The 57,671-nt window shown below is 54.0% G+C and carries 41 protein-coding genes (1 of these 41 running past the window's edge); 18 read left to right on the forward strand and 23 right to left on the reverse strand.

What is annotated here, in order from left to right; genetic code table 11:
* Positions 1-6,307: SDR family NAD(P)-dependent oxidoreductase (locus ACMZ66_RS20415; RefSeq protein WP_416940136.1), on the forward strand; the 6,307-nt coding region annotated here is incomplete at its 5' end.
* A 12-nt stretch (positions 6,308-6,319) separates the two neighbouring features.
* Positions 6,320-9,823: an AMP-binding protein gene (locus ACMZ66_RS20420; RefSeq protein ID WP_416940138.1), complete on the forward strand. Its 3,504-nt coding sequence runs from the start codon at positions 6,320-6,322 to the stop codon at positions 9,821-9,823.
* Positions 9,824-9,854: 31 nt separating this feature from the next.
* Here the strand turns inward: ACMZ66_RS20420 and ACMZ66_RS20425 are convergent, their stop codons facing one another.
* The 5 genes from ACMZ66_RS20425 to ACMZ66_RS20445 form a co-directional block, all read right to left on the reverse strand.
* Entirely contained in the window at positions 9,855-10,652 is a 798-nt protein-coding gene (locus tag ACMZ66_RS20425; RefSeq protein ID WP_416940139.1) for a 4'-phosphopantetheinyl transferase family protein, read from the reverse strand.
* 89 nt (positions 10,653-10,741) lie between these two features.
* Positions 10,742-11,296 carry a YcjF family protein gene (locus ACMZ66_RS20430; RefSeq protein WP_416940141.1) on the reverse strand — a complete coding sequence of 185 codons (555 nt, stop codon included), beginning with the start codon at positions 11,294-11,296 and terminating at the stop codon, positions 10,742-10,744.
* A 105-nt stretch (positions 11,297-11,401) separates the two neighbouring features.
* Positions 11,402-12,760, reverse strand: coding sequence for a prohibitin family protein (locus ACMZ66_RS20435; RefSeq protein WP_416940143.1), 1,359 nt, complete (start codon positions 12,758-12,760; stop codon positions 11,402-11,404).
* 47 nt (positions 12,761-12,807) lie between these two features.
* A complete protein-coding gene (locus ACMZ66_RS20440; protein ID WP_416940145.1) occupies positions 12,808-13,005 on the reverse strand; it encodes a hypothetical protein in 198 nt (65 codons plus the stop codon).
* Between the two features lie 41 nt (positions 13,006-13,046).
* Complete coding sequence (locus tag ACMZ66_RS20445) at positions 13,047-13,553, reverse strand: YcjF family protein (RefSeq protein ID WP_416940147.1); 507 nt, start codon at positions 13,551-13,553, stop codon at positions 13,047-13,049.
* 191 nt (positions 13,554-13,744) lie between these two features.
* On the opposite strand from ACMZ66_RS20445, the gene ACMZ66_RS20450 reads away from it, so the two are divergent.
* The 4 genes from ACMZ66_RS20450 to ACMZ66_RS20465 are packed head-to-tail and all read left to right on the forward strand — an operon-like array spanning position 13,745 to position 18,178.
* Positions 13,745-14,527: a hypothetical protein gene (locus ACMZ66_RS20450; protein WP_416940149.1), complete on the forward strand. Its 783-nt coding sequence runs from the start codon at positions 13,745-13,747 to the stop codon at positions 14,525-14,527.
* Complete coding sequence (locus tag ACMZ66_RS20455) at positions 14,524-16,515, forward strand: MFS transporter (protein ID WP_416940151.1); 1,992 nt, start codon at positions 14,524-14,526, stop codon at positions 16,513-16,515. The genes ACMZ66_RS20450 and ACMZ66_RS20455 overlap by 4 nt, the downstream gene beginning before the upstream one ends.
* Positions 16,512-17,516, forward strand: a complete 1,005-nt coding sequence (locus tag ACMZ66_RS20460; protein WP_416940153.1) for an ABC transporter substrate-binding protein — start codon at positions 16,512-16,514, stop codon at positions 17,514-17,516. The genes ACMZ66_RS20455 and ACMZ66_RS20460 overlap by 4 nt, the downstream gene beginning before the upstream one ends.
* Positions 17,513-18,178 carry a hypothetical protein gene (locus ACMZ66_RS20465; RefSeq protein ID WP_416940154.1) on the forward strand — a complete coding sequence of 222 codons (666 nt, stop codon included), beginning with the start codon at positions 17,513-17,515 and terminating at the stop codon, positions 18,176-18,178. Before ACMZ66_RS20460 ends, ACMZ66_RS20465 begins: the two co-directional genes overlap by 4 nt.
* Here the strand turns inward: ACMZ66_RS20465 and ACMZ66_RS20470 are convergent.
* Positions 18,166-19,491: a TAXI family TRAP transporter solute-binding subunit gene (locus tag ACMZ66_RS20470; RefSeq protein ID WP_416940156.1), complete on the reverse strand. Its 1,326-nt coding sequence runs from the start codon at positions 19,489-19,491 to the stop codon at positions 18,166-18,168. The genes ACMZ66_RS20465 and ACMZ66_RS20470 overlap by 13 nt on opposite strands.
* A 242-nt stretch (positions 19,492-19,733) precedes the next feature.
* On the opposite strand from ACMZ66_RS20470, the gene ACMZ66_RS20475 reads away from it, so the two are divergent.
* From ACMZ66_RS20475 to ACMZ66_RS20485, 3 genes are all read left to right on the forward strand, one after another.
* Positions 19,734-20,807: a diaminopropionate ammonia-lyase gene (locus tag ACMZ66_RS20475; RefSeq protein ID WP_416940158.1), complete on the forward strand. Its 1,074-nt coding sequence runs from the start codon at positions 19,734-19,736 to the stop codon at positions 20,805-20,807.
* A gap of 102 nt (positions 20,808-20,909) precedes the next feature.
* Positions 20,910-22,559 (forward strand): cyclic peptide export ABC transporter, encoded by a 1,650-nt coding sequence (locus tag ACMZ66_RS20480; RefSeq protein ID WP_416940160.1) that lies wholly within the window; start codon positions 20,910-20,912, stop codon positions 22,557-22,559.
* A 1-nt stretch (position 22,560) separates the two neighbouring features.
* Entirely contained in the window at positions 22,561-24,222 is a 1,662-nt protein-coding gene (locus tag ACMZ66_RS20485; RefSeq protein ID WP_416940161.1) for a cyclic peptide export ABC transporter, read from the forward strand.
* Here the strand turns inward: ACMZ66_RS20485 and ACMZ66_RS20490 are convergent.
* Both ACMZ66_RS20490 and ACMZ66_RS20495 read right to left on the reverse strand, forming a co-directional pair.
* Positions 24,219-24,968, reverse strand: a complete 750-nt coding sequence (locus ACMZ66_RS20490; protein ID WP_416940163.1) for a thioesterase II family protein — start codon at positions 24,966-24,968, stop codon at positions 24,219-24,221. The two genes, ACMZ66_RS20485 and ACMZ66_RS20490, sit on opposite strands and share 4 nt — an antisense overlap.
* Before the next feature lie 100 nt (positions 24,969-25,068).
* Entirely contained in the window at positions 25,069-26,064 is a 996-nt protein-coding gene (locus ACMZ66_RS20495; RefSeq protein ID WP_416940165.1) for a GlxA family transcriptional regulator, read from the reverse strand.
* Positions 26,065-26,323: 259 nt separating this feature from the next.
* On the opposite strand from ACMZ66_RS20495, the gene glyA reads away from it, so the two are divergent.
* On the forward strand, positions 26,324-27,592 hold the full coding sequence (glyA, locus tag ACMZ66_RS20500) for a serine hydroxymethyltransferase (protein WP_416940166.1): 1,269 nt from the start codon (positions 26,324-26,326) through the stop codon (positions 27,590-27,592).
* A gap of 2 nt (positions 27,593-27,594) precedes the next feature.
* Complete coding sequence (locus ACMZ66_RS20505; protein ID WP_416940168.1) at positions 27,595-28,998, forward strand: L-serine ammonia-lyase; 1,404 nt, start codon at positions 27,595-27,597, stop codon at positions 28,996-28,998.
* Between the two features lie 31 nt (positions 28,999-29,029).
* Here ACMZ66_RS20505 and ACMZ66_RS20510 read toward each other — a convergent pair whose 3' ends face one another.
* From ACMZ66_RS20510 to ACMZ66_RS20535, 6 genes are all read right to left on the reverse strand, one after another.
* Positions 29,030-30,640, reverse strand: coding sequence for a site-2 protease family protein (locus tag ACMZ66_RS20510; RefSeq protein WP_416940225.1), 1,611 nt, complete (start codon positions 30,638-30,640; stop codon positions 29,030-29,032).
* Positions 30,641-30,699: 59 nt separating this feature from the next.
* A complete protein-coding gene (locus ACMZ66_RS20515; RefSeq protein WP_416940170.1) occupies positions 30,700-31,188 on the reverse strand; it encodes a hypothetical protein in 489 nt (162 codons plus the stop codon).
* A gap of 3 nt (positions 31,189-31,191) precedes the next feature.
* Complete coding sequence (locus tag ACMZ66_RS20520; RefSeq protein WP_416940172.1) at positions 31,192-32,520, reverse strand: efflux RND transporter periplasmic adaptor subunit; 1,329 nt, start codon at positions 32,518-32,520, stop codon at positions 31,192-31,194.
* Positions 32,521-32,572: 52 nt separating this feature from the next.
* Entirely contained in the window at positions 32,573-33,286 is a 714-nt protein-coding gene (locus ACMZ66_RS20525) for an efflux RND transporter periplasmic adaptor subunit (protein ID WP_416940174.1), read from the reverse strand.
* Between the two features lie 86 nt (positions 33,287-33,372).
* Entirely contained in the window at positions 33,373-34,962 is a 1,590-nt protein-coding gene (locus tag ACMZ66_RS20530; RefSeq protein WP_416940176.1) for a TolC family protein, read from the reverse strand.
* Between the two features lie 169 nt (positions 34,963-35,131).
* On the reverse strand, positions 35,132-40,912 hold the full coding sequence (locus tag ACMZ66_RS20535) for a DUF4347 domain-containing protein (RefSeq protein WP_416940178.1): 5,781 nt from the start codon (positions 40,910-40,912) through the stop codon (positions 35,132-35,134).
* Between the two features lie 399 nt (positions 40,913-41,311).
* Here ACMZ66_RS20535 and ACMZ66_RS20540 point away from each other — a divergent pair, with 399 nt between their 5' ends.
* Positions 41,312-42,025, forward strand: coding sequence for a phage tail protein (locus ACMZ66_RS20540; protein WP_416940179.1), 714 nt, complete (start codon positions 41,312-41,314; stop codon positions 42,023-42,025).
* 78 nt (positions 42,026-42,103) lie between these two features.
* On the forward strand, positions 42,104-42,814 hold the full coding sequence (locus ACMZ66_RS20545; RefSeq protein WP_416940181.1) for a phage tail protein: 711 nt from the start codon (positions 42,104-42,106) through the stop codon (positions 42,812-42,814).
* Positions 42,815-42,930: 116 nt separating this feature from the next.
* Here ACMZ66_RS20545 and ACMZ66_RS20550 read toward each other — a convergent pair whose 3' ends face one another.
* The 5 genes from ACMZ66_RS20550 to ACMZ66_RS20570 all read right to left on the reverse strand — a co-directional run bounded on the left by ACMZ66_RS20550 (position 42,931) and on the right by ACMZ66_RS20570 (position 48,789).
* Positions 42,931-43,695 (reverse strand): DeoR/GlpR family DNA-binding transcription regulator, encoded by a 765-nt coding sequence (locus ACMZ66_RS20550; protein WP_416940183.1) that lies wholly within the window; start codon positions 43,693-43,695, stop codon positions 42,931-42,933.
* Positions 43,696-43,717: 22 nt separating this feature from the next.
* Positions 43,718-44,653, reverse strand: a complete 936-nt coding sequence (locus ACMZ66_RS20555; protein WP_416940185.1) for a sugar-binding transcriptional regulator — start codon at positions 44,651-44,653, stop codon at positions 43,718-43,720.
* Positions 44,654-44,748: 95 nt separating this feature from the next.
* A complete protein-coding gene (locus tag ACMZ66_RS20560; protein ID WP_416940187.1) occupies positions 44,749-45,681 on the reverse strand; it encodes a sugar phosphate isomerase/epimerase family protein in 933 nt (310 codons plus the stop codon).
* On the reverse strand, positions 45,681-47,189 hold the full coding sequence (locus ACMZ66_RS20565) for a glycerol-3-phosphate dehydrogenase (RefSeq protein ID WP_416940189.1): 1,509 nt from the start codon (positions 47,187-47,189) through the stop codon (positions 45,681-45,683). Before ACMZ66_RS20565 ends, ACMZ66_RS20560 begins: the two co-directional genes overlap by 1 nt.
* Position 47,190: 1 nt before the next feature.
* Positions 47,191-48,789, reverse strand: coding sequence for an FGGY-family carbohydrate kinase (locus ACMZ66_RS20570; RefSeq protein WP_416940190.1), 1,599 nt, complete (start codon positions 48,787-48,789; stop codon positions 47,191-47,193).
* A gap of 524 nt (positions 48,790-49,313) precedes the next feature.
* Between ACMZ66_RS20570 and ACMZ66_RS20575 the strand changes: the two genes are divergently transcribed.
* The 4 genes from ACMZ66_RS20575 to ACMZ66_RS20590 all read left to right on the forward strand — a co-directional run bounded on the left by ACMZ66_RS20575 (position 49,314) and on the right by ACMZ66_RS20590 (position 53,594).
* The gene (locus ACMZ66_RS20575) at positions 49,314-49,964 is read left to right on the forward strand and encodes a DUF2291 family protein (RefSeq protein ID WP_416940191.1); all 651 of its coding nucleotides are present in this window, start codon (positions 49,314-49,316) and stop codon (positions 49,962-49,964) included.
* Entirely contained in the window at positions 49,961-51,508 is a 1,548-nt protein-coding gene (locus tag ACMZ66_RS20580) for a sugar ABC transporter ATP-binding protein (RefSeq protein WP_416940193.1), read from the forward strand. Before ACMZ66_RS20575 ends, ACMZ66_RS20580 begins: the two co-directional genes overlap by 4 nt.
* Positions 51,509-51,518: 10 nt before the next feature.
* The gene (locus ACMZ66_RS20585) at positions 51,519-52,553 is read left to right on the forward strand and encodes an ABC transporter permease (RefSeq protein WP_416940195.1); all 1,035 of its coding nucleotides are present in this window, start codon (positions 51,519-51,521) and stop codon (positions 52,551-52,553) included.
* 90 nt (positions 52,554-52,643) lie between these two features.
* A complete protein-coding gene (locus ACMZ66_RS20590; protein WP_416940197.1) occupies positions 52,644-53,594 on the forward strand; it encodes a D-ribose ABC transporter substrate-binding protein in 951 nt (316 codons plus the stop codon).
* Positions 53,595-53,845: 251 nt separating this feature from the next.
* On the opposite strand, the gene fba is transcribed toward ACMZ66_RS20590, so the two are convergent.
* From fba to ACMZ66_RS20610, 4 genes are all read right to left on the reverse strand, one after another.
* On the reverse strand, positions 53,846-54,877 hold the full coding sequence (gene fba / locus ACMZ66_RS20595; protein WP_416940199.1) for a class II fructose-bisphosphate aldolase: 1,032 nt from the start codon (positions 54,875-54,877) through the stop codon (positions 53,846-53,848).
* Positions 54,878-54,881: 4 nt separating this feature from the next.
* Positions 54,882-55,850 (reverse strand): class 1 fructose-bisphosphatase, encoded by a 969-nt coding sequence (locus ACMZ66_RS20600; RefSeq protein WP_416940201.1) that lies wholly within the window; start codon positions 55,848-55,850, stop codon positions 54,882-54,884.
* A 63-nt stretch (positions 55,851-55,913) separates the two neighbouring features.
* Positions 55,914-56,375: an RpiB/LacA/LacB family sugar-phosphate isomerase gene (locus tag ACMZ66_RS20605; protein WP_416940203.1), complete on the reverse strand. Its 462-nt coding sequence runs from the start codon at positions 56,373-56,375 to the stop codon at positions 55,914-55,916.
* Positions 56,372-57,157, reverse strand: a complete 786-nt coding sequence (locus ACMZ66_RS20610) for a triose-phosphate isomerase (protein WP_416940205.1) — start codon at positions 57,155-57,157, stop codon at positions 56,372-56,374. Before ACMZ66_RS20610 ends, ACMZ66_RS20605 begins: the two co-directional genes overlap by 4 nt.
* A 133-nt stretch (positions 57,158-57,290) precedes the next feature.
* Here ACMZ66_RS20610 and tkt point away from each other — a divergent pair, with 133 nt between their 5' ends.
* On the forward strand, positions 57,291-57,671 hold the 5' portion of the coding sequence (gene tkt, locus ACMZ66_RS20615) for a transketolase (RefSeq protein ID WP_416940206.1). It continues 1,623 nt past the right edge of the window; the window shows 381 of its 2,004 coding nt (coding positions 1-381); the start codon lies at positions 57,291-57,293; the stop codon falls past the right edge of the window.

Consider the following 57,671-nt stretch of genomic DNA (forward strand, 5'->3'; position numbering starts at 1 on the left):
TGTGGTTGCAAGCAAACTCGCGAAGCTTCCCGATCAGGGTACGCCGCGCCGTGCGGGTGTCAGCTCATTTGGTCTCAGCGGCATTAACGCCCATGTTTTGATCGAAGCAGCACCCGAGCGGGCGAAACAGGCCGAAGCAAACCAAAACAAGGACGCAGCATTCGTCTTTGCCCTGACGGCTGGAAGCACCGAAGCACTGCGTCAATACGCAACCAATCTGCATCACCGCATCAGCAATGATGCCAACCTGTCGCTGAAGGACATTGCCTTTACGCTGGCAACAGGGCGTGATCGGTTAAAGCACGGTATCGCCTTTGCTGCGGATCACCGCGCGGACCTTCTTGAACAGTTGTTGGATATCGCGACCGGGATCGCAACGCCGAGCTCACAGGCAGAAAAGGCTGATGCACCCATCTGCGACGTGGTGACAGCAAAGGCTACCGATGCCGAAAAGCAGGTTAGCCATTTCCTTGCCGGTGGTGCGCTGAACTGGCCATTAAACGTCAAGGCGCGCCGCATATCTCTGCCGCCTGCACCGTTCGTACGCAAGACCTTCAAGCCGACCTTTGAAAAGCGGGCCAAGGCTGTTGCAAACGACGTGTTGCAAGGGCCAGTTTCAACACCGACTGCGCGTGTCTTTAGCATCGCGATGGATGATGCGGGCTTCTGGCCATTGCAGGACCACAAGCTTAATGGTCACCCGACATTGGTTGGCATGGCTGTCCCTGCCCTGATGGCCAAGGCCGCGATGCGTTTAAATGGGGATGATAGCTCGCCCATCAGCATCACCAATCTTGCCTGGCACAGCGCACTGGTCGCAAAAGCGGTTCCGGATGGCAATATCAGCCTGAGTTTTGCCGATGACGGGACCGTCGAACTGGGCGGGCGCCTTAAAAATGGCAAGTGGCGTGTCTTTGCCTCGGCAAACTGGCAGTTCGACACACCCGTGATGGCGCCAAAGTCGCGCCTTTCAGACATTCGTGAACGTGCAAAGCTTCACGTCCCCGATGGGGCGTTTAGCGGCAAATACGGATCGATTGAAGTCAGTGATCGCTGGGATTGCAACCAGTCGCTTCATGTCAGCAACCGTCAGGACGCAGCGATCAAGCATCTGACGCTCAAGCCCGAATATCGTGGTGATATGGCTGACTGGGTTGTCCACCCTGCCCTTGCCGATGTCGCGTGCAGCATGCCGCTTATGATGCTCGATGGTGGCTATGTCCCGGTTGGTGTTGATCACATCACCGTTTATGGCGTGCCAAGCAGTGATGTCTTTGCATGCTTTGAACAGCATGAAACCGGGTTTGGCGAAGTTGCCCTTTATGATGCCAAGACCGAACAGCTTGTGATGCTGGCAAGCGGTCTGAACTTTGCCAAAAGCGGTGAAGGTGCCGGACAGCTTCGCCCGCAACTACTTGAAACCCGGTGGCACGCATCGACCAAGGCAACAGCAGATATTCCGGAAAGCTGCCTTTTCATTACGAACGCCGATGACCCGGCCAGCCCCGCTGGCTATCCAAACATCCGAGTTAATCAGATCACGAAAGACAGCCTTCGTGGCGTTTCACATGCCGTTCTGATGATAACGCCTGATGAAAACAGTGCCTATCAAACGGCAGATGCCCTGCGCACGATCTTGCAAAACATGCAGGGACGCTTGCGCCTGATTGTGGTCGGATATGGCGCCTTTGATGTTGCAAATGATTTGGTGGCAATCAATCCGGATCAGACTACAGCTGCCGGTGTGGTACTTGCCGCGGCACGTGAAGAACCGCAGTTACAGCTAAGCTATCTCGACATTCCGGTCGAGGCGTTGGAAAGCCAGCTTGGTGCAGAGCTGGCAACGCAACCGGCCACCGATCCGATCACGGTTTATCGTAACGGGCAGCTTCATGCGCGTGAACTGTTGCCAACGGCGGCTAAGCCCAAGGCAGAAGAAGCCACTTGGCCAAGCAGCGGTGTGTGCGTCGTTACCGGTGGCACGGGTGGTTTCTCGCGCGCGCTGCTTGAAGAGTTTGCCAATGGTGGCAACGTCAAACTGGCACTCCTTGGTCGCCGTGGCGAAGATGCCCTTGATGATCCAACCAAAGCCAAACTGACAGAACTGCGCGAACAAGGTCTGGCCATTTCGGTTCATGCATGTGATGTCGCGAATGAGGCGTCGCTCAGCACCACGCTTGCGACCATCCGCACCGAACACGGCCCGATCAGTGCCGTTGTGCATGCTGCTGGCATTGCCGATGGTGACTTCCTTGTGCGTCGGGATATGGCAAAGTTTGACGATATCCTTGCAGCCAAAATGCTTGGTGCGCGCAACCTTGATCACCTGACACAGAATGATGCGATTTCGGCATTTGTGATGTTCGGTAGCCTGACGGCGATTAGTGGCGCCCCCGGGCAGACAGCCTATTGCGCTGCTAATGCTTTCCTTGATGGGTTGGCCCATAAACGTTTGGCACACGGCCTACCGGCCCTGACAATCGACTGGTGCGCACTTAGCGAGCAGGGTATGGCAGCACGTCACAATGTCCGTTTGGAAGACGGTGCGTGGATTTCGCCCAAAGACGCCAAAGCAATCTGGCGCGACGCCATCCGCTTGGAAGCAGCCCAACTGACTGTTGTTGATCCATCATTGGTCAAAACCCGTCATACGGCTCAACCGGCCACCACCCAATCAGCACCAAAACCGGCATCCCAGTCTGTGACCATAGGCACGAGCCAACAGGTCGCAATGATCTGGGCCGAGACGCTTGGCTATGACAGCGTCAGTTCTGATGATGATTTCTTTGCCTTGGGCGGGGATTCCATCACCGGCATGCAGATCATTGATCGCATGAACAGCTTGCTTGGCACGGAGCTGACGATTTCTGATCTGTTCTCTGCCCCGACAACGGCAGCGATAGCGGAACTTGCCGGACTTGCTGATGCCTGTATTCCAGCGCCCCAGTCTGCAATTGCTGTAGAAACAGCGCAGGCAAGTACGCCTGAAGACACGACACCGCACGCGACGATCAGCGCGATCTGGTCCGAAGCACTGGGTTACGACACGATTGATCCGGATGAAGACTTCTTTGCCTTGGGCGGTGATTTCATTACAGGCATGCAGATCGTTGATCGCATCGCCAAGGAACTCGGCTTTGATGTCAGCCTAAGCGACTTGTTTGAGCAATCAACGATTTCCAAGCTCTCAACCAAGCTTCTTGGATCAACAGCACCTGAGCATCAATCAGCACCTTCGGGAATGAGCGAGGCTGCGGTTCCCTTCACCCCAGCCTCTGAACCCGTCGTGATTGATCCCCGCAAGGCGCCAAAACTTGATCGGTATCCGCTATCACCTGAACAGATGTCGGTTTTGAACGCTGCGCAGAAAGGCAACATGGGCACGGCATTCAATCTGCCGCATGCCTCGATCATTGACCAGTCCGTTGATCTGAACGAATTGGCCACCGCCATCCATGAACTGACCAAGCGCGAACATGTTCTGCGCACGCGGATCATAGAAGACGCTTCAGGCGAAAACTGGCAGATGGAAATCATCCCGACAGAGGACGCCATTGCCAATCTTGACCTGACTGTTCGCAAGATTGAAGGATCGATTGAAAGTGCATGTGCCGATTTGATCCGCCCGTTTGATTTCAATGATGGTGTCCCGGTGCGCTGGACCCTGCTGCAAGATCAACTTGGCAAAACAGCATTGTTCTTTGATATCCATCACGTATTAGCCGATGGCTTTACAGCAGAACACATCTTGGGCGAACTGTTTGCCATCTGCACAGGCAAGGTTTTACCCGCAGTTCGCTACCAACTTGAAGACTATGCCTGGTGGAGCCAAAGTGCCGAAAACATCAAACGTACCGGCGAAGCGCGTGAATATTGGCAATCGCTGTATCAGGGCACTTTGCCGAAACTTAATTTGCCATCTGATCGTCCGCGTCCGGCCTATCACAGCTTTAATGGCGCGATCACATCGTTTGAGATTGATCCGGAATTACTAAGGAATGCGCGGAAATTTGCCGCGACAGAACGCGTGACCATGTACACCCTTGTCATGGCGACATGGTTTACCTTGCTTGGCCGATTGGCAAAGACAGACGATCTGGTCATCAGTGTTCCGGTTAATTCCCGTGACGCGACCGGTTTCCGCGACACATTGGGAATGATGGTTTCCCTGCTGCCGCTGCGCATGCAAATTGACGAAAGCGAAACCGTTTCCGGCCTGCTTTACCGGATGCAGCAACATCATATTGGCGCGATGCGTCACCGTGCCTATTTCCTTGATCAATTGCTTCATGATCTGGCACCGCCAGCGGCACCGGATCGCACATTGCTCTCGGAAGTTTCCCTCTCCTACATGAACTTCGAAGCTGCTGCTGTCCGCGAAGAAATCATGAAGGTCGCGCCAGAGCCCGTTACGGTTGACCGCCATCATTGCAAAAACGACATCTCGATCTTTGTACGTGATGTACCCGATCGCATGAGCGTCGCCTTTGACTATTATGCCGACATGTTCGACCAGAGTTCGATGATTGAGCTTGGCCGCGCATTCGCCGCAACGCTTGCGCAATTGATTGCGTCTGGCGCGCAGAATGTCGGTAGCATTGATCACGTCACTGGCGCACCACTCGGGGCATTACGGCATTGGCACGAACGTGATATCGCAACCAGCGAGAATGCTGACAAGATCACAGCGCAGGTTGCAGGAACGTCACAAAACCTCACCATCATTGCCGAGATCTTTAGCGAGGTATTCAAAAAGCCGCTTACCGATCCAGCAACCAGCTTTGTCACACTGGGCGGCCACAGTCTTCTTGCCATTCGGATTGTGAACCGCATCGCCGATCGGACCGGATCGCGCGTCAGCATGGCGGATTTCTTTGCCAATCCAACGATTGCCGGACTGGCGGCACTGATCGACAACAAATCGTCAGGCGCACAAGCTACCAGCACACAGATTGCAACCGCACCAGAAATGGCAACCTATCCGGCCAGCCATGCGCAGAAGCGCCTGTATCTTCTGTCGGAAATGGCGCAGGACAGCGGTGCTTATGGCATGCTTTATGTGCTGCGCTGTGACGGGTCGCTGCAAAAGGACCTGATTGAGCGTGCTTTGACTGACCTTGTAACCCGGCACGAACCACTCCGCACAGCGTTCGAGCAGGGCGATGAAGGCATTCAACAACGTATCTTAAAGGTTTCAACACCCAGTGTTACGATCCACAATATCGCGACGCAATCTGATCCGGTGCGTGAAGCCTTGCGCCTGACCCGTGAAGAAGCCGCCAAACCGGTCCTTCTGGATCAGCCACCATTAATCCGCGCATCCATCATTAATGTTGCCGATGGTGAACAGCTTCTTGTCATCGCGACCCACCACATTGTCGGTGATGGCTGGTCATCACGCATATTGGTTCATGAGCTTGGCGTTTTCTATCGCGCCGCATTGAACAAGGTTGATGCTGAGCTTCCAGCTCTTCCGATCAGTTACAAGGACTTTGCCTATTGGCAGTCCCGACAAGACTGGTCGGATGCAGCCAATTATTGGCGTGCGAAACTTTCAGGCGCACCCGATCAAATCGCCCTGCCAACCGATCATAAACAGCCAGACGTTCAATCCTATCGCGGTGCGCACGCGCATATGTTGATTGAGGATGATGTTCTTGCCGGTCTGCATGCATTGGCGCGCGCTCATAACGCCACATTGTCAGCCGTTGGCATGGCCCTGTTTTCAGCAATGCTGTACCGACTGACCCGTCAGGACGATATGGTGATCGGCATGGGTGTCGCCGGACGCGAGAAAACCGAAACAGAAGGCCTGATTGGCTTCTTTGTCAATGTATTGCCAATCCGCGTTCAACTTGATGCCGAGACCGAGCTTGATGAGCTGATTGATAACATTCATCGCAATGTGACTGAGGCACTTGATCGTCAGGACTATCCGTTCGACGAACTGGTGCGTGCTGTTGCGCCAAAGCGTAATGCAAACCGTCAGCCGCTTGTGAATGTTGTCTTTGAATATCAGCGATTCGGCGCACTTGGCAGCGAAGATGAAGGTAAAAGCCAGCCGGGCCTGCCGTTGATGCGCGCGGATCAGCCAAGCATCCTTTCGGACAAAATGGATGCCTTTGTCGACAATACGACGGCAAAGCACGACGTGATCCTGTTCCTGACCGAGGAAAACGAAAAGGCACGCTTCACGCTGGAATATGACACCGATTTATTCGGGGCTGAGACCATGCAAAAATGGCTTGGGTTCCTGACAAGATTTGCTGCGGCAGCAGTGCAAAACCATACGAACAAAAATGCTTAAAGGGACGTATCAATGAAAATCGCTGATTTTGATTTCGACAGTCTGGAAACGTCCCTGCCCGAAACAACCGAAGCACCGGTTGCATCACTCGGCAGCATCGTTGAAGCCTTTGCCGCCATTGTTGCAGAGCATCCCGAACGCGTGGCCATCATGGATGAAACTCAAGGCGCGTCGTACAAAAAGCTTGATCACGACAGCAACCGAATTGCCAATTTCATCATCGGCCTGAACCTTGCCAAAGACGCGATGATCGGTGTCATGACCGGGCGTAACCGACATTACATCGCGGCCATACTTGGCATTCTTAAGGCCGGGCATCCATTCGTGCCGCTTGATCCGGCAACCCCATTGATCCGTCGTATTGCGATTGCCAAAAGTGCGGCAACGCCATTGGTTCTGGCAGATGCCGAACATGTTGGGGATTTGCATCAGTTACAGTGGCGCTGTGACACAGTCACACACATCCTGTGTCTTGATCGCGATAACATTGACGAGATTTCGGAAACACCCGGCTCTTTGATGTCCTCGGAACTGTGGGATCATCTTGCTGGCGATGATGCCGATAATGTTCTTGCCGGTGGCTGGAAAAGTGCCTTTACCGGTCAGGCAATTGCACAAGAAGCCATGGATGCGTTCGGTGCGAACGCGCGCGACAAGATCACCAATCTTGTATCTAGCAACGCACATGTGCTTGAGATCGGCTGTGCATCGGGCTTCACCATGAAGCATGTCGCACCTGTTGTCGGCAAATATGTCGCGACCGATCTTTCACGGCGAAATGTTGAACGTACCGAAGAACTCGCCATCAAATCGGGTATGACCCACGTCATGGGCCGCCAGCTTGCAGCACATGACATTGATGTGTTCGAGGATGGATCGTTTGACCTGATCATCCTAAACAGCGTTGTCGAAAACTTCCCGGGCTTTGGATATTTGCGCCAAGTTCTGAACAAGGCTGCCAAATTGCTGGCACCGGGTGGCGCAATTTATCTTGGCAATATCTGGGATGCAGATCGCAAGGCAGACTACCTTGCCGACCTTGCAAAATTCGCGGCCGATAATGTTGGCAAGGGCTATGACACCCGTCTTGATTTCCTTGAAGACCTGTTTGTGCCCGAAGCATTTCTGACGGATTGGGCATATGATCATGGCGGCTTTGCTGTTGCGCGTTCTGCCATTGATGCGCCGGGCTTTGATCCCGCGCCCTACACTTTCGATTTGATACTGTCGCCCGATGAGACGATTGCGCCGGGCAAACCCGTGCGTCATCGCCACGATCTTTCCGCCCTTGAAGCGTGTTCGGATACGGCACCAAGCGCAGTATCAGCACCATCCGATCTGTCCTATGTCCTGTTTACCAGCGGGACGACCGGAACCCCCAAAGGCGTGATGATCGAGCATGGATCGGTCGTCAATCTTGCAAAATCAGTGCTGGAAACGCAGCTAAAACTGATCGGGGCGGAAGACGCCAATGCATGCCTTAATCTGACATGCGTTGCGCCATTTGCCTTTGACGGGTCGATTGTCCAGATATTTGCAGCCCTTTTAAACGGACATAGCCTTCATATCCCGGGGACAGACACCAGAAGCGATCCGGAAGCGCTGCATGATTTCATCCTCAAGCACGAGATTGATCAGCTTGATGCAACGCCAAGCTTGTTCTTCTTGCTGCTTAACCACTGGTATCAAACCGGTCAGCACTGCCCGGCAAAGATGGTTGTTTTGGGTGGCGAGCCGGTATCATCGGATCTGGTCGAGCGGTTCTTTGCCCTGCCTCAACACAGCAGCTGCAAGCTTGTAAATGCCTATGGCCCGACGGAATGCTGTGTGTCGGCGGCGCAATATGTCATGTCAGCACAGAACCATCGTCAGATTTTGCCGCCGCCGATTGGGCAAGCCATCAACGGCGTGCAAATCCGTATTTGCGATGAAAAAAGCAAACCGCTTCCAGATGGCGTTCCCGGTGAAATCCTGATTGGCGGGGCGGGGGTTGCACGGGGATATCTCAACAACCCGGTGCAAACAGATCAAAGCTTCATTACCGATGAGGACGGCAGCCGTTGGTATCGCAGCGGCGATATTGGCCGTAAGCGCAATGACGGGGAAATCGTTTTTGTCCGGCGTGAAGATGGTCAGGTCAAGGTGCGTGGCAACCGTGTTGAACTGGCTGAAATCGAAACCGCACTTATGAAACATCCCTTGGTTCGTGCGGTAACTGTTGTTCTGCATAAATCCGAAATGCAGGGTTCAGAAAACATTGTCGCCTATCTGACGACAGATCAGGGCTTCAACGCCACGACTTGTCGAACACAGCTGGAGCAATCCCTGCCCGCCTATATGGTGCCAAGCTACATGATCTGCCTTGATAACATGCCACTCACATCAAATGGCAAGGTGGACAAATCCAAACTTCCGGCGCCATCGGGGGACCAGAAGCTGGCATCTGATCAACCCAAACAGCCGCTTGAAACGTCGCTGGAGCAAACGATCGCAAAACTGATGGGTGAGATCCTTGATTGCACCGTCGATGATGCAAATGCCGATTTCTTTGACCTTGGCGGACATAGCGTCTTGGCGGTCCAATTCCTTTCCAGACTGAACCAGGCCGTTGATGTCAAAGTCCCGCTCAGTGATCTGTTTAGCTGCTCGACCGTGACCAAGCTTGCCGATCGCGTTGAAATGCGAAAACGCGATGAGAAGGACAAGAACCCGGTCGTATCGGTGAATATCGAAGGCAAAGGCATTCCGATCCTGTGCTTCCACCCGGTGGGCGGCAATATCCTTTGTTATCAGGATATGTCGCGTGAGCTTGGCTCTGAGCAACCCGTTTTCATGGTTAAATCGCGCGGTTTGCAGGAAGGACAGGGTTTGAACACGTCGGTCGAGGACATGGTCGCTGCCTATATGCCATCAATCCGCGAAATGATCCCGAACGGTCCTGTCCGTGTTGCCGGTTGGAGCTTTGGCGGGCTCCTTGCCTATGAAGCGGGCTATCGCCTGTCACAGGCGGGCGTGGATGTTCGCAGCATCAGTTTGCTGGATGCGATTGCGGTTCCTGAATCTGTGCGCGAAATGCTGCGCAAGGATGAGTCTGAATATCTTGCAGATCTGTTTGGTGAATTGGGGATCGTTAAAGCCGAAGAATTGCGCCCCCTAACACCGGAAGAACGCATTGATTACCTGCTTGCCAATGGCAAGGAATGCGATCTTCTGCCCAAGGATGCGGACCGTGGAACAATGCGCAGACTTCTTGCCGTGTTCCAGAATAACGCACTTGCCGCCGTTCACTACATCCCGCCAAGGATTGAAGATATTGATATTCTGCTGGTCCGTCCGAAAACCATCGTGCGCGGTGCGCCGTTCATCGCCGATGATGAATATAGTGGGTGGCGGAAGTTCACCGGGGACAATATTGAACTGACCATGGTCACCGGTACGCATGGCACCATGATTGCCCAGCCACATATCCAAGAGGTGGCAAATGCAATGCGTAAGCAGATTGAACGCACAAACTGAACACTGAGACGGACATTGGGACCAGATGGTCTTACGACCAATCTGGTCCCATGTTTTTAAACGACGTCCGTGCGGGCAGTGTAATGGCTAACCATCCCAAGATACCCGGCCACACATATGTCCGGTATTGCGCAAAATTGCGGTAGCCAAGAACAAAGCCATCCCCGTGGCGGCTTATTTCAGAAGCCGCATAGATATCAAGCGGGGTCATCATCCCTGTGGTCAGGGTCTTGGCCAAACTTTCCTGCGCGACCCAAAGCAGGCTTGCGGTGTCGTGCTTTGACAGGCCAAGTTCGTCGCATAACACGCGCGTTTTCGCATCCAAACCATCAAAGACAGGGTCGATATCGACTGCTGATGGCAGGTCAACATCAATTCCCATAGGATGCCCACGATGATAAATCAGGGCAGCAGCCAACTGGTCAGAATGCGAAATTGAAACGCCAAGTGTCTCGACTGCCGCACCTTCAGAACAAGACAAAATCGGCTGTTCGAAGACACCACTTTCAATCGAGATTACGCGGGGATCGTGGTCGGGTAGATGTGCCCGAAGCGCAAGCTTGGAAGCCAACCTGCCAAAGCTGTAACTGTCTTTGCGCCGGGCGTGCACAAAACCATCCCGTCGGGCCAATTCACGTTCATGGAACAGCTCGTTGATCAACGCATCGGATGTTGCTGGCTCCAAGGCATTCAAATCAATGACGGCAAGTGTCGCACGCAAGCTATCAGACGTTTCAAAGCTTCCCGATGCCGTTTCGCGCACCAGATCAAGCGACTGAATTTTGATACCGTCTGGCGTCATCACGTCACGGTTCCATCCAAGCGACATATTTGCCCAACCCGCAAACAAAAAAGAATGCCCAAGCATAACTTGGGCATTCTTGAAAACATATGCGTTTATTGAATTGGAAAATCCAATTACGCCTTGGCAGCAGCGGCAGCCGGCTTGGCAGCAGTTTTGCCGCCTTTGACATATTCAGATGCCTTGCGCTTGCCTTCTTCGAATTCTTCCTGGAATTTGCCAGAAGCTTCTTCTGCGTCGAAGTTTGCAACCGTACCGCCCTTTGCGAAGTGCCATGCGAAAACGCGGCCCAGCGCATAGGTGCACGCAGCAGCAAAGGTCGGCATTGCAACCAGACCAAAGATCGTGCCAACAACCGGTACGCGACGGATCAGGTTCGCAGCAGCATAACCAACGCCGGTTGCCGGAAGAACGGTCGCAACCAGGGTCGAGACCGAGTTTTTAATCGCGTTCTCAGAGAACGGCACACCGTAAATGTCGCAAAGCTTTGCGAGCATGCGCAACTGGATCGTGGTGCTGGTTGCCATTTCAAGGAACGGGATCGGAACCAATCCACCAACGGCCGCATAGGCGCTGTGACGATTGATGCAGCTATGCGCCTGAGCACGGAGCTCGGCAGCTTCTGCTACAGCAACTTCTTCAGTCTCTTCAACTTTCTCTGCTTCGCTCATAATTGCCTCTTTGCAATGATCGTTTGCTGACAGGTCGCATAACCAAAATTCTAGACTGCCAACACATTACCCCAACTTGCGGTTTATCGCAACAAACAGAAGTTGTTAACGTTTTGTATCTGCCTTCATTTCCGGCACAGCAGCAGGTTCACGACCAGCTGCTGTTTCGGTGGTGGCGGCACTGGTGTCATAGACCGGGGCGATAGATTGCATCACCTTTTGCAAGGTGCTTGGTGATCCCGGCTGTTCAACGTCTGCTTGCGTAGCAGGCTTCACAGCAGGTGTCGGTACAGCACTCTGTTCTGCGGATGGTGCCCCAACCGGCTGATTTGGTGACATTGGATTGGTGGATGAAGACGGTGACGCACTGCTACCGGGTTCGCGAATGCCCGGAGAAATCGCATTTTGTGGCGAGATTTCTGCAGCACGTGCATTCAAATCATTTGCCGATGGCAACGTATTGGCCTGATCACCGGTAAGTTCAGCACCTTCGCCGTTAGATGAGGATCCCGGTGCGTCCGCCGTATTCAGGATAACCGGCAAGCCATCCTTGCCGCCGATGATGATCGTTTTGCTGTTTTTCGAAGTGGCAAGTGACATGGTCGCTTCGATACCGCGCAGGCGCAGATATTCCTCGGTGATCGTTTTTGCGACGATATCCTGGAATTCACGAATACCTTCTGCCTCGATCTTCTTGCGCTGCTTTTCCTTTTCTTCACGTGCAAGACGGAAGTCATATTCAAGCATCGCCTGATACTGTTCGGCTTTGCGTTCGATCGCATCGGCAACACGCTGCGGCAGTTTGACCGAGCGGATCAGAACGTCTTCGACCGTGACCAAACGCCCCTGGAAGCTTTGATTGACCAGCGATGATCCAAGCTGGTTGACCATGCGTTCAAGGATTTCCGCCTGAATGAAGGCACGGGTTTCGGTGTAAAGCTGTTCCGGGGTGTAGCGCGAAATCAGTTCGCGGGCATGGGATCCGATTTCCGGATAAACAAGAATTTCCGGGTAATCCGGCCCGACAAGCTTATGCAACATGCCCGCAGCATCGCGGTTGATGCGATAGCGAACCGCAATGTCAACTTCCATCGACAGGCCGTTGGATGAAATGGTGTCATAAACTCGGGCCTGATTTTGCAGACGGGCGTCATAGATAAACATCCTGTCCCACGGGAAGATCATCTGCACGCCTTCGCCATAAGTATGCTCAACCACGGTCCCGCCAAAGAAGCGATACCACATCACGCCAACATGACCGGCCGGGATGGTGATAAAGATTTGCGGCGCAAGTGCAATCATGCCGATCAGCATGAAGAAGATCGTAATCAGAATGCCGGTCTGCGAGCGTTTGACAACCCGGTGCAGCCAATTGATGAAACGATCCCGCAAGCCGCGCGGATGCGCGTCTTCGCCGTCGTCTCGTTCCGGACCGCGTGCTGACATTGTGGTGCCATCAACCATTCGCTATCTCGTTCTCTTATGCTTTGTCATGAAGAGTTGATTGCACCTTAGTACTCGTCCAGATCATTGATCTTTTCGCGGATGTCGCGAGATGGCCGCGCGACCATCTGAACCAGAAAATCACCAATCGGCGTGATCACCACTGCCAGAATGAAGTGCCCCAGAAAACCGAACGACGTCCGACGCCCCAACATGCCGCAAACGACCGCCGCCAGAAGATAAAGAATGATAATGATCAAGTTCATTGCTCTGAGCCCGCCGACCTGAGTTAACCCTGTTGAGACGCCTAAGCGACCTTTGCATCCTTAACGACCTTCAACCCTTCTTGGAACTCTTCCTTGAATTTGGGCTCAGCACGTTTCGGGTCGAAATTGTCCATTGTTCCGCCGGCTTCATAATGCAGCTGGAACACTCGGCCCAGCGCATAGGTAAAAGCAGCATTGAAACCGGGCATTGTCAGCACGCTTAAGGTTGTTCCAACAACTGGAACCGCCTTTGCCAAACCTGAAAAGATACCCGTCGCCAAGAATGATTTGCCCAGCACCCCGCCGGTGATGCTGGCCATCATGGTCGCAATGACGGCTTTGCCGCTGCTTTTACGGAAATCGACTTTGTAGTGACTGCTCAACTCGGCAAGCATTTTAAGCTGCACTGCAACGATTGCTGCCGAATCGAGAATGGGAATTGGGATCAATCCGGTGCCCGCAGCCCACATCGTATTCCGCATCACAATTCCCCGGGCCAGCCGGTTTCTTTTGTTGCGTTTGAGCTGTTCCAAGCGTGCACGATCCATGTCACCCCCCGGTTTTGTATGGTGCACAAAGCATAAACGCTAAATTTTCCCACTGCAAACCGATTCAGGGACTTATGCGGACTTGACCGCTTCTTTGCATCGAACGACGATGTCACAATCAGTAGGTAGATTTAACTCCCGATTGCGATCGGGAAACAAGGCATTTTCCGCCATCTCGCAGGAGCAATGAATTGAGTCTGGCAACCAAGATCGGTGTTGCGTTGTTTTTGATCCTCGCAGCTGCGTTGAGCATGACAACAACACTCAATTACCTGCGATTTGAGCAAACGCTTCGGACCCTTGTTGTTCAGCAGATGAATGTTGTGCGACATGAGACCAGTCAGGATCTTTTGGCGGGTATCGACCTTGGTCTGCGATTGGAAAATGTCGAAAACCTTGACGCGATTCTTGCCCGCCGTTTGCAAATGACACCCGAGGTCACTGAAATCACCGTTCAGGATTGCCAAGGGTCTTCCATCGCAACGGTCAGGGCAACGCAACAACCAGCGCCCCAAAACAGCATTGATCACAGCCAAGCCAGCTTCGCGACCAGCGCCCAGTCATCCTGGACCAGCATTTCCGATCAAGGGGCCGTTTCCGGCACCATCATGCGCGATAGTTTGGGGCAATGCGCTGGTCAGTTGATCGTCACCACAGACAGCAGTGATTATTTCCAAAAGCTTGATCTGGCCTTTGTTGAAATGTGGAAGTCCGCCGGGTTGGGGATGCTGTTGATCATTCCCGTGACCGGGCTTCTGATCATTTTGATGCGACGTCGTCATCGAATTTTCGTCGAGCTCCATGAAGACATTGATCGCGCAATGGCGGGGGAAACCACCACGCGTCCGATCCATGACAAAGATGCCCTGACCGCAAGCGAGATCGAATTGATTTCTCTGTATCGTGAAATCCGCGACCAATTGCCAAAGGATGGGACATCTGGCCTGTCACCCGATGCGGAGAAGTCGAAATGAACAACCTCTTCGCACCAAAACACACGCGCCGCCTGATGCCCAAAGGCACGATTTGGATCCTGCTTTTGTTCAGCACCATCGCACTTTGCATTGCGCTGATCGGGATATCCTGGCGCGCAGCGGATTTGGCACGTGATGACCTTCAAGCCGAAATTCAGCAAAAAGCAGAAATTCAAGCCAAGGCATTGGCCGAGAAAGTCGAACATGCGCTGGAACTTGGTATTCCGCTTGATGGGATTGTCGGTTTTGAAGATGTTGTCGTTCAGCTTCAGGAAGGTGATCCTGATTTGCAATTCGCGGCCATCCTGAGCGGATCAGAACCGATCCATACCGGCGGCATGGCGCGCGAAACAATTACGCAGTCACTGGCTGAGGTGAATGGCCCAAAGACACTATCGACCATCATCACCCGGATTGACCTTAAAAACATTGCGGCCCCCGGTACAAAGCAATCCGATTTGGCAATCGTCATTGGTCATGACCGCGCGGCACTGATGCGTCCGGTGACGGATAACCTGTTTGATATCGCGATCATTTTCATCATCACGCTCGCACTGTCATTTGAACTTGTTCTGTTCGTGCTAACCGTGAATGTCGCGCTGCCGGTTCGGGTTGCACGACGCGTTCTGACCAATGTGCAGCAGCACAAATTCACCATCCTGCATGGCCAATCGACCCGCGATGAGATCGGAAGCTTCATGGAACACATCAATTCCGTGATCAGCAAAACTGCCGCCAAGGTTGGCATCCAGCCGCAGCAGGAACGTGAAGTAAAATTGATTGGCGTCCGCTTGCTGGCCTTCATGTTTGTTCTGGCCGAAGAACTTGCACGCCCGATCATGCCGACCTTCTTTGGTCAGATCACTGCATCTTCCGTCGATGGGCAGCTGGGTGCGGGGATTGTCATGGCCGTTCATCTTTTGATGGTCGCGATTGCCATGCCGCTTTGCAGCCTGTTTCAGGAACGCATCGGATCGCTTCGCATGTATCTGAGTGGTGCTTTTCTGGCGACGATTGGCCTGTGCGGAACCGCCTTTGCCACAGGTCTTGGCGATCTTATTCTGTGGCGTGCCCTATCGGGCATGGGATATGCGATCACCTTTGTTGCCTGTCAGTCTTATGTTTTGGATGCGACCAATGACAGCAACAGGACGCAGGGAACGGCGATGATGGTAAGCGGCATCATGCTTGCCGATATTTGCGGCCCGGCGATTGGCGGTATTTTCGCAAGCCACTTTGGCGAAGCCATCACCTTTATTGCCGGTGCTGTTGTGGCATGTGTGGCGGTCGCACTGGCCTTCTTCCTGATGGACAATATGGTGCGCGGTAAAACCCCACCACCGGTCCCGACCCGCCATGCCTTTAAGGCGATGCTGTCCAACCGGCGTTTGCAGGTCTTGATCCTGTTTGCCGCCGTTCCGGCCAAATTGATCCTGAGCGGATTTTTGTTCTATCTGACGCCATTGATACTGCTGCAGTCGGGTGCGACCACCGCTGAAACCGGGCGCGTTATCATGCTTTACGGGTTGGTCGCCCTTTTGACCGGCTGGGGAGCCGCGCGCTGGACCGACCGCAAGCAAAATGAAACCCGCGCGGTTGGCATTGGCGGTGCGCTTACAGCCATCGGCCTTCTGTTTGCTGGCTTTATGCCGCAATATGCAAGCTTCGCGGTTGCTGTCGCACTTTTGGGATTGGCACAGGCGACCTCCATCCCGGCACAGGTTTCAGCCAGCTTGAAAATTGCCGCTGACTTTACCGAAGAACATGGCACTGGTCCGGTTTTGGCTGTTCTGCGATTGGCTGAACGACTTGGCGGGGCGTTGGGCCCGCTTTTGGCAGCCAGCTTGACGCTTTCACTTGGTATGGAACAGGCGGTGCTGGTGTTTGGTGCGATTGCCGCTGTTTCGGTGATTTGCTTTGAGCTTTTGATTGGTCATGTACCCAAAGATCAGAAAGCGCAAGCCAATGGATCGGAGAGTGCGCAATGATCAGATTGCTCAGCTTCCTGTGCCTCCTTGTTACATTTGCCATAAGCAGTGCGAATGTTTCGATTGCCTACGCCCAAGAAATCAAACCGCTTAAGATCGCGATGGTCCTTTGGCGTGGTGAAACACGGGTAGAAGATGGTTTTCGCGCCTATTTCGCGGACCGCGATATTCCGGTTGATCTGCAGATATTTGATATCGGTCGCGATCTTGATCGTATCCCGGGCATCATTGCCGATATCCGCAAAGACCCGCCTGATCTGGTTTACACGTGGGGCACTGGGGTCACGTCACGTGTGGCAGGCAAACATGATCAAGTTGATCCGGCCAATAACATCACCGAGTTACCGGTCGTGTTTGTGATGGTGTCTTCGCCCTGGAAAACCGGCATTGCCGCCCCTGCCGGGCAGAGCCGCCCGAATGTGACGGGTGCGACCCATATCGCCCCGCTGCCTGCGCAAATTCAGGCCATTCGCGCCTATCGCCCGATGACAAAACTGGGCGTGGTTTATAACAGCCAGGAAGATAACTCTATCTCCAACGTCGAAGACCTTCAGGCGTTGGGGGCGGAAATGGGGTTTGAGGTCCTGACCGCCCCGCTTGGGCAGCAGGGTGATCCATTACCTGATGATATTGCCCCTGCTGTTCGTGATCTTGCCACGCGCGGGGCAGATATCCTTTACATCGGGCCGGACAATTTTATCGGGACTTACCGCGAAGAACTAACCGATGCCGGTTTTGCAAATGGGTTAGCTGCCTTTAGTGCGACGGAACTTGAAGTTCGCGACGGGCAGGCAATGTTGGGCTTGGTCAGTCGCTATGAACTTGTCGGGCGCCTTGCCGCAAGCAAGGTCGAAAGCATCCTTTTGGATGGCGTTTCCCCGTCAGACATCCCGATCGAAACGCTGGAACGATTTTCCTATCTGATCAATTTTGCCTCGGCCCGCAGGCTTGAAATGTATCCGCCCTTATCCCTGCTTGATTACGCAGAAATCATCAAATGACCGACATCACGCGCCTTGATGAAAGCCAACTTGATGCGATCATTTCGTTGCATCACGACGTGATCGCGGATGCGGACCCGACCCTTGTCGCATCTGAAACGGATGCCTTTTTCAAAGATCACTTGGCCGATTGCGGCAAGACATTCGGTATCATTCAAAACGGCAGTTTGCTGGCCTATTGCGTGCTTGGTCTGCCACGCCCGAAGGATCCGAATTTCGGAACTGATCAGGGGATCGCGGATGCGGACCTTCCATTGGTTGCACACATTGATGGCGTTGCGGTCCGTGCCGAATGCCGTGGTCATAATTTGCAGCAAATACTGACGCGCCACCGAATGAACGAAGCCATCAAGGCCGGTCGGACACTTGCCCTGACCACGGTTGCACCAGGCAATACGGCAAGCCTGATCAATATTCTGTCCTGTGGATTACTTGTCCGGGGTCTTAAGGAAAAATATGGCGGTCAGCGTTTTTTGATGCGCGCAGACTTAACAAAAACGCACTGTCGATATTCCCAGGAAGATGTCCAAGAATGGTGCTTGGCGACTGATATTGAATGCTGCCATCGTCTTTTGGATGCGGGATTGGTTGGCGCGACCTATCGCAAAGTTCCCGATCGCAACAGCGTTGAAATCGGCTGGCTTCCTGATCACTGCATATAGGTATAGGACGGTTTTGAACCGCTATTTGCCTTTGCCGGATCGTTATAGAATTCCTGCCAATCGCAGGCATGCATATCGGTTTCCCAATAACACGCAGCCCCTTTGTGGAACGGCAGGAAGTTGCCTTTGCCAAACATGTCTTTAGCGACCACGCTGCTGAATGTCGGGAATTCAGTTTTCAGCTTTTCAATACTCTCATGGATGATGCGCGCGACCCAATAAACGACATAGGGATCGGCTGCTTCATAGGCCATCAGAGACGCCTTGAAACCATAGGAATCAAGGGCCTGTTCCTGCCCGCTATAGGTCTTGGCCGGAAGAACCTGATCAAAGAAATATCGATTGGCTTTGACCAGTTCCTGCGTCAGCGGACCGCCCATGCCAATTACCTTGGCATCGCAATTCAGACTGTCTTCGATCAGACGTGCCGGATGCCCGATCCAAAGACCAAAGGCGTCAATATAGTCTTCGCAAATGCCAAGCTGGTTATAGTCCTGCGCGACATCATAGACGGTTTCCATGTCTTCAAGCTTCAAACCATACTGGCCAAGAAGCTCCATCCAAAGTTCGCGCGAAGCGGATCCTTCGGGGCCGATATTGATCCGCTTGCCTTTAAGGTCGGCGATGCTGTTGATATCGGAATCCTTGCGGACAACCAGAAGACCCATTTCATCATGCAGCGACATGACTGAACGCGCACCAATGATCGGGTTTACACCCGCCTGCGCTTCCCAGTTATTGTTCGACTGAACAATCATCAACTGGACCCGGCCTTCTTTCATCAGCTCGATATTGCTGCCCACCCCCTGGGATCGCAGCGGCACGCAATGGACCCGATGACGTTCGTAGCTTTTGCGCATCATGTCGCAGATTTTTGCCGCAACCTGAAAATAGACACCACTCGTACTGCCGCTATAGATCGCGGCGTAATAGGAACGCTCATGCTTGCCGTCCCCCATGATCTCGGTCGCGTTGCTAAAGGCAACCAGACTGTTGGGGTCTTTGGTTTTGCGGCGATATTGCGAAAGCGGGATGGCGTCGGGCTTATAGATCAGGCCATCAACCAGATCGGGGTTGTTCTTGTTGGGCTGGAGCTGATCGGCATTGTATTGGTCGACATCAAAAGTCTGTACCTGTTTGTCCAGACCAACTTCCTGATCACCGGTCGGTGCGACATTCGATGGCGCAGGAGTACCGGCCTCAGCACCAGAGGGACTGGCAGCCCCGGCCGTACTGGCGGCAGGCGCACTTGTTGATGCCTCTTGCGCATGGGCAGCAAAAGTCACCCCGCCAGCAATGCAGAGTGAGGCCATAAACCATCGAATTGGCATAACGGAGCCGCCCAAAAGCAATTTCAAGATCAACTCAACCACGAACAGTTTCAATCTTACGTTCACTGTAATGGATGTTGTCCGTCAACGTCGAGTTTCAATCGCGAGCAATCCAAAGTTTCTCAGACATTTAACCTGCTTCACATCACAGATAATGTTTGACCGGCTTTTGTGCGCCACCCATAACCACAGGTAATATTCGTTTCACCGCTCTGGAGCCCCCGGTGACCAGTTTGACCGCCTTTGTGCCAAACCGTGAAGAGATATATCAGGCAGCCCGCCTGATTGCCTCTTGGCCGGATTATCAGCAAAGCCCACTTCTGCCCTGCCCCGGCCTGGCGCAGGAATTGGGTATTGGTGCGGTATGGGTAAAGGATGAGAGCAAACGGTTTGGTCTTGGCGGGGTAAAGGCGCTGGGCGCGCCCTATGGCTTAAAGCAACAATTGCTGAAATTGGGTATCGAACCCGGATCAGCTGACTGTCAGAATTTCATCGCAGTCGCCGCAACCGACGGCAATCATGGTCTGGCAACCGCATGGGCCGCCAGCAAGTTCAATTGCAAGGCCCGCATCTATGTCGGCAGTGATGTCGATCCGGCCCGCATGCGCCGTATCCGCGACAATGGTGCGGAACTGGTCGAAATTGACGGCACCTATGATGATGCTGTGATGGCCGCCAGCAAAGCCGCCGAAGCAGATAATGTGCTTCTGATTACCGATACCGACTATGACGGGACACTTGATGTCACCCGCGACATCATGGCGGGCTATGCCATGCTGGGTCTGGAATGCGCCCAACAACTGCGCGAACAGAGTGCCGAAATCGACAGCATTTTTCTGCAATGTGGTGTCGGCGGCATGGCAGCGGGTTGCGCGGTTGGGATGTGGCATGAGACGGGCAACAAACCAACTGTTTATACGGTCGAGCCCGATACTGCTGCCTGCGTTAAAGCCAGCATTGAAAGCGGCAACCTGACAAAGGTTCCGGGCAAACTTCTGACGCGAATGGTTGGACTTTCTTGCGGCTGCCCCAGCCTAACGGCATTTGAAATTTTGCGCGATGTCAGTGCGGGCAACATCGTGATTGATGATGCCATCGCCAAACGCGTTCAAGACCGGCTTGTTGCCGGTGTCCGAAATGATCCACCACTTGATACATGGGATACCGGGATTTCAGGCATTGCCGGGCTTTGGCATGTCGCAGAAAACCAGACATTGCGCGACCGGTTTGGACTGAGCGAGCAAAGCCGCGTTCTTGTGATCAACAGCGAAGGCGCGATCCCGGAAAAATATCTTTAAATCAAATGCCAAGAAACATGGTGCACCTGCTGGACAGTTTGTCATGCCATGCTACAGTTGAAACCTGTGACGACAGGTTGGTTTTTGGGGGCTGCTAAATCAATGAAGTTGCTGGAATTGTTATCATGGGGTGATAACAAGCTTGCTACCCGACTAATCGTCGCCGGTGCGCTTTCCGGCGTGGGTAGCGCTGCACTTCTTGGCATTGTAAATACCGCCGCCGAAGAGATCGCCGATAACGGCATTGATCGCGTAAACTGGCTTCTGGCTGGTATCTTTATCGCGCTATCGATCATTTATTTTCTGGCTGAGGTCTATCTCAACAGTACCATCGCCAAACAGATCGAAGCGGGAATCGACAAGGTCCGCAAGAAGCTTCTGTCACAAATTGCCGTTGCCGACTTTGCCCAACTTGAGAGCTTTGGCCAAACACGCCTGTTTGAAACCATCACCCAAAGCACACAGATCATTTCCCAGAACTCGCATCTGATTGGCATGTCATTCAGAAGCCTTTTGCTGCTGATTGCGGTGATGGCCTATGTGTTCTGGATATCGATGTTGGCCTTTTTCATCATCGTCGCTGTCGTGGGAAGCGGTGTCGTCATTTACCTTCGGATGGGCAAGACCCTTGCCATGTGGTTTGGCAAGCTCCATCAGGTTGAAAGCATCCTGTTTGGCAAGGTTGCCGACCTGTTTGCTGGCATCAAGGAAGTCCGCATGTGGTCGCGCCGAAGCGACGCATTCAAGGTCGCCTTCATAGAAGCATCCGAAAACAAAGCCGAGATCGGCACAAACGCGCAGGCAATGATTTCGCGCCAGATGATCATGGGGATCACCGCGTTCTATATCCTGCTTGCGATCATTGTGTTCATCGTGCCGGTTTATTCTGACAGCATTGATACCGATGTTGCCAAAATCAGCACAGCAGTCCTGTTCATGATCGGTCCGATCAGTGTGATTGTGCAATCCATGTCCATCCTTGGCATGGCCGAGCAATCCGCTACGCGCATGATGGATCTTTCCAAGGATCTAGAAGCCTTCCGCGAACCGATTGCCGATGAAGGCATGACGTTTGAAGACAAGTTTGATCAGGTCACATTTGATGATGTGTCCTTTACCTATCCCAATCGTGACCCGCGTCATGGATTTGCACTGGGGCCGATCACCCTGTCGGTCAAAAGTGGCGAATTACTGTTCATCACCGGCGGCAATGGGGCGGGTAAATCCACGCTTATCAAATTGCTGACAGGTCTGTATCAGCCAACATCTGGCAGAATTCGGATCAACAATATCCAGCTAGGTCCACAAAGCCTGTCGGCTTATCGCAATCTGATCGCGACGGTGTTTTCAGATTCTCATCTGTTTGATGAGTTGTTTGGCACTGATGAAATCACTGATGAGGATGCCAAATACTGGATCGAACGGTTTGAACTGTCACATGTGACGGGCATTCGCGATGACAAATTCATCTCCATTGCCCTGTCTGCAGGCCAACGCAAACGACTGGCTCTGATCACGGCTATCCTCGAAAACCGACCGATTATTGTGCTTGATGAATGGGCTGCTGATCAGGATCCGTATTTCCGCAAAAAGTTCTATCACGAGATCCTGCCGGAGCTTAAAAAGCGGGGCACGACCATTATCGCCGTGACCCACGATGACCACTATTTCGAAGTCGCCGATCGTCGCCTTCATCTTGAAACAGGCAAGCTGACCGAACTTGCTCTTGATGACCCACGCGGGAGGCTTTGAAATGTTGTCGCTAAACATTCTGCGCACCCAAGCAAAGATCAGCCTGCGCACAGTTGTCGCCCTTTTGACCATGGCAGCGGTTTCCACCACCATGGTTCTGATCATCGTCAATATGGCATCCGAGCAAGCCCAGAATGGCGAGGTCAGCGCGCAGTTGATGGCCTTGATGGCGGTCTCACTGCTTGGCTTCATCTGGGCACAGCACAAGGCCGACACCATTGTCTCGGCCGAGGTCGAACGCATCCTGCATCAATTCCGTCTATCGCTGTTTGACAAGGTTGGCAAGGCATCGCCTGAAACGCTTGATACTGTTGGCGAAGGCCCGATCCAGGCCGCCATGACGCAGGAAATGCAGACCATTTCCAACACGCTGCCGATGTTGATGAATGGCATACAGCAGCTTGTTCTGATCTTCTTTGTCAGTTTGTATCTGGCTTATCTGTCACTGTTTGCCTTTGCGATGATTGGTGTTCTGGCTGCCCTTGCCTGCACGATCCATTTATACCGCATTAAAAAGGTCAACATCGCCATCCGCGAAGCAGCAGAAGATGAAGGCAAACTGTTTGGTGGATTGGGCGATCTTTTGCATGGCTTCAAGGAAGTGAAGATGAACAATCTTCGCCGTGATGCCCTGCTGTCGCGCCTGCATGAACGATCCGAGCGTACCCGCGACACAAAGGCCGAAATCAAACAGCAATGGAGCCGCGAAACAGCGTCGGTTCAGCTGGCATTCTACTGCATGATGGCAGCGATGGTGTTCATCGTACCGATCTTTACATCCGACTATCACGACGTTGCCGTTCAAACGACAACAGCGACATTGTTCCTGTTTGGTCCGATTGGCTCGACCATCATGACTTTGCCAAGCTTTAACGACACCGAAGCGGCTCTGGCAAAGATCACAAGCCTTAAGGAACAACTGAGCGAGGAGCTCAGCAAACAGAACGAAAAGGCCGCCGGCACCGACGGCCTTACGCAGGCTGCTGGTTCGGATAACGAAACCATCGCCCCGCTTGCCCGCATCGATGAAATCACGATGAAGGATGTGCGCTTTACTTATCCCGGTCCGACCGGCGGGTTTTCAGTTGGTCCGTTGAATGCGACCTTTAAAAAGGGTGCAATCACCTTTATCACCGGCGGCAATGGTGCCGGTAAGTCGACCATGATTTCCCTGCTTACCGGGCTTCGCGCGTTTGACAGTGGCGAGATCACTGTGAATGGTGAGGTCCTGCGCACCGAACAGCTTCAGGATTACCGGGATCAATTCGCATCGGTTCTGGCGGGATATCATCTGTTTGATGAGCTTTATGGCATTGATCCGATCGATGCTGATCGGGTGAATGAGCTTCTCAAACTGCTTGAGATTTCCGACAAAGTCATGCTCGATGGGAACAAGTTTTCGACTACGTCGCTCTCACAGGGACAGCGCAAACGCTTGGCCCTTGTCACCGCGCTTCTTGAAGACAAGCCTGTTCTGGTTCTTGATGAATGGGCTGCAGATCAGGACCCGCATTTCCGATCGGTCTTCTATGAAAAACTTCTGCCGATGCTGCGTGATCAGAGCAAAACACTTATTTGCGTGACCCATGATGATCGCTGGTTCGATATTGCTGACCGCATTTATCACGTTCGTGACGGGCAGTTTGACGAAACCAACGCCTAAGAAACGCTTCCCAAACGATCAGACACGATCGCTGTCACCGCGTCCACGTGATCGGTGATGAAGAAATGCCCGCCCGGATAGATGTGCTTGGCAAATGCCCCGCATGTGGCATCTGCCCAACCTGCAAGATGTTCTGGCACCGGGCTTGTGTCCGTGTCCCCACCAAAGACCGTGATCGGACAGGAAAGCTTTGGCAGATGGCTGGAAACAGCGGTTTCTGACAGTTTGAAATCAGCCCGAAGGGGCGCTTCGAACAATTGGCGATATTCTTCGTTTTCCAGAATCTCTTTGGGTGTGCCGCCATATTTGGCGACTTGCTGCCAGAAGGTTTCAGATGGCAAGGCATTAAGCGGCGCACGTGTGAGTTCCAGATCAGGAGATCGCCGCGCGGACAGGAACAACTGGTTCGGTCCCGTACCGCCATTGCCAACAATCTCACATGCCAGATGATGGGATATGATTGCGCCCATGGAATAACCAAAGAAGGCATAAGGCAGATCGGTCAGCGGCAGTATGGCGTCATGGATATGTGCGACCATTGCATCAATCGTATCAATGACCGGCTCGCCAAAGCGCTGTTCACGCCCTGGAAGACAGACCAAAACGATCTCGACATCATCGGGAAGTTTGTCGCGCCATAGCCGATAAAAGGACGCACCGCCACCAGCAAACGGAAAACAAAACAGGCGCATGCGGGTTGGCAATTTCCCCGGAAGCGGCACGAACCATTTGCTGTTATGAACCAAAACATCCCCCTATCAAGCCTGCTTAACAGTTAGCATCCTGACAGTTTGAATAAAGAACTATTTCAGATGGATAAGGCGGTTTGGCTTATGCCCGCAACCATCAGACATTGCTGTGGCGATAGTCCGATGGGGTTGTCCCAATCTCGGCCTTGAAGGCATTGATGAAATGCGATGCATCGCAAAAACCCGTGCTGATCGCGATTTGGGTGGTTGTTTTTTCCGTTTCCTCAAGCATTCGCTTGGCGGCATCCAACCGGATGCGAAGGGCCGCCTTTGATGGGGAAATACCGATATCGGCGGTAAAGGCGCGTTCAAGCTTGCGGCGTGTCACCCCCAAATTCTCCGCCATCTTGGCGATGGTTTCGGGTGATTCAATATTCTGGCGAATGCGCAGCAATGCCTTTTTTACCAAGGGTTCCTTGGCAATCAGATTGGTTTGATAACCGGGCTGCGGGTTTTCGCCTGTCATCGCCTCGTTGATGATCATGATGCTGAGGCTTTTGGTCGCAGCCGTGCGCCCGATATGCTTTTCAACAAGCCAAGCAGCAAGATGGGCCGCACCATGCCCGCCCGAACAAGTCAAACGATCGCGGTCGACGACAAATATCTGATCGGAAACAGGGCGAACAGATTCAAACCGTTCGACGAAATCATCATGGTGGAACCAACTGACACAGCAGCGATACCCTTCAAGAAGCCCCGCCTCATATAAAAGAAACACGCCGGTACAAAGCCCAACCAATGGCTTTTTTTGATCAGCTGCGGCTTTCAGGAACGCCATGCTTTCTGATGAAAGCCCGCTTTGTTCCTGAATTAGGCCGCCGACCAGAACGATGTAATCGTAATTCCCGGCATTGCGAAGCCGTGTATCTGGCTGAACCTTTACCCCGCAACTCGATCTCACCGGGTTCATGGTTTCGGACAAAACAGTCCATTCGCAATGGATCGGACGGGACCGATCTGCCTCGTCCGCGGCAAGGCGCAAAACATCAACAAAATTGGCAAAGGCCGACAACGTAAAATTGTCAGCCAACAGGAAGGCCACACTCAGACGTTTCTTGGTGACAGCGGTCACCGGGACGGAAATCGATTTCATGTCGAAAATATACAATGAAGTTGTCGCAATTTTCCAGTCCGCAAACCAACAAGATCGATAATGTTTCACCGCTGGTTAATCGGGGAACCGGCACATAGCGCCCCAAGGTTACAAAACCGGGCCGCTTCGAACCCATTTCACCCCGAATCAAATTGCCGATCTGACACGTGTGATGCATCCCATCCCACAGGACTGATTTCATTAAACCTGATTTGCCCCGATGGCGGCAAAGTGATGATTTTGCGAAAGGACCAGCTTGATGTCGAACTCCCTGACCAAGGCTTTGATCTCCGACACCGTAATTGCCGATGCAATTGCCCATGAGCTGGACCGACAGCAAAATCAGATCGAACTGATCGCATCGGAAAACATTGTCTCGGCGGACGTGCTGGCCGCACAAGGTTCCGTTCTGACCAACAAATATGCCGAAGGTTATCCGGGCCGTCGTTATTATGGCGGGTGTGAACATGTCGACGTGGTTGAAGAAGTCGCGATTGAACGTATCAAGGAACTGTTCGGTGCCGGTTTCGCCAATGTGCAGCCGCATTCCGGCGCACAGGCCAATCAGGCCGTATTCCTTGCCCTGCTTCAGCCGGGTGATCGCGTTATGGGCATGTCGCTTGCTCATGGTGGTCACCTGACCCATGGATCGCCAGTCACCATGTCGGGCAAATGGTTTGATGTTGTGTCTTATCAAGTTCAGGAAGACACCCATCTGATCGATATGGATGCGGTGCGCCAAGTTGCCCTTGAAACCAAGCCAAAACTGATCGTTGCCGGTGCATCGGCCTATCCGCGCCACATTGATTTCGCTGCCTTCCGCGAAATTGCTGATGAAGTCGGTGCCTATTTGATGGTGGATATGGCCCACTATGCAGGCCTTGTTGCTGCGGGCGTTTATCCGAACCCGGTGCCGCATGCCCATGTGGTGACCTCAACCACGCACAAAACCCTTCGCGGTCCGCGTGGTGGTTTCATCCTGACCAACGACGAAGCATTGGCCAAGAAGTTCAACTCTGCCGTCTTCCCGGGTAACCAGGGTGGACCGTTGATGCACGTGATCGCGGCCAAGGCCGTTGCCTTTGGCGAAGCGCTTCAGCCATCGTTTAAGGATTACGCCAAGCAGGTCATTCATAATGCACGCGCGCTTTCCGATGTTTTGATCGAAGGCGGGCTTGGCATCGTTTCGGGTGGCACGGATTGCCACATGGTTCTGGTTGACCTCCGCCCCAAAGGGGTGACTGGCAAGGCCGCCGAAGCAGCGCTTGAGCGTGCGGGCCTGACTTGCAACAAAAACGCGATCCCATTTGACCCGGAAAAGCCGTTTGTGACTTCTGGCATTCGTCTTGGCACCTCGGCTGGCACCACGCGTGGCTTTGGCGAAGCCGAATTCCGCAAGGTGGGTGAACTCGTCCTTCGTGTGATCGACGCGCTTTCTGCCAATGCCGATGGCGATACCGAGGTTGAGGCAGCGGTTCTTGCCGAAGTGCGCGCCCTTTGCGCCGCACACCCGATTTACGCGGCCTGATCATGTTTTTGTCGATTTTCGACATTTTCAAAATCGGCATCGGCCCATCGTCGTCACACACGATGGGCCCGATGCTGGCCGCGGCACGCTTTCTTGATGATCTGCGCGCGATCCATGCTGCACACCCGATTGCTGGCCTGCAGATCAAGGCAACGCTTTATGGATCGCTTGCCTTTACCGGCAAGGGGCATGCGACTGATCGGGCCGTTTTGCTTGGCCTTTGCGGTTTTAGCCCGGAAACGATTGATCCGGAAAAGGCAGCTATTGCAGAGGCCGAGGTTCATGAATGCGGGCAAATCACTTTGCCGGACCTTGGCGCCGTGCGTTTCGCCCCGGCAACCGATTTGATTTTTGATTACGGCCCACCGCTTGATGGCCATGCCAATGGCTTGATTCTGGCGGCCTTTGATCAGGATGGCGTGCCGATCCATCGCGAGACCTATTATTCCGTCGGCGGCGGCTTTGTCCTGACCGAGGAAGAGCTTCGTCGCCAGAACGATGATCAGGTATCACTTGGCGAAGAAAAACGCGCACGTGATTTCCCTTATCCGTTCGGCACCGCGCGCGAAATGCTGGAAATGGGCAAATGTGCTGGCAAGTCGATTGCACAGATGAAACGCGCGAACGAGGAAGTCATTCATGACGGCGCGCTTGATGACAAGATCGACTATATCTGGCAGGCGATGGATAATTGCATCGAACGCGGCCTGACCGATCAGGGTATTTTACCAGGCGGCTTGAACGTTCGCCGCCGCGCCAAAAGCATCCACGCGCAGCTTCTTGCCGAACGCGGCCACAACACGGTACAGCCCCATAACGTCAATGACTGGCTTAGCGTCTATGCCATGGCGGTGAATGAGGAAAATGCAGCCGGTGGACAGGTCGTGACATCCCCGACCAACGGTGCGGCAGGCGTTGTTCCGGCAGTGCTGCGCTATTACCGCGATCATTGCGCCGGGGCATCAATCGAAGGCGGGCGAGACTTCCTTTTGGTCGCTTCGGCCATCGGCGGATTGATCAAGCACAACGCATCAATTTCTGGCGCAGAAGTTGGTTGCCAGGGCGAAGTCGGCTCGGCCTCCGCTATGGCAGCAGCGGGATTGTGTGCAGCCCTTGGCGGCACCAACGAGCAGATCGAGAACGCCGCTGAAATCGCGCTTGAGCATCACCTTGGTATGACCTGCGATCCGGCTGGTGGACTTGTTCAGGTACCGTGTATTGAGCGAAATGCACTGGGTGCGATCAAGGCCGTATCTGCCGCCAGCCTTGCGCTTCGCGGTGACGGGCAGCATTTCATGCCACTTGATAATTGTGTGCGCGTCATGCTCGAAACCGGTCGCGACATGAGCCTGAAATACAAGGAAACCTCAACCGGGGGCATCGCAGTCAATTTGCCGGAATGTTGATCAAAGATCGCGTTCCGGCAGGTTTGATCCCTTAGAAGCTCATTTCGCGGATGAGGTTTGAAATCACGGATTCATAGAACCGTGTGGCAAGACTGATGGGCTGTGCGTCGATCTGCAGTGATCCACGCTGCACCTTGGAAAATTCGCTGGTCTCTGATGACAATGCTGCACCATCAATAATCGTTCCGGTGACCTTATAAACCGGATCAAGCGGGATATACTGGCCGTCCGAGTTGCGCTTTGCGGCGATCGAACCACCGTTTTCCGACGTCATCATTGGCACATCAATATAGGTGCTGTTAAACCGCTCCACTGACTTGATTTGCACATCGAATGCCGATTGCAAAAGCTGTTCGGGATAGAAACGCGCAATTGCGTCATCAGAAAGCCTTGCAACATCACGTTGCGACACATAGGCAACGATATTCCAGTTGCTGTCCTGATCTGCAACAATTCGGGCAAATGGCACCTTTGCACTGACCCAGTGACCGGGTTTGAGGCGGTCGGAAACTTCGCGGACAGTTCCGCTGATCGGGGCAGTTAGTGTCAGAAGCTTCTGATGCGCATCAAGGGCATCAATGCGCGCAGCCAAGCGCCGCATATCTTGTAAACGCGCACCATAATCATCGCGTTCTTCGGGGTTTGTTTCCGCACGGCTCAATTGGATACGGGCTTCTTCAAGCTGCAACTCGCGAATGCGATGTTCGGCGTCAAGTTCCGGTGATGCCATGACGGCAATTGGCGTCCCAACCTCTACCCGATCATATTTGCCAACTTTAAGTTCGATCACCTGGCCTGCAACAGCACTGACGACTTCGGCTTCCTGTTCGGCTTGAAGGACAGCATCGGCGGTGACCTTCCCTTGCCACGGCACAATTGCAATCAGAACCAGACCGACAAGCACCGCACCGGCAACCATTTGCGTGCGGGTGAGTTTTGCCGCGTTACGTTCTTTCCACCAGAACTGAATTTCCTTGATGATCGGGATCACGATGAACCACGCTATTTCGATGGCAAAAAGGACGATGCCAAGAACTTTGAAAAACAGATGATAAACAATGACGGCAATGCCAAGAAACAGGAAGAACCGATAAATCCAGACCGAGACTGCAAAGATCGCAAGCATCCTGCGTTTATGTGCAGGCATTGGTTCGGGTGGCGGGTTGCCAAAGGCGAATAGCCGTTCGCGAATGGCCCATTTGGCAATCGCAAAGGATCGGTTCTGCAAATTGGCAATGCCCAGAAAGTCCGATAGCAGGTAATAGCCGTCGAACCGCATGAACGGGCTTAGATTGATCAGAAGCGTTGCTATCCAACTCGTCGTTGCCATCAGGAATACCGCACTTTGCAACGGCCCGGGCGGAACGACATGCCAGAAAAAAGTCGCCAGCAATGCAATCGCCAACTCAACCCTGATGCCTGCAGCACCAATGCGCAGACGCTTTTCCCGGCTGGTCAGCCGCCAGGCATCGGATGTGTCGGTATAAAGAACCGGATACATCACAAGGAATGCAACCCCCATGGATGGCACCCGACAGCCATAGCGTGACGCGCTATAGGCGTGCCCCATTTCATGCAGGATTTTGGTCAGACTAAGCGTCACCGCCATCCAGACGACACCCTGCCAGTTGGCAAAGCCCATGAATGTCGAAACGAACAAATCCCATTGGCGCAGTGTCAGAAAAATACCGATCAAACCAATCAACAAGATCGCGATGCTGACAGCGCGCGATGCAATGAAGTCAGCGTATTTTTGCGTTCTGCGCAGGAACCGGTCCGGATGAACCAGCGGCACACGGAAAAACAGATAGTTATGTACCAACCATTTCCCGAATGATTGCTTGCCTGCCTTGGCAATTCTTGAAAATTCGGCAACGGCGTCTGCATTCTCGCGCTAATCAAACCACTACCATGCAGGAACTTGATCAAGGCGGTTAATGTCGCATCTGACGGTGTCAGAACCGTTTCCTTGCGCACCTGATCTAGGATCACTTTTCCTTGTTTCAGATGCCAACGACGCAGCATCTCAAACTGGATATAGCCGACACGGAAATAGCGGTTACGCACAGGATCATGGATGGTCCAGCAAGGTGCGCCATATTCATCCGTCCCGGCTGGTAAAAGCTTCAGGTCTTCGCGCAGTGGCGGCACGACGACATCTTCACCAGTTGATTGTGACGGCGCAGCCATCGGTTAGAACCCGATCATTTGACGCAGTGCAGACAGCGGACGGCGGAACAAGAACAGTACCAAGGGCACACGATCCCCCATCACCTTCGCCGATCCCTTAAGACCGATCCTTGGTAAGGTTTCATCCGGCTCAAACCGCGCGATCGCCCGATAGGCAAGAATGCCTTCCGGTGTTTCCTGCGGCTGATACGCTGCATATTCCAAGGTCGCCGCAATCGAATGCAACGGATCGACATCCAGGAAGAATCGGACTTCGGCCCCCGGATGCAGTGATATCGCATCAGATACCGGGATGAACACGCCAAGTTCGGCATCTTCGGGCTTTGCGATCACCATGACCTGCTCGCCGGTTGATACCGGGCGACCGCGCCAGTCATTTGGATCGCTAAAGACAACGATACCGGCTTGAGGCGTTGTGACATTCACCTGCGAAAGCTGATATTCACTAAAGGCGGCCTGCTCCATCCGCAAGGCAAGGCGGGTTTGTTGCAGGGCTACTTCAGCGCGCCCCTTGGTATCACCAAAGGCCTGCTGCGATGCCCGGCGTAGTTCCGCCTCCGCTGTATCGACCGCGCGCAAGGCAATCTCGTAATTCGCCCGAAGTTCCGCATCCTCAAACGAGAACAGCAAATCCCCTTCAGCCACCGGCGCATTTGGCCGAACGGCGACATCGCGAATAACCCCGCCAATCGGTGCGGCGATCATGATGGGATCACGTGGCTGGACGGTTGCCGGCGCAATGATGCTTTGACGTACCGGCAAGAACATCACAATCAAAATAGCCGCCACCAACGCCCCAATGACGATACGACGACGTTTGTTACTGATCAAAAAACCGCTGCGTTTCTTTTGCGGTGACAATGCATTCCATGCATGTCCCAGTGCATCTGCCATTTGATCGAGCAACAGCATTTCAGCGTCTTGCCAGACAAGTTCCCGCACAAGAAGCAAGGTCCCTATGCGTTTGCCATCAGGCGCCATAACCGGTTGAAGAAGAACGTTTTCCTGAAGGAATTCCTGCCACTCTTCATGAAAGTCTGCACCGTCAGACGTCCGTGCCAAACACTCGGCCTTCTCACTGCCTTTATGGGCGTTTGCCAGCTTCTCGACAAATCGGATAAAGGGTGCATTGCGATCAACCGTGGGGACATTGGATACAGCAACCACGCGTTCCTTGCCGTCCAACCCACGTGTCAGAAGGATCGCCTGTTGATAGGAAATCAGCCGTCTGGTTTCCGTGACAGCCGTGAAACGCAGGGCCGTTAAATCCGGCGCCTGGCGGATTGATTTCTGAAGACCCAGCAGTACTGCCGATGCGGAAATCGTATTCATGCTATCCGTCAGATTGAGCCTAACGTCGGGTCAGGACACCCAACCAATGACGTCAGGGTTTGGGATCAAACACAGCCACACCACTCATGCCCGAAAGAAGCTTTCCTTCCTTCTCATCAATGGTGGCAAAAACTTTGACCGTCTGGCTTACCGGATCTATGTCCGCGCCAATGCGCTCGGTCGTTGCTTTAATCATCGAGCCGGTTTCGTCAATCCGGGCCCGGAAGGTTTCGCCAATCGTCAGCCAGGAGAGCCATTGCGACGGCACGATCAGTTCCAGTTCAAGATTGCCAGAACCAATGATTTCAACAAGCTCATCACCCGGATTGGCAATCTGATAGGGCTGACTGCGCCACTCTACCATAACGCCGTCATAGGGCGCGTTGATTTTGCAGCGATCAAGATAGACATCCTGAAGCTGAAGCTGTGCACGCGCACTATCGCGCGCGGCTTCTGCCATAATGACATCAAGCTCGCCAACGCTGCGCAATTCAAACAACCGTTGCTGGGATTTAAGCTGCGCATCCGTCCTGCGAAGATCTGCTGCAACCGTTGCACGCTGTGCCTTATACGCCACGCAATCAAAGGCAATCAAAAGATCACCTTTCTTGAAAGCAGCCCCAGGTCGCACGGCGATCTTTTCGATCCGTGCAGCCAATTCACCCGAAAGCACAGCACGTTCACGCGTGGTAACAAGAACACGGGTTTCAAAGCTTTCCTGTGCAGACGCTTGCGTAGGGACAAGAAACAGCGACGCAGCAAACATGCCAATGATGTTTGCTGCGATTGCTATTTTGGATTTTCGGGGGCGGGTTGAAGCCGCCCCCAACAAAGATGGTAGACAAAAAAACATTACTGCGCGGCTGCCTGCTGATTTTCTTCAGACGTCATGGCTGCTGGTGCGACTGCATCGGCGGCTTCTGCCGCCGGGGCATCGAACTCACCCCGGTTCCAGCGGGCCAGAACTTCGCTTACAGCCTCTGCCAGACTATCAACGGTATCGTTCGGGATCTCGCTCGGGAACGGGTCGGCACCGATGGAGGCAAACAGGCGACCATAAGATGCCTGCATATCGGCATAGGCCATATCGCGCTGAAGATTGCTCAGCAATGCGCGAACATCGGCGCGGATCGACTGGGCTTCACCAACGGCATTTGCCGACTGGCTGGCATCAATCGTTTCGGCGATATTGTCCTGAACCGAGGCGATTTTGTCTGCCAGTTCATAGTCACGCTTGGAATGGGCAAAGCGCAGCTGGGCGATATTGACCTGACTGATAACGGCCATGCTAAGCGCAAGACGACGTACTTCGGAAAGTTCGATCTGGCTGTCAGCAAGGCGCATATTGGCCGGTGCCTTGAAAACCTGCATCAGGTTCCATGAAAGGTTGATCGCTCCTTCATACCACTTGGAATTCACCTTGTAGCTGTCAGTCGTGTGGTTGATCCCTGCACTGAAGTTCAAGCCCGGCACCATCTGCACGATTGCAATCTTTGCTTCCTGCTGATTGATGCGCATCTGATAGGCTTCTGAACGGAGTTCCGAGCGGTTTTTAAGGGCTTCAAGCTCAAGTTCTTCGGCCGTCTCCATGATGGTTGGAAGCGGACCACGTTCAGAACTGACGGCGGCCTGAATGGTGAACTCGCTATCAGGGTGGATGTTCATCAAAACGGCAAGCTCGGTACGTGCTTCGACCAGCTGACGACGGCGGGTTTCAAGTTCACGCAGGGTCAGAAGCAAATCTTCCTGATAGGTCAGCGCATCAAGCGGTGCACCAACACGTTCGCGCACCTGCGTTTCCGCACGTGACAGTGCGGCACGGACTTCTTCAAGAACCGGTTCGAACTGGATCAGTGCACGTTCAGCCGCCGCAGCACGCCAGTAGGCACTACGCGTATCATTGATGACGTTGTGGATCACCTGACGACGGCGTTCCTTGACGATCAGCGCCATGTCAGCCTGTTGATGGGCGCGCATGTAACCGATGGCAAAATCAAGAACGTTCCAGCTGACCGTCAGGTCGCTGTCACGCACATTCTTGTCAGAACTGGTCGAAGTGGATGTTTTGTCTTCGTTATAGGTCGCATCCTGTTTGGAACGACGCGTCCAATCCGAAGAGCCAACAATGCTTGGCAGAAGATTGACATTGGCAACGTCAAGCTGCCCCATCGCAACCGCCTCTTCCATCAGCTTGAGGCGATGGTCGAGGTTGTATTTAAGCGCGCGTGCGATTGCTTCTTCAAGGCTCAACGGTCCGCTGATCGTTTCCTGTTTGGCAAACAGACGATCAAGATCCTCGGCAACGCGCGCAGTGTCATCCGCACTCGTCAGTGGCTCGGGCGTAACCGCACAAGCTGACAGAAACGCAGCAGTACCTGCCGCGACGACAACATTTCGCCACTTACGAAACATGCCCGGTTTTTTGACAGTTCCAGTAACCAAGTCCAAGTCCCCCAATAGACGGCTTTCGATCGGCACTTCAAACATTGGCCAACGAAAACTCGAAATATTCAATCCATCCTCAAATCCGGTCCGGGTCATGTTTCGATGCGTTCAAGCACCCGGTGGATCTGTATCTCCCAATTCATTCAACCGAACGCGCGTTCGGGCGTCACACTGGCATCTGATGAACCGTCAGTGCTTTGGCAAGAAGGCGTGCTTCCTGATCGGTCATGCCACCGAATGCAGCCAACTGACTGCTAAAATCACCTTGCCATGCTGATGCCAGTACATCACCGCTCTCTTCAAGGGCTGCCTGATCACCGCCATCACCTTGCGGCGCGCCTTCTGCGGGTGGCGTTCCATCCTGGCCCTCAGCACCTGGTTCACCACTCGGCTGTCCCAACGGAAGCCCATCAAGACCCTCTGCCGGTCCGCCATTCAGACCAGTGCCACCAAGTCCGCCACCGTCACCGCCGCCCGGGGTCAAACCGCCAGCTGGACCAGCAGCACCGGCTCCGGCTCCGGCACCACCAGGAGCACCTGCGCCAGCACCCGGCGCCGCGCCAAAGCCACCAGCAGCTCCACCGGCCGGTTGACCGCCGCCAAGGCCGCCACTCAGACCACCGCCCAAGCCCCCGCCAAGACCACCACCGACCGAAGAGCCCAATCCGCCGCTACCTTGAACGGCAGCTAAACCACCACCGGCGGCACCACCAGCACCCAGACTACTGCCAACGATGGACGCACCACCGCCAAGGCCACTACCTACTTGCGACGAGGTCAGGCCAGCCGATACCGGCGTGCCGGAATTCCCAATCGGGCTGGTATTGCCAAGCTGACCGGTAACTGTCGTCTGAATGTTTCCGCCGGCAATAATTGGCCCTGAGCTACCATTCCCGCCAGCATTCGTCGTAATCGCACTACTAACCGGCGTTCCGGCATCACCACCTGTTGTCGTTCCCGGCGCCTGCAAAAGCGGAGGAGGCGTTACCACAGGCGTTGGTGTCGGGGCAGGTGACGTCACCGGGGGCGGCGTCGTTGTAGTCGTCGGTTTTGCAACAACAATCGTGGTCGTGATCGCACTGCTTGTCGCGTCACCATCAGAAAGGGTAAAGCTTACGGTGCGGTTCGCGTAAGTCGGCGTACCTGCCGTGTTCTGGTAAGCAACCGCACGCACAACTTCCTGCACATTGGCTGGAGTTGAGTTTGAATTCAGGCTGATAACAAGGTTATTTCCCGCTGCGATCGCATTTGTCAAACTACCTATGATCGTCCCGCCAACTCGTACATTCGATCCGGCAGTTGTCCCGTCAAGCGTAATCGTCGTACCAGTGGTCGAGATCGTCAGAAGGTCTTCACCCGCAACAAGCCCAGCCGAAATACTAACGGTAAGCGTACCACCATTGCCGAGATCAAGGTTCGTTAAATCGACATCTGTCACCAACGCATTCTGCCCGACATCAAGCTTAATCGTCTGCCCGGCAGTATAGTTGACGCTGTCACCCGACAAATTGCCAATACTTGGTGCGTCATTGACACCATTTATGTTCACAGTAACAGTGCCAAGAGTCACATTGGAGCCACCACCTGCACCCGTATTCCCGCCGTCATTTGCGGTAATAGTCAGGGTTGCAGCACTGTTACCAGCGGCGTTTGTTGCGCCGGTATATTGAATGTTCGATGCCGTGTTCAGATAAGTATCAATATTGGCAACAGTGCCCGTCAAAGTCAGGGTACCAGACGTTGATCCACTGATCGTAACCCCACCGCTTGAGGATGCTGTCAAGGTTCCAGCACTTGCCGCAATGGTGACGGTGATATTGCTTGAACCTGCATCAACATCCGAAATTGAAATCGCGGAAAGATCGACGTTGCTCGCGGTATCTTCAGTTACCGTGATCGAGGCAGGTACACCTGTTGCGGAAGGATTGTCATTTACTGCGCTAACGACAACCGAGCTGACCGCAGCCGTACTCGCAAGACCGTCATTGTCGGTCAGGGTCATTGAAACACTGCGTGTAGATGCCGTCGGGTTCTGACTATCGTTCTGATAAGCCACCGCACGCGCCAAATCCTGTACACGTGCAACGGTCGCATTGCTGTTGAAATTGATAACCAGATTATTGCCCGCAGCAATATTATTGCCCAACGTACCGATCACGGTACCACCAACAGATACGTTTGATCCCGCTGTGGCACCGGCCAAAGAGACCGTGCCAGTCGTTATCAGGGTCAGGATATCTTCGTTGGCCTGCGCATTGCCCGATACTGTAACCGTCAAATTACCGCCATTGAAACTTGCCGGGTTATCCGCATCGGTGATCGTAAGGTTACCACCTGAATCCAGCGCAACGGCCGAATTCCCTTCGGCGAAACTAACGCTATCCCCGCCAAGATTTGCGATAACCGCCGGATTACCCAAGGTCATCGTAAAGGTCGCGGATGCAAATTCTGCACCGCCATTTGCAGTCCCGTCCGCGTCATTCACAACGAGGCTAAACGACTGGGTACCGGACCCGGCAGAGGCTGACCAACGCGTATTCTGAACCAGTGTCTGAATACGGGTATCGGTCGCATTGGCATTGAACGTGATTGTTAGCGTGTTACCGCCTTGACCATCGTTGGTTGCATGGACCGTACCAATCGAAACACCGCCAACCATGATGGTTTCGCCAGCCGCAATCGTACCATCACCACCAGAAGTCGCATTCGTGCCATCAAGGGTGAAATTGCCACTTGCACTGTTACCGCCATTCGGCGTGATTACAAGTGACCCACCATTGTAATCGGCAAAATCCGCGTTGCTCAGCGAGAAGTTACCGTCTTTATCAATGTTCGAGGTATTGCCCGGCTGCAGCGCAGTATTGTCACCATTCAGGTTCCCGATGACAGGTGCATCGTTCACAGCTGTCAGCGAAACCGTCGATGTAAGGTTCGGTGCTGCACTGTTGCTACCGCTATTTGCCGTACCACCGTTATCCGTAATGCCAGTAATGGTCACAACACGGTTTCCGGCAGTCGTAGGATTATCGCTGGTGTTGCGATAGGAAAGTCCATCAACCAATGTCTGAATTTGCGCACTGGTCAGGGTCGCACCGCTAAAGCTGATCGTCGCTGTGGTTCCGGAGACCGATACGTTCACGGTCAAACCATTGGTTGCCGATGTCACCGAATTGCCATTGGTCAAGGCAACGTCCGAACCATCAAAACTGATAATTTCCGAAGCACCGTCAGAAACGTTGGTGACCGTCATGGTCATTGCGTTAAAGCGATCAGCGGCTTCAACCGTAGAGGCCGTAACCGTGTTAAACAGGTCGGATCCCCCCGCACCCTCGACATAGGTCGGGTTTCCACCCGTCGCAGAGAGGGTCGGCGCGTCATTCACATTGGTGATGCTGACCGTAGTCGAACCGGTCGCGGTCAAAGCCCCACCCGTTCCCTGGGCACTGCCGGAGTTACCATCACTGAATGTCCAATTGATCTGCACGCTTGATGCCGGATCATTCGACGAGTTGCTATACCGGATTGCCTGCATCACTTCGTTGACAAGTGCGGTCGTCGGGATCGTACCATTGTTCTGGAACGTGATCGTCAGCTGACCTGAGCTTGATGTATCGAAACTTGCAATGACATTGCCACCGCTTTCGATATTCGATCCGTTAAGCGTCAGGTTACCGCCCGTGATCATTGAAAAGACGTCAGTAGCATTCGCGCCGCCATTTCGGACCAGAACCAGGGTTGCGCCAGCAAAGTTCCCATTGCCCCCGTTAAGCGCTGCAAGCTCAACATCGGACACTGTCACATTGGAATCCAGAACAACCGCCGACCCACCCTCGGTAAAGGACGGCGTTCCATCAAGGCCCGTCAGAACGGGCGCATCGTTGACAGCGGTTACGTTAATCTGCGTCGTCCCGGCGGCAACCTCGCCGCTCCCGTTTCCGTCATTCACTGTCGCAGTAATCGTTGCAACGTTGTTGCCCGTTACATTTGAAGCTGGCGTGTAATGAATACGGCTGGAGGCATCAAGATACGTGTTGATATCAGCAGCACTGCCGACAAGTGTTATTGTCGTCGCGTTGACCAGCGTTTCCGTCACACCGCTGCCGACCCCTGCACCATCCGCTGGCGTGCCAAAGGTACCTGCTGAAACTGTCAACGTTACCGTCAGCGTATCACCATCCACGTCTGCAAAAGTTGCTGCCGATAGATTGATGTTTGAAAGTGTGTCTTCGGCAACAGAAACACTCGCGGGCATAGACGTGCCCGTCGGATTGTCATTTACTGCGGTAATATTGACCGTGATCGAACTGGATGAGGAGTCTACCGTGCCATCATTGACCTTGGCCGAGATGGTCGCAGCACTGTTCCCGTTCGCGTTCGATGCCCCCTGATAGCTCACATTTGTTGTGGTATCGAGGTAGGTATTGATGTTCGCTGCTGATCCGGAAAGCGTTAAAGTTCCGGTACCAGATCCGCTAACAGTCACGCCACCGCTACTGGTCGCGGTCATGACACCTGCGGTCGCTGTAAGCGTCACGGTCAGGTTGTCTCCATCACTATCGGCGACTGTAATCGCGGAGAGATCGATATTGGTGGAAACGTCTTCTGTAACAGTAACACTTGATGGGGCGCCCGTCAGTGTCGGCGCATTATTTGCCGGGGCTGCCGACGCGATCAAATCGTCAAATGCCAATCGCATGTTCCCATCACCACCAGTCAAGGTGACAGTAAATGAACTGACCGCAGTCCATCCCAAAGATACATTCGTAGCGTGATATCCGCCACCCATGGTCATGGTGACGCCATCTAGGCTGCTAAATGCCACGTTCACGTTACTGTTTGACGAACCCGACGTGGTATCACTGAAAACATACGTTGCACCGGTTTCCGTGGAAACCGATAACATTCCAATGCTGGTTATATTCACCGGACTGTTAAAGTTGAACGTGTAGCTCGTGCCGTCTCCGGTCGCCTGCCCCCAGAAATGACCACCAATGAACGGGACCGTCCCCGACCCGCCAGAGGTATATGTTACGGTTTGGCCAGAAAACTCAAACCAACTGCCGCCGGATGATGTGGCGATCGTATAGCCAATGCCATCCACGGAGCTGGTAACGGTCGTACCTGACGCCGTTGCTAAATCCATATTGTCGGTAGCAAGCAGGTGTTCATAGCTTGAGCTATACTCCATACCCTCCAACGCACCCGTCGCATATTCAAGATCCCAGTCACCACCAAGACTTGATGCGCCCGTATCGTCCACAGATGCAGCGATGTCTGCACCTGTTGCCAGCGCAAGTGCGTCAGCAAAAGCTTTTCCGTCGCCACCGGCAACGCGACAGCCATAAAGCAGGATGTCACCACTTTCGGTAAGAGATGCACCGATCGCAGCCAAGTCATCTGCGCGCACAATCACCGTTTCAGAATTAAGCGTCATATTGCCAAGATAGACAGCACCTTCTGCGCCGTGACTGATGATGTGAAGCGCATCAAAGTCCGCATTCTGTGCTGCCCATGCGACGATCTGATCAAGCCCATCTGCATTGCCGTCCAGCACAACAATTTCAACGCCATCGCCAATGTCGGCAATCAGGTCTTCAATATCTGTCAGGCTGCCATCAATGAAGACAACTTCCTTGCGACCACCATTCTGGGCGGCATCGACCATGCGCAGAACATCAAACTCGCTGCCCGACGCAGGAACATCGGGCTGAGTCGCTGCATCTTCTGATTGCGAACTATCGCCGTTGGTTGAGGACGTGTCGCTTTCCTGTTGCGTTGCCTGCTCGGCTTCAGCATCTGCCTGCGCTTGCTCTGCACTGTCCGCGGCAGTCGCCGCACCGGCAGCATCAAACATAAAGCGCGGCTCGAGCGCCATGGGGGCGATAGCATCGAACCCAGGAATGGAGCGGGGGGCGTTTTCCTGACTTCCCGTACGAAGATTTTTCACGGCATTCACCATATGGCAGCACAACAACTAGAGATTGTATATATCGTACCTAGACAATAACATACAACTGCTCATAGGGGTATTTGTGCATCTAAACACAACTTAATCCAGCCAAGAAATCAGCTTGTCAGAATCTGTCAGGTTTTAAAGTGTGAATTGTGCATGCATTTCAATCCATAGTACATTAGCAACAAGAAAAAATCCATTAAACACAGACATATTCTCAGGAAATACACGCAAAACTGCTCAGAAATCGACTTCAAGCTTCATCGTCGCGGATCGACACAACCACGGGCAACACACGTCAAAAAGTAGCTTGTTCAAGCTCACTAGGAACCAACCTCCTTTCAAGACCAGCCAAACCAGACCTGACATGTTCGTATAAGGGAGTTAATGCTCATGTTCAAATCCACACTTACCAAACGTGCCAAACGTTTCGCCGTCGGCACAGCATCAGGACTTGCGACATTGTTTGTTGTCGGAAGTACTGCAAATGCTTGCCCTACAGATCCATATCTTGCGTCTGTTTGCACCACAGTCGCGAACTTCTGCCCTCGCGGCTATGCAGAGATGAGAGGGCAGTTAATGACGATTTCCGACAACAACGCTCTTTTCTCTTTGTTGGGTTGCACATGGGGGGGCGACTGCAGAACCAGTTTCGCAATTCCGGACATGCGCGGCCGTGCTGGCGTGGGTGCGGGAACCGGACCGGGCCTGACCGCCATCCAGCTCGGACAATGGCGGGGACAGGAAGATGTAACCCTCGACGTCTCGCAGCTACCAGCACACACACACGCATCAGAAGCCAGCATGAGCAACCTTTCCGTGTCACTCGATGCTTATGATGGCAATGGCACGTCACCCATCCCGGCAAATGACAAAAATTATTTGCAAACCGTCGGACAAAACCCGTTTCAGCCTAATACAACAGCAAACTTGTATGGAGAAGGAACTGGAACCCCCGTGGAACTGGGTGGTGTAGATGCATCTTCTGGCACAATAGATGTCACCATCGGCACCACCGGTAGCAATGTACCTGTTGATGTCCAGGGTCCTGTTATGGCTGTGACCTATTGCATTGCCACCACCGGCCTTTATCCACCGCGCACCTGACAACAAACAGCGTGATCAAAAGAGAGAAGCTCACCAGAAAAGTGATGCCAACTTCTCATTGATAATCATGAGGGTACAATGAAAAACCCAGTTATCCGTCACAAGTCTTTGCCGCTGAAATTTCAGCTTGCGGGATGTTCTTTCGCCATTCTCATAGCGGGAAGCATTTCTGCCGCAGCCTGCCCGACCGAACCTTACCTTGGTGAGGTCTGCATGACGGCGGCCAACTTCTGCCCCCGAGGCTATTCGGAGCTTGCAGGGCAATACGAAGCTATAAATGATTTCTCGGCCTTGTTCTCACTTATGGGGTGCAAATGGGGGGGCGACTGCCGCAGCATTTTCCAGATGCCAAACATGAAGGGACGCACCCCGATTGGCGCAGGCCAAGGCATTGGTCTCACTGATATTGAATTAGGTCAGTGGCGCGGACGAGAACAGGTCACAATCCGTACCTCCCAAATGGCCGCCCACACTCATACTCACACTTCCACAGGTGGTGTGGCAGTGCAAATAGACGCATATGACGGGTTGGGCACCTCACCAACCCCAAGCGTTACTGAAAACTATCTCCAAGCAATCGGTCAAAACCCGTTCCAGCCAAACACAACTGCCAACTTGTATGGCGCAGGTACTGGAGACCCGGTTGAAATTGCGGGTTTTGAAGCAAGCGGCACCGTCGCAGTTGCCCTTGGTAAAACCGGCGAAAGTAAACCAGTCAATGTCATTGATCCGACGATGGCTCTGACATACTGCATTGCGATGGAAGGCCTTTATCCGCCACGCAGTTAACCTTGCCGGGTGTGCCCAGACCAAATCGGTTTTGGCACACCCACCGCTTTGGAACAGTGGATTAAAATCGACAATCATACGTCTTTTCCGCGCCCGGTTCTCTCGACTGCACCGATTTATTCGCCGGCCACTACAAGCCCCACGCCCGCCACATCAATCTGCGCACGCGCCGTTTCTGATGGCTCGGCATCTGTCACCACTGCCGCAAACTCGCCAAACGGTGCCAAAACGTGAAGGGCTGTGTGATCGAACCTCAGATGGTTGATCAGAAGGATCGATTTGGCCGCACCATCCATCATCTTGCGTTTGGTTCGGGTGATGTCGTCATCCATGTGATAGACGTGGCCATCGCCCGCTGCGGGCGTTGAGATAAATGCGATATCGGCACGCAGGGTGCCAAGCGTTTCCTCGGTCACGCGCCCGACCCAGGCGTTGTATTTGGCCGAATATTTACCTCCAAGTGCGAGCACCGTGATGCCCGGTTCAGCCTTGAGGTTTTCCATCACCGCGTCATTGTTGGTGATCACCGTGAGCGGGCGTTTTTCTGGAAGAAGTGATCCAAGAACCGTAGCCGTCGAGCCATCATTAACCATCACGGTCATGCCGGGCTCCACCCATTCGAGGGCTGCGCGTGCCATGCGTTCCTTAAGGTCATGACCCTGAAGATGGCGGAAGCGAAAATCGCTTTCAAATTGGGATCCCGGCTCGATCGATGCGCCCCCGCGGGTTCGGCGCAAAAGGCCTTCGCTTTCGAGGTCATCAAAATCGCGATGAATGGTCATTTTCGAGACACCGAACATCTCGGCCAGTTCATCAAGCTGCACAGCGCCATCGCGCACCAGTGCATCAAGGATCTGCTGCCTGCGGTCGTCTCGTTTCATCGGGTATCCTTTGCGCGGTCGATCAATCCAGCAGGGCTCGCGCGGTTCGCTCATCGGTAATCAGACCGGCAACCCGACCTGATTTCAGCACCGCCCGGATCGCATCAATCTTGTCCGGTCCGCCTGCAATCGCGACAATATCTTCTTTCCGCTCAGGATCATAGCCCACAGCAAGGGTGCGGGCCGAAAGCGTCGTATTCACGATCTCGCCATTGGCATCAAAGAAATCACCCAGCATCTCGCCGCGCGCACCGGCGGCAGCTATTTCTTCGATCTCGGCGGGTTCAATCATGCCAGATGACACCAGCTGCGCATCCGCCGTTGCCGTACCAATACCAACGATTTTAAGCGTCGCATCCTGTGCCATGCGAAACACATCATCGACCCCGCGCTGCGAAAGAAGCACTTCGCGGTCCTCGACCGTATTGGCAAAGAACGGAACCGGCATGACATAGGCACGCGCACCGGTTTTTTCCGCCAGACGGTGCATCACATCATGCGGGTTGGCCGAGAAATTTCGTGTAAGCCCGCCCAGAAGGGAGACGAAATGAAGCCCCTTGGCATCGGTGCGCGGCAATTGGCGGGTGACTTCCGCCAAGGTACGACCATGGCCAAGACCGATGATGGAATGTTCGCCCGCCTCGAACTGCCGTTTGAGGTAAGCAGCGCCTGCAAGGGCCAATGCACGGACCGGAAGGCCTTCTTCGCCGATGTCGGGTGCAACTTCGCACAGCTTAAGGCCATAGGCCTCAAACAGTTTGGCTTCAAGCTGAACACATTCGACAATGTCGCCTTCGATCGAGACTTTGACACGCCCGTCCGCAACCGCCTTGGCAATCAGCCGGTGCGCCTTGACCGATGGCAAGCCAAGACGTTTGGCCACCTTGGCCTGTGTCAGACCGCCAACATAGTGCATCCAGGCGGCCCGTATGGCGAGCGTCTCATCGGTTTCGTTCATGTCATCCTTTGGCCCTATCGGGCCTTAAACTATCAAGACTTCTATTTATAGGACCACTGCCCGATTGAGGAAAGACTTCCGATAAGCCAACGCCGTCAAAGTTTTAGCGAAGATGCACCGATATCAATATACGGCGCCCAAAAAGCAACGCTTTCGGCGATCTGCGGGATCACTTCGCGGTCATTGGGTTCGCGTTCCTTAAATGACAGCTCCAGACAGATTTCATTGTCTTTCGCCCCGCCTTCCTCAAACGCCGCCAGTAATGGTTCGGGCTGAATGCGACCGCGCGCATTAAATTCCGCCGTAAATGGGCGATGCCCGCCCTTATCCATCAGGCTTTGCTTGATATGAATGATGGGCGAGACTTTTGGAACTGCTTTGGCCCAGGCATAGGGATCAAAATCATCCGGGTTTTCGGATGTCACATCGCCATGATCAATATCAGCCATCATCCACATCGGGATGGCCAGATTGGCCGCGGTCAACCGATCCTGAAGGGCGATGCATTCCTTGATCGTTTCGCCAAATTCTCGCGCAATGCTCATCGGTTCCCAAAATACATATTCAAGTCCGGCGGACTTGCCGTGTTCGGCCACTTCGGCCCAACAATCAATCGCGATCTTGATCATGTCTTCGCGCCGCGCCGGGTCATCCTGTTCGCGGTAGGTCAGAATTGCGAACTGGGTGCCAACCGATGTTCCGCCAAGATCAGCCGTGATATCGGCAAATGTCTTGAACCAGTCAATATAATAGCGCCGCACATCCGCATCAGGATGACCAAAATGGTTTAGCCGTCCATAGGGGCCGGTCATGCCCGATGTCACGCGCACGCCTGTGCGATTAAGAGCCTTGCCCATTTGTCGGGTTAGTCGCCGGATCACCGGGGCCTGCCAGGATGGATTGATAAACTCATGGGTCAGCTGCAAATCACGGATTTTCAGATCGCGCGCCACGCACTCAATCAGATCATCTGGATCAGCAAAGCGGTTCACCAGCGGATTGGTATTAAGCGAAAGGGTCAAAGCCATCAGGATGCCACCGCATATGCTGTTTCAAACCAGTCAGCGAAAGTCGCAATTTCCGACTTGCTCATATCAAGCCGATGCTTGGTCCGACGCCAGATGATGTCTTCGGCGGTAATCGCCCATTCGTTTTCCACCAGCCAATTGACCTCGGCCTCATAAAGATGAGCACCGAAATAACGACCAAGCCCCTCGACACTTGTGGCAGAACCAACAATCTTGCCCGTCAGGGTGCCATAGCGCCGCCCGTAATATTCGCGCAAAGCCCGCGTCATCCACGGGTAGTCGGCCTTCATCGTTTCGCCAAATGCGGTGTAATCGGCATTGGGCATATCCCCGCCCGGAAGAACCGCACCCTCGGTCCAGTCATCGCCCATCTGTGGGAAGATATGGCGGATTTCATGCATGCCGCGTTCGGCCAACTCGCGGAAGGTCGTGATCTTCCCGCCAAAGATGTTGAGCAACGGCGCACCGTCCTTTTCATCCAGATCAAAGACGTAATCACGGGTCACAGCCGATGGATTGCCCTTGCCATCGTCAAACAGCGGACGCACACCCGAAAACGTTTCAAGGATGTCTTCGCGACGAAGCTTTTCCTTGAAATAGCGGTTCACGCAATCAAGCAGATAAGAGATTTCATAATCATCAATCGAAACATCTTCGGCCCGCCCGTCATAGGCAATGTCAGTCGTGCCAATCAGCGCCTTGTTGCCTTCATAGGCATTAATGAAAATCACACGCTTATCATCGTTCTGGACAAGGTAACTGTGCGGACCTTCCCAGAATTTCGGAACGATAATGTGGCTGCCTTTGACCAGACGCACATTGCGCGTTGAATTGGCCCCGGCAACACGGGTCAAAACATCGGTCACCCACGGCCCGGCTGCATTGACCAGACATTTGGCGATAAATTCGCGGCGTTCGCCGGTGATACTGTTCTTGGTCGTGACCCGCCATTTGCCGTTTTCACGCCGCGCACTGATCGCGGGCGATCTGGTCATGACGATTGCGCCGCGCTGTGCGGCATCTAGGGCGTTCAGCGTTACAAGACGCGCATCATCAACCCAGCAATCGGAATATTCAAAGCCACGCTTATACTGATCCAAAAGCGGCGCACCTTCGGGATCGCGATGCAGATCAAGGGTCCGCGTCCCCGGAAGCTTTTTACGCCCGCCAAGATGGTCATATAAAAACAGACCAAGACGCACCAGCCACGCCGGGCGGTCCTGCGGTGAATGCGGCAAGACAAAGCGCAGCGGCCAGATGATATGCGGGGCGGCATTCATCAGAACTTCGCGTTCGATCAATGCTTCACGCACCAACCGGAACTCGTAATATTCCAGATAACGCAGACCACCATGGACAAGCTTGCCCGAACGTGACGATGTGCCTTCGGCCAGATCGTCCTTTTCGCAAAGGGCAACCTTAAGCCCGCGACCCGCTGCATCACGGGCAAAGCCCGCGCCATTGATGCCACCACCGATGACAAATAGATCCAGTTCCTGCGTGCTCATGTCACGATCCTCCTTGCGTCGGATTTGACGCATCATCTTTGGCATCTGCGCCATCGCGATGGGCGGCAAGCCGGTCCCAGACCGGTTCAAGCGCTTCGCGGGCTTTGGCATAGGCGGGGTAAAGTTCGGAATATGTCGCCTGAAGATCGGGTTCGGGCGTTTCTGCATCGCCCAGAAGCGGTGTGACCCATTCCGCAACACAGCTTTCCATATCCGAATAGGCACCAATGGCGACCGCTGCCATCATCGCACAGCCAGCTGCCCCTGCTTCTTCGCGGGCTGAAACACGCACTGGTGCGCCAACGGCGGCGGCCAAGATGCCGCGCAGCGCGCGTGAACGCGCCGCCCCACCAGTCAGGCGAAGTTCCTTGGGCAATTCATCCATCGCGCCATAACAATCGCGTGCCGCCATGCCGAGACTTTCGACAACAGCACGGATCAAATCAGGGAAACGATGACCTGATGCAAGCCCGATGAAGCCCGCGCGTGCGTTGGCATTGACAATCGGGCCACGTTCACCGGCCTCGGAAATATAAGGGTGATACAGGATCTGACCGGGCTCAGACCGCGCAAGCCATCCATCAATTCGCGCAACCAGATCGGCATAATCATGGGGATGGCCGGTTTCACTCATGAGATCGGCCGCCATGCGAAGCGCCCAATCAATGTTAAGGGTTGCGGCCATATTGGTTTGTACCTGGGTCACCATATGATCGGCCGGCAGGCAAATGACATAACCGGAATTGCCACGCAGCTTGATCTCGGAATCCTTGACCGCGCGCATATGCACCCCGGTCGAGCCGATGGTCGAACAGGCCGCCCCCGCCGTTCCGGTGTAAACACCGGCACCAAGGGCCGTCATGACCATATCGACATAACCAAGACTGACCGGTGTTCCGGCCAGAAGATCTGTTTGTGATGCGGCCTCGGCACTCAGCGGATGGGTTTGTTGGCTGCCATCAAGAATTTCGGGTAGCAAATGACGGCGGCTTTTAAGTTCAAGCGCGTCAATCACAAGATCGGAATAGTGGCGCGTGCGGAAATCACCAAAGGTGAAACTTGCTTCTGACGGATCGGTTGCCCGCACCCCGGTCAAGTTCAGATAAAGCCAGTCCTTGCAATGCATGGCAGCTTCGGAACGATCAAGAAGTTCGGGGCAATGACGATGCATATGCGCCATCTGCGCACCCTGCTGACAGGTATTAAGGGCTGTGCCCGTTGCCAGAAAACGTTCTGCATCGATGTAGTGCGACGCAAGATCGCGGGTCGTGTCGGCTGCGCGCGCATCAAGCCATAACCAGGCATCGCCAACCGGACGGTTGTTTTGCCCGACAAGCCATGTGCCATCCCCCTGCGCGGTGACGGCAAGCGCCGCCGTCCGGGTGGCCAGGCCATCAATTTTCTCACCAAGGCTTCTAATTGCCGATGCGCAATCAGACCATGTCCGATCCATGCATTGGGTCGCAGCCCCGTTGGGGCCGCTGTCATATTGGTTGGGAACCGACGCTTCGCCCAGCTGATCGCCCGCCATGGAAAAAGCCACGGCCTTGATCACTGACGTACCTGCGTCGATCCCGATGATGATGTCGCGTTCAGCCATGCTTCATCCTTTCGATGAGCAGCTGACTGATCACGCAAATTGCGTGTGCCATGCGACGTCCTCCCTTTTGCATTTATTGCGCCCGACTTTTCCAGTCGATGCAGCCTTTGTTCGGGAAAAATCTTCCCGGGTTGTTTTCAGCATAACCTGACGCCGCACGATGTCGAGTGTAATTTTTTACTTTCGCAGAAATTTTTTTCAGTTATGGTAATCAGCACAGAACGGATACCCGGCCCCGCCAATCGCAGAAAAAGGCGGTTTTTAACAAAAACGGGATTCGGGATGTGACACGCGAATTCCCCAAAAAGGCATTTCGCGTTGTGCATCGGGAGGAAAATGGCCTGCACCAAGATAGGCCGAGCTGGTTCTGATCAGCACCGCGTTTCCAGTCGCACCAATGGCGACCCAGGGAAAGATACGCGACCTGATCGGCATTAAGTGGGGCGGCACCCCACGGCCTTTGCCAGCACTTCCCACAAGGAATTAACAAGGCCCACCGAGGCTGGACGGGAGGAATAAAGGCAATGAGTGCCACCGATTTATCCATCACATCCATCAAACCGCGCATCGGTCGGCGTGGCTTGATCATCGGCGCAACCGTCCTTGGCGTTCTGGCTGCGATGGCGCTTGATACAACCGTGGTCGTTGTCGGGTCTGAACAAGACCTGCGCGTCGCCGGTTTCTCGCCAGATGCCTACGGGGCTGAGCAATTCCCGCGAATCCGCGATGACATTGCAAACCGGGCGGTTGATGCAAAGACGCTTTCCGCTGCGCTGACCAGCGACCGCAAGGCCGCAGCAGAAAAATACGGCGTTGGCGGTATGATGCCGGTGATCCCGGTTGAACTGACCGGCACCTTTGGTGATGCAAAGGGCGGTATTTACGAAGTTTCTGTCGAAGGCATCGACGGTGTCACGGTTCGGGTTCAGACCGGCCCTGCGATCAATGGCACCGACCTTCGTGATGCGCCGGGCGATATCGCCTTTGGCGAGTTTAAAAACCAGATCGAATATCAGGATGCCGGGGCGGGCATTAACCGCGCGATGAAGGCCGAAGTTCTTGAGGAGGTCGATACCGAAAACCTCACGGGCAAGACGGTTTCAGTTACCGGTGTGTTTAAGCTGATCAATCCGAAAATGTGGCTGATCACCCCGGTCAAGGTGCAGGTCCAATGACAGCGCACCAGACCATAAACCCGGAAACCCTCACCACCGACGAGGTTGTGATGTCCGCGCGTGACGTGGCCAAGTTTTATGGTCCGTTGCAAGCTCTTAAAGGGGTGAATTTCGACATTCACCGCGGACAGGTCACCACCCTTTTTGGTGAAAACGGCGCTGGTAAATCGACGCTGATGAAAATCCTGTCGGGCATTATTGCCCCGACATCGGGCGAGATTTTGCTTGATGGTGCACCTGTGCGCTTTAACGGTGCGAACCATGCCCTCGCGCACGGCATTTCGATCATTCACCAGGAACTGGCATTGGCCGGGAACCTCAATGTCCGTGACAACATTTTCATGGGTCGGGAAATCCGCACGGCAACCGGTGTTGATTTTGCCGAGGAAGAACGCATCACGCGCCTTCTGATGGAAGAACTTGAAGAAGACATTGATCCACTGACCCCGGTCGAAGAACTTCGCCTTGGTCAGCAACAGATCGTTGAAATTGCCCGCGCCCTTCAGGCCAAAAGCCGCATCCTGATCATGGATGAGCCGACCTCTGCCCTTTCCGCATCCGAGGTCGAAGTCCTTTTTAAGGTGATCAATGACCTGACCGCCAAGGGTGTCAGCATCGTTTATATCTCGCACCATCTTGAAGAGGCGCTTGAGATTACCGATCACGCCGTTGTTCTACGTGATGGTGAAATGACTGCATGGGCGCCCCGTTCGCAGATCGATATCGAATGGATCGTGCGCAACATGGTTGGCGAGAATTTCGATCTTGGATCCCCACCCAACAGTGAAATGGGTGCACCGGCACTTACGATCGAAGATCTGTGCGTGCCTGACACGTCGGGCAACGGTCTTGTTGTCGATCACATGAACCTGAATGTCCGGTCCGGCGAGATTGTTTGCATCTATGGCCTGATGGGGGCCGGTCGAACCGAAATGATGGAATGTGCCGCCGGTCGCCTGCGCGCACAAAGTGGCAAGGTCAAACTGCACAATCAGGATGTCTCGCATCTATCGATCGCAGACCGGATCAGTGCCGGTTTGGTTCTTGTCCCCGAAGACCGGCAGCGCGATGGTCTGGTTCAAACAATGTCTGTCGGACAGAACCTGTCGCTGTCATCGATTGCCGCCTTCACACGTGGACTGTTCACCAGCCGCAAGGCCGAACACAAAGTGATCGAGGATTCTATCCGCGAAGTCACGGTCAAAACCGAAAGCGGCGCGACCATGATCGGCGCGCTTTCGGGCGGCAACCAGCAAAAGGTCGTGATCGGCAAGATGCTGGCAACCCAGCCTGATGTGATCTTGCTTGATGAACCATCGCGCGGGATCGACATCGGTGCAAAGGCCGAAGTTTTCAAACTGCTTGCAAGAACCGCCGAAGAGCGCGGCCTTGCGGTTCTTTATTCCACATCAGAAGTCGGCGAATGCCTGAGCATCGCGCACCGGATCATCGTCATGAACCGGGGCCGGATCGCCGCCGAATTCGACCATACAGCAACCAAAGAACAGATCATGGCCGCCTCTGGCGAAGCCGTGCACCACTAGGGAGTCCAATATGGCTCAGTCCACTACTTCTGCACCTGCGGCAGGCGGCATAGACCTGAATATCGGCAAGATCCTGCTTGAAGGTCGCGCCTTTTTTGCCCTGGTCGCCATCGTTATTACCTTCTCGTTCCTGTCGCCGGTTTATTTCAGCGTCAGCAACTTCCTGACCATGTCTTCGCATGTGGCGATCTTTGGTTTGCTTGCGATTGGCATGCTGCTTGTGATCCTCAATGGCGGCATTGACCTGTCGGTGGGTTCGACCTTGGGGCTGTCAGGCGTGGTTGCCGGTTACCTGATGCAGGGTGTCGAAATACCGTCAGCTGGCATCATCATGTATCCGCCGGTTTGGGCGGTTGTCATCCTAACAGTTGCATTGGGCGCCTTTGTCGGAGCGATCAACGGCATTTTGATCGCGTTCTTCAAGGTCCCGGCATTCGTCGCAACGCTTGGCATGCTTTATGTCGCGCGCGGTGTGGCCCTTCTGATGACCAATGGCCTGACCTACAACAATCTTGGCGGGGTCGAGGTTCTTGGCAATACCGGGTTTGACTGGCTTGGCTTTAACCGCATTGCCGGTGTGCCGATTGGTGTGATTGTGCTGGCCATTGTTGCCCTTGTGATCGGCCTTGTTCTGGTGCGCACCGCCTTTGGCCGCTGGCTTTATGCATCGGGTGGCAATGAACGTGCCGCCGAACTTTCCGGCGTGCCGACCCGTGGCGTAAAAATCTCGGTCTATGTCCTGTCAGGCGTTTGCGCCGCCATTGCCGGTCTTGTTTTGTCGTCACAGCTGACTTCGGCCGGCCCGACGGCAGGCACGACGTACGAGCTGACCGCAATTGCCGCCGTCGTGATCGGTGGTGCGGCACTCACCGGTGGGCGGGGTAATGTGCGCGGCACGATGCTTGGCGCCTTTGTGATTGGTTTCCTGAGCGACGGTCTCGTGATTATCGGGGTTTCGGCCTATTGGCAGACCGTCTTTACCGGTGCGGTGATCGTTCTCGCCGTGCTGCTTAACAGCCTTCAATACGGCCGTTCGGGCCGATAGCAAATTCGGGGCGCAAGACAGGGTGGTCTTGCGTCCGAATAACCGCCGGCCATGCCCGGCATATTAAAACCTAACGGGAGGACACCCATAATGAACATCTTTAAGCGTACACTTTTCGCAACCATCGCAGCGCTGCCACTGATGTCGACCGCTGCAATGGCAGACGGCCTGATTTCGATCATCGTTAATGATCCGTCCAACCCTTATTGGTTCACTGAAGGTGAAGTTGCCAAAGCCACGGCCGAAGAGCTTGGCTATGACGCGAATGTCGCAGCTCACAAAGGTGACACCAATACCGAAAGCAACCTTGTTGATACCGCAATCACCAACAAGGCAGCGGCGATCATTCTCGATCCGGCCAATGCTGATGGTTCTGTTGGCGCCGTCAAAAAGGCCGTTGCCGCAGGCATCCCGGTCTTTATCGTGAATGCTGAAATCAACCAGACCGGCCTTGCCAAGGCACAGCTTGTGTCAAACAACGCACAGGGTGCAGCCCTTGGCGCGATGGCATGGGTTGATGCAATGGGTACAGAAGGTTCTTATGTCGAGCTGTTCGGCGCACCGTCTGACAACAACGCACAGACCCGTTCGAACGGCTTTGAAACGGTTCTGAGCCAGTATTCCGATCTTGATAAAAAAGCACAGGAAGTTGCCAACTGGGACCGTACCCAGGGCTACACCAAAATGCAGTCCATGCTTCAGGCCAACCCGAACATTTCCGGCGTGATTTCCGGTAACGACGAAATGGCACTGGGCGCGATTGCAGCTCTGAAAGAAGCTGGCAAGCTTGAAGGCAAAATCATCGGCGGTTTCGATGGTTCGCCGGACGCAGTCGAAGCCGTCAAATCGGGCGAGCTGACCTACACCGTTCTGCAGCCGGTTGCCATCTTTGCCGAAGAAGCTGTCCGTCAGGCAGACTACTTCATCAAAAACGGCACGCTGAAAATCTCCGAGGAAAAGCAGCTGTTTGACTGCATTCTGGTCGATGCCAGCATCCTTGATATCTACTCCTTCTCGGGTCCGTTCCAGCTTGATCGTTAATCCAGGCACGTGATCTGAACCTCCCTGGAGGCAGAGGGAAACTTCACCGTTCCAATTCCCTCTGATTAAAAACCCCGCCCGGATTGGGCGGGGTTTTCTTTTGCTCAAGACGCGAAGAATCCAATCCCCTACCAAGCCCTCGTCGGCCGAAACCACGCGCACAGACAAAAAAGAACCCTCGCTATAAGCGAGGGCCAAGGGAAGGTAACGAGGGAGATTTCGCTACAGGGAATACAGGGAAAACTTCTGGCTTAACGGGTCGCCATTGCCTCAAGCGAAACCGGCTTGATCCGGTCGGCATGACCTGCCGTGCCAAAGGCCTCAAACCGTGCCTTGCAAAGCTCGGTCATAAGCTTGGTCCCTTCCTTGAGGTATTTGCGCGGATCAAACTCGCTTGGGTTTTCCGCCAACACCCGGCGTACACCAGCGGTCATTGCCATGCGGTTATCGGTATCGATATTGACCTTGCGCACACCAGATCGAATGCCGCGCTGAATTTCTTCGACCGGCACACCCCAGGTCGGGCGCATATCCCCACCATAATTGTTGATCAGCTGACGCAGATCTTCAGGCACAGAGGATGAACCATGCATCACCAGATGGGTGTTGGGCAGACGGCGATTGATTTCCTCAATCACGGTCATGGCAAGGATATCGCCATTCGGCTGACGGCTGAATTTATAGGCACCATGACTGGTCCCCATGGCAACAGCCAAGGCATCCACACCGGTTTCACGCACGAAACGCTCGGCTTCTTCCGGATCGGTCAGAAGCTGTTCTTCTGAAAGCTTTTCAGTAGCACCATGACCATCTTCCTGATCACCCATGCCAGTTTCAAGCGATCCAAGAACACCCAGCTCACCCTCAACCGACACACCACAGGCATGCGCCATTTCAACAACGCGTGCCGTGATGTTGCGATTGTATTCGTAATCAGCGGGCGTCTTGCCATCGACCTTAAGCGACCCGTCCATCATGACGGAGGTGAAGCCATGCTGGATCGCGGTCGCACAGGTCGACAGATCATTGCCGTGGTCAAGATGCATACAGACCGGAATTTCCGGGAATGTTTCAACAAGCCCGTCAATCAAACGTGCCAGAAGCTGATCCCCGGCATAGGCCCGCGCGCCACGCGATGCCGCCAGGATCACCGGTGCGTTCGCAGCACGCGCAGCACTCATGATCGCAAGCCCCATCTCCATGTTCGAGATGTTAAAGGCCGGGACGGCATAGTTATGTTCGGCTGCATGATCAAGCAGCTGGCGTAGCGTAATGCGGGCCATAAGGTCAGGTCTCCTCAGCTAAGTATTTTGTGATGATCTCGACCTCTTCGCGCGCACCAAATACAAGCGGGATGTTCTGGTGCGGGGTTTTGGCAACAAGGTCGAGAATTCGGTTTGTGCCATCCGTCGCACTGCCCCCGGCAGCCTCGATCAAAAAGGCAATCGGCACCGCCTCGTAGGCAAGGCGCAGGCGACCTTCGCGATATCCTTCGCGCTGATCTGCCGGATACATAAATGCCCCGCCCTGAAGCAGGATGCGGTGCAACTCACCAACGGCCGCAGCCAACCAACGCATATTGAAATTCCGACCGCGCGGGCCATCTTTGCCTGCACGGACATCTTCGGCCCATTTCTTAAGGCCCGGGCTCCAATGACGTTCATTTGAGGCGTTATAGGCAAGCGTGCTGGCGGCTGGTTTCAGCATCACATTCTCGGCCGCCATGCGGAAATCATCGCCATCATGGGTGGCGATATGAACGCCCTGACCAAGGGTAAAGCCGAAATCAAGCGAGTGGCCGAAGGATGCGTAACCTGCGGCCACGGCCTCGGACCCTTTGCGGGCGAAATCGGCCGGACCGGTCGGGTAAATCACAAACAACATGCCAAGCGGCGCACCAATCCCGATCGAACCAGACCCGTCAATCGGGTCCATGGCAATGTCATAAATGCCATTAGGATCGAGCGTTTCGACATGTTCGGCCTCTTCGGACAAAATATGGCGCACGCTTCGGCCCTTAAGGGCGACAACCACATGATCGTGCGCGCCAATATCAAGCGCCTTCTGCGCATCACCGCTTTCATTCTGACCGGCAATCGCCGCCGGATCACCCGGCAGCTTTCCAGCCGCCAGTCGCGCGGCAATTGCCGGCAGTGCCTGGGCAATGGCGTTAATCAGGCTGCCAAGTTCATCAGCAGGCAAACAGCTTCTAAGGACCGCAGCATCAATCATGCGGTCATTGGGGAGTTTCAACATGTCAGAGCATCCGTTATCGAGGGGTACCGGGCATCACTATACCCGGTTCCTGATATTTTGGGCTCACGCCGTGTGATATTTTGCGTCGACCGCATCAATCGCATGAACATTGCCTGCTGATTTGCCCTGCGGATCAAATGCTGCACTCAAAAATGCATCGGCAATATCCTTGGCAAGTTCGGTCCCGACAACGCGCGCACCCATGGTGATGATATGTGCGTTATTCGATGTCGCGGCCTTGCCTGCGGAATAGGTGTCATGGGTTTGTGCTGCACGAATGCCCGGCACCTTGTTGGCCGCCAGACACACCCCGATCCCCGTGCCACAGCACAGAATGGCGCGGTCATACATTCCGGCTTTTACGGCCGATGCCACACGATCAGAAAGATTGGCGTAATAGTCGTCCGGGCCGTTTTCCGTGCGCGATGCGTCGGTCACGTCATAATCGGGATTCTGGCTGAGATATTCGGCCAGCGCCTTGGCAAGCCCTTCACCGGCACTGTCACCTGCTACTGCGATTTTCATACCCTTTCCTCCAGTTTTTCTTGTGCGCTTAGCGCTGCGTCACAGCGTTTGAGAATGTCGAGATAGCCATCCACGTCCCAGGCGGAACGCCCGATAAACAGGCCATCGATATGCGGACAGGTGATCAGCTCGGCACAATTGCCGGGATTGACCGATCCGCCATAAAGGCAAGGAACGCGACGCCCCAAAACCTCTTGTGCGACTGCGATGATTTCGGCTTGCCGCGCGTCGGCATAATCTGATGTTGCGGGAATTCCGTTTTCGCCAATCGCCCAGACTGGCTCGTAAGCCAGCCAGATTTCGCGTGATTTCTGCGCGTTGCTCAACTTGGCGAGTGCGCCGCGCACCTGGGTTGCAAGAACCTCTGCTGCACGGCCCTGTTCACGATCTTCAAGCGTCTCACCAATGCAGATTAGCGGGATCAACCCGTGGCGCACCGCACTTTCGGTTTTAAGTCCGACGGTTTCATCAGTTTCACCGAAATGTTCGCGTCGTTCGGAATGACCCAATTCGACAATATCCAAACCGCAATCGACCAGCATCGGTGCGGACACTTCACCGGTCCAGGCACCGGCATCAGCCCAATGCATGTTTTGCGCACCGACCAAAACCGGGCGATTAGTCAGAACGTCCTTGACCTGTCGGGTCGCGGTGAAGGGCGGAATAACAAAACTTTGAATGCGATCGGACAGATCAGCATCTGCCAGTCCATTCGCCCATTTCAGCGCCTCTGACAGCGTCTTGTTCATTTTCCAGCTTGTGCCGATCCAAACCTTGGACATGCGAAATTCCTCCGTCTTTGTTCTGAACAAATAACATTGATCGCGTTAAATTCAACATTATTTTTGTTATTTTGTTATTTTTAATTGTTCGATCACAACGTCGCTGGTAGCTTTCAAGCCAGAGGAGGACGCTATGAACGATCAATCACAAATCGCGGCAGCAGCCGCAAAAGACCCTGAAAACTTCGCGCTCGCCAATTGCCTGCGCGTGTTGGCCATTGATGCGGTGAATGCTGCAAATTCCGGTCATCCGGGTGCACCGATGGGCATGGCCGATGCGGCCACGGTACTGTTTCGCAAACATCTGAAATTTGATGCATCCGCACCGGACTGGCCGGACCGCGACCGGTTCATTCTGTCAAACGGCCATGCGTCGATGCTGCTTTATGGATTACTGCATCTGACCGGCTACGAAGACATGACCATCGACCAAATCCCCAATTTCCGTCAGTGGGGTGCAATCACGGCAGGACATCCGGAATGGGGCCACGCAAAGGGTATTGAAACAACCACC

Origin of the sequence: Thalassospira sp. (genome assembly GCF_048059015.1) — a bacterium.
Taxonomy (GTDB): Bacteria; Pseudomonadota; Alphaproteobacteria; order Rhodospirillales; family Thalassospiraceae; genus Thalassospira.

What these genes read in the sequence shown, in the direction of transcription:
- ACMZ66_RS20600 (WP_416940201.1), bottom strand. Translation starts at nt 55,850, where the DNA reads ATGTTGAAACTCCCCAATGACCGCATGATTGATGCTGCGGTCCTTAGA.
- ACMZ66_RS20515 (WP_416940170.1), bottom strand. Translation starts at nt 31,188, where the DNA reads ATGGCTGCGCCGTCACAATCAACTGGTGAAGATGTCGTCGTGCCGCCA.
- glyA (WP_416940166.1), top strand. Translation starts at nt 26,324, where the DNA reads ATGTCGAACTCCCTGACCAAGGCTTTGATCTCCGACACCGTAATTGCC.
- ACMZ66_RS20525 (WP_416940174.1), bottom strand. Translation starts at nt 33,286, where the DNA reads ATGTTTGCTGCGTCGCTGTTTCTTGTCCCTACGCAAGCGTCTGCACAG.
- ACMZ66_RS20420 (WP_416940138.1), top strand. Translation starts at nt 6,320, where the DNA reads ATGAAAATCGCTGATTTTGATTTCGACAGTCTGGAAACGTCCCTGCCC.
- ACMZ66_RS20555 (WP_416940185.1), bottom strand. Translation starts at nt 44,653, where the DNA reads ATGAACGAAACCGATGAGACGCTCGCCATACGGGCCGCCTGGATGCAC.
- ACMZ66_RS20585 (WP_416940195.1), top strand. Translation starts at nt 51,519, where the DNA reads ATGGCTCAGTCCACTACTTCTGCACCTGCGGCAGGCGGCATAGACCTG.
- ACMZ66_RS20610 (WP_416940205.1), bottom strand. Translation starts at nt 57,157, where the DNA reads ATGTCCAAGGTTTGGATCGGCACAAGCTGGAAAATGAACAAGACGCTG.
- ACMZ66_RS20580 (WP_416940193.1), top strand. Translation starts at nt 49,961, where the DNA reads ATGACAGCGCACCAGACCATAAACCCGGAAACCCTCACCACCGACGAG.
- ACMZ66_RS20445 (WP_416940147.1), bottom strand. Translation starts at nt 13,553, where the DNA reads ATGGATCGTGCACGCTTGGAACAGCTCAAACGCAACAAAAGAAACCGG.
- ACMZ66_RS20510 (WP_416940225.1), bottom strand. Translation starts at nt 30,640, where the DNA reads ATGGGCTTTGCCAACTGGCAGGGTGTCGTCTGGATGGCGGTGACGCTT.
- ACMZ66_RS20605 (WP_416940203.1), bottom strand. Translation starts at nt 56,375, where the DNA reads ATGAAAATCGCAGTAGCAGGTGACAGTGCCGGTGAAGGGCTTGCCAAG.
- ACMZ66_RS20570 (WP_416940190.1), bottom strand. Translation starts at nt 48,789, where the DNA reads ATGGCTGAACGCGACATCATCATCGGGATCGACGCAGGTACGTCAGTG.
- ACMZ66_RS20495 (WP_416940165.1), bottom strand. Translation starts at nt 26,064, where the DNA reads ATGAAATCGATTTCCGTCCCGGTGACCGCTGTCACCAAGAAACGTCTG.
- ACMZ66_RS20545 (WP_416940181.1), top strand. Translation starts at nt 42,104, where the DNA reads ATGAAAAACCCAGTTATCCGTCACAAGTCTTTGCCGCTGAAATTTCAG.
- ACMZ66_RS20540 (WP_416940179.1), top strand. Translation starts at nt 41,312, where the DNA reads ATGTTCAAATCCACACTTACCAAACGTGCCAAACGTTTCGCCGTCGGC.
- ACMZ66_RS20460 (WP_416940153.1), top strand. Translation starts at nt 16,512, where the DNA reads ATGATCAGATTGCTCAGCTTCCTGTGCCTCCTTGTTACATTTGCCATA.
- fba (WP_416940199.1), bottom strand. Translation starts at nt 54,877, where the DNA reads ATGGCCCGCATTACGCTACGCCAGCTGCTTGATCATGCAGCCGAACAT.
- ACMZ66_RS20435 (WP_416940143.1), bottom strand. Translation starts at nt 12,760, where the DNA reads ATGGTTGATGGCACCACAATGTCAGCACGCGGTCCGGAACGAGACGAC.
- ACMZ66_RS20485 (WP_416940161.1), top strand. Translation starts at nt 22,561, where the DNA reads ATGTTGTCGCTAAACATTCTGCGCACCCAAGCAAAGATCAGCCTGCGC.
- ACMZ66_RS20590 (WP_416940197.1), top strand. Translation starts at nt 52,644, where the DNA reads ATGAACATCTTTAAGCGTACACTTTTCGCAACCATCGCAGCGCTGCCA.
- ACMZ66_RS20455 (WP_416940151.1), top strand. Translation starts at nt 14,524, where the DNA reads ATGAACAACCTCTTCGCACCAAAACACACGCGCCGCCTGATGCCCAAA.
- ACMZ66_RS20470 (WP_416940156.1), bottom strand. Translation starts at nt 19,491, where the DNA reads ATGGCCTCACTCTGCATTGCTGGCGGGGTGACTTTTGCTGCCCATGCG.
- ACMZ66_RS20480 (WP_416940160.1), top strand. Translation starts at nt 20,910, where the DNA reads ATGAAGTTGCTGGAATTGTTATCATGGGGTGATAACAAGCTTGCTACC.
- ACMZ66_RS20560 (WP_416940187.1), bottom strand. Translation starts at nt 45,681, where the DNA reads ATGGCTTTGACCCTTTCGCTTAATACCAATCCGCTGGTGAACCGCTTT.
- ACMZ66_RS20425 (WP_416940139.1), bottom strand. Translation starts at nt 10,652, where the DNA reads ATGTCGCTTGGATGGAACCGTGACGTGATGACGCCAGACGGTATCAAA.
- ACMZ66_RS20505 (WP_416940168.1), top strand. Translation starts at nt 27,595, where the DNA reads ATGTTTTTGTCGATTTTCGACATTTTCAAAATCGGCATCGGCCCATCG.
- ACMZ66_RS20520 (WP_416940172.1), bottom strand. Translation starts at nt 32,520, where the DNA reads ATGAATACGATTTCCGCATCGGCAGTACTGCTGGGTCTTCAGAAATCA.
- ACMZ66_RS20550 (WP_416940183.1), bottom strand. Translation starts at nt 43,695, where the DNA reads ATGAAACGAGACGACCGCAGGCAGCAGATCCTTGATGCACTGGTGCGC.
- ACMZ66_RS20575 (WP_416940191.1), top strand. Translation starts at nt 49,314, where the DNA reads ATGAGTGCCACCGATTTATCCATCACATCCATCAAACCGCGCATCGGT.
- ACMZ66_RS20440 (WP_416940145.1), bottom strand. Translation starts at nt 13,005, where the DNA reads ATGAACTTGATCATTATCATTCTTTATCTTCTGGCGGCGGTCGTTTGC.
- ACMZ66_RS20430 (WP_416940141.1), bottom strand. Translation starts at nt 11,296, where the DNA reads ATGAGCGAAGCAGAGAAAGTTGAAGAGACTGAAGAAGTTGCTGTAGCA.
- ACMZ66_RS20465 (WP_416940154.1), top strand. Translation starts at nt 17,513, where the DNA reads ATGACCGACATCACGCGCCTTGATGAAAGCCAACTTGATGCGATCATT.
- ACMZ66_RS20565 (WP_416940189.1), bottom strand. Translation starts at nt 47,189, where the DNA reads ATGAGCACGCAGGAACTGGATCTATTTGTCATCGGTGGTGGCATCAAT.